The organism is Staphylococcus nepalensis (genome assembly GCF_014635045.1).
Taxonomy (GTDB): Bacteria; Bacillota; Bacilli; order Staphylococcales; family Staphylococcaceae; genus Staphylococcus; species Staphylococcus nepalensis.
In genome coordinates, this window is sequence record NZ_BMCF01000001.1 from 173,015 (window position 1) to 230,685 (window position 57,671).

General features: G+C 32.7%; 51 protein-coding genes and 1 pseudogene (2 of these 52 running past the window's edge). 12 read left to right on the plus strand and 40 right to left on the minus strand.

Features of this window, described 5'->3' with window-relative positions; all coding sequences use genetic code 11:
- Positions 1 to 792, plus strand: partial view of a HAMP domain-containing sensor histidine kinase gene (locus IEU88_RS00915; RefSeq protein ID WP_115359559.1) — the 3' portion only. The gene continues 579 nt to the left of window position 1, outside the view; the window shows 792 of its 1,371 coding nt (coding positions 580-1,371); its start codon lies beyond the left edge, outside the window; it ends in the stop codon at positions 790 to 792.
- A gap of 64 nt (positions 793 to 856) precedes the next feature.
- On the opposite strand, the gene mqo is transcribed toward IEU88_RS00915, so the two are convergent.
- Entirely contained in the window at positions 857 to 2,335 is a 1,479-nt protein-coding gene (gene mqo, locus IEU88_RS00920; protein WP_096808562.1) for a malate dehydrogenase (quinone), read from the minus strand.
- Positions 2,336 to 2,731: 396 nt separating this feature from the next.
- On the opposite strand from mqo, the gene IEU88_RS00925 reads away from it, so the two are divergent.
- Positions 2,732 to 3,880: a glycosyltransferase family 4 protein gene (locus IEU88_RS00925; protein ID WP_103373629.1), complete on the plus strand. Its 1,149-nt coding sequence runs from the start codon at positions 2,732 to 2,734 to the stop codon at positions 3,878 to 3,880.
- A gap of 148 nt (positions 3,881 to 4,028) precedes the next feature.
- On the opposite strand, the gene IEU88_RS00930 is transcribed toward IEU88_RS00925, so the two are convergent.
- Positions 4,029 to 5,633 carry an L-lactate permease gene (locus IEU88_RS00930; protein ID WP_103373630.1) on the minus strand — a complete coding sequence of 535 codons (1,605 nt, stop codon included), beginning with the start codon at positions 5,631 to 5,633 and terminating at the stop codon, positions 4,029 to 4,031.
- A gap of 287 nt (positions 5,634 to 5,920) precedes the next feature.
- Here IEU88_RS00930 and IEU88_RS00935 point away from each other — a divergent pair, with 287 nt between their 5' ends.
- Positions 5,921 to 7,618: a CDP-glycerol glycerophosphotransferase family protein gene (locus IEU88_RS00935; protein ID WP_103373579.1), complete on the plus strand. Its 1,698-nt coding sequence runs from the start codon at positions 5,921 to 5,923 to the stop codon at positions 7,616 to 7,618.
- Between the two features lie 301 nt (positions 7,619 to 7,919).
- Here IEU88_RS00935 and IEU88_RS00940 read toward each other — a convergent pair whose 3' ends face one another.
- Both IEU88_RS00940 and IEU88_RS00945 read right to left on the minus strand, forming a co-directional pair.
- Positions 7,920 to 8,672 (minus strand): hypothetical protein, encoded by a 753-nt coding sequence (locus IEU88_RS00940; protein WP_103373578.1) that lies wholly within the window; start codon positions 8,670 to 8,672, stop codon positions 7,920 to 7,922.
- Positions 8,673 to 8,950: 278 nt separating this feature from the next.
- On the minus strand, positions 8,951 to 9,469 hold the full coding sequence (locus tag IEU88_RS00945; RefSeq protein ID WP_096808557.1) for a GNAT family N-acetyltransferase: 519 nt from the start codon (positions 9,467 to 9,469) through the stop codon (positions 8,951 to 8,953).
- Between the two features lie 219 nt (positions 9,470 to 9,688).
- Between IEU88_RS00945 and IEU88_RS00950 the strand changes: the two genes are divergently transcribed.
- A complete protein-coding gene (locus tag IEU88_RS00950) occupies positions 9,689 to 10,678 on the plus strand; it encodes an acrylyl-CoA reductase family protein (protein ID WP_103373577.1) in 990 nt (329 codons plus the stop codon).
- A 218-nt stretch (positions 10,679 to 10,896) separates the two neighbouring features.
- Positions 10,897 to 12,261: a glucose transporter GlcP gene (gene glcP, locus IEU88_RS00955; protein WP_174221765.1), complete on the plus strand. Its 1,365-nt coding sequence runs from the start codon at positions 10,897 to 10,899 to the stop codon at positions 12,259 to 12,261.
- Between the two features lie 133 nt (positions 12,262 to 12,394).
- On the opposite strand, the gene IEU88_RS00960 is transcribed toward glcP, so the two are convergent.
- The 9 genes from IEU88_RS00960 to IEU88_RS01000 form a co-directional block, all read right to left on the minus strand.
- Positions 12,395 to 12,796 carry a GNAT family N-acetyltransferase gene (locus tag IEU88_RS00960; protein WP_107644111.1) on the minus strand — a complete coding sequence of 134 codons (402 nt, stop codon included), beginning with the start codon at positions 12,794 to 12,796 and terminating at the stop codon, positions 12,395 to 12,397.
- Positions 12,797 to 12,851: 55 nt separating this feature from the next.
- Positions 12,852 to 13,883 carry an NAD(P)/FAD-dependent oxidoreductase gene (locus IEU88_RS00965; protein WP_096808554.1) on the minus strand — a complete coding sequence of 344 codons (1,032 nt, stop codon included), beginning with the start codon at positions 13,881 to 13,883 and terminating at the stop codon, positions 12,852 to 12,854.
- A gap of 320 nt (positions 13,884 to 14,203) precedes the next feature.
- Positions 14,204 to 14,617, minus strand: a complete 414-nt coding sequence (locus IEU88_RS00970; RefSeq protein WP_096808553.1) for a DUF2871 domain-containing protein — start codon at positions 14,615 to 14,617, stop codon at positions 14,204 to 14,206.
- A 129-nt stretch (positions 14,618 to 14,746) separates the two neighbouring features.
- Positions 14,747 to 15,328 (minus strand): YcnI family copper-binding membrane protein, encoded by a 582-nt coding sequence (locus IEU88_RS00975; RefSeq protein WP_103373356.1) that lies wholly within the window; start codon positions 15,326 to 15,328, stop codon positions 14,747 to 14,749.
- Between the two features lie 14 nt (positions 15,329 to 15,342).
- Positions 15,343 to 16,593 carry a copper resistance CopC/CopD family protein gene (locus IEU88_RS00980; protein WP_103373357.1) on the minus strand — a complete coding sequence of 417 codons (1,251 nt, stop codon included), beginning with the start codon at positions 16,591 to 16,593 and terminating at the stop codon, positions 15,343 to 15,345.
- Between the two features lie 334 nt (positions 16,594 to 16,927).
- Positions 16,928 to 17,374, minus strand: coding sequence for a ribose 5-phosphate isomerase B (gene rpiB, locus IEU88_RS00985; RefSeq protein ID WP_096808550.1), 447 nt, complete (start codon positions 17,372 to 17,374; stop codon positions 16,928 to 16,930).
- A 35-nt stretch (positions 17,375 to 17,409) separates the two neighbouring features.
- The gene (gene dhaL, locus IEU88_RS00990; RefSeq protein ID WP_096808549.1) at positions 17,410 to 18,042 is read right to left on the minus strand and encodes a dihydroxyacetone kinase subunit DhaL; all 633 of its coding nucleotides are present in this window, start codon (positions 18,040 to 18,042) and stop codon (positions 17,410 to 17,412) included.
- 11 nt (positions 18,043 to 18,053) lie between these two features.
- Positions 18,054 to 19,052 (minus strand): dihydroxyacetone kinase subunit DhaK, encoded by a 999-nt coding sequence (locus tag IEU88_RS00995; protein WP_103372474.1) that lies wholly within the window; start codon positions 19,050 to 19,052, stop codon positions 18,054 to 18,056.
- Positions 19,053 to 19,101: 49 nt separating this feature from the next.
- Positions 19,102 to 20,184, minus strand: a complete 1,083-nt coding sequence (locus IEU88_RS01000; protein WP_096808547.1) for an MDR/zinc-dependent alcohol dehydrogenase-like family protein — start codon at positions 20,182 to 20,184, stop codon at positions 19,102 to 19,104.
- 174 nt (positions 20,185 to 20,358) lie between these two features.
- Here IEU88_RS01000 and IEU88_RS01005 point away from each other — a divergent pair, with 174 nt between their 5' ends.
- Positions 20,359 to 21,120: a DeoR/GlpR family DNA-binding transcription regulator gene (locus tag IEU88_RS01005; protein WP_103372475.1), complete on the plus strand. Its 762-nt coding sequence runs from the start codon at positions 20,359 to 20,361 to the stop codon at positions 21,118 to 21,120.
- A 105-nt stretch (positions 21,121 to 21,225) separates the two neighbouring features.
- Here the strand turns inward: IEU88_RS01005 and IEU88_RS01010 are convergent, their stop codons facing one another.
- The 4 genes from IEU88_RS01010 to IEU88_RS01025 form a co-directional block, all read right to left on the minus strand.
- Positions 21,226 to 22,710 (minus strand): Na+/H+ antiporter NhaC family protein, encoded by a 1,485-nt coding sequence (locus tag IEU88_RS01010; protein WP_103372476.1) that lies wholly within the window; start codon positions 22,708 to 22,710, stop codon positions 21,226 to 21,228.
- Between the two features lie 48 nt (positions 22,711 to 22,758).
- Entirely contained in the window at positions 22,759 to 24,090 is a 1,332-nt protein-coding gene (locus IEU88_RS01015; protein ID WP_103372477.1) for an LLM class flavin-dependent oxidoreductase, read from the minus strand.
- Positions 24,087 to 25,103 carry an MsnO8 family LLM class oxidoreductase gene (locus IEU88_RS01020; protein ID WP_103372478.1) on the minus strand — a complete coding sequence of 339 codons (1,017 nt, stop codon included), beginning with the start codon at positions 25,101 to 25,103 and terminating at the stop codon, positions 24,087 to 24,089. Before IEU88_RS01020 ends, IEU88_RS01015 begins: the two co-directional genes overlap by 4 nt.
- Before the next feature lie 367 nt (positions 25,104 to 25,470).
- Positions 25,471 to 27,135, minus strand: a complete 1,665-nt coding sequence (locus IEU88_RS01025) for a Na/Pi cotransporter family protein (protein ID WP_103372479.1) — start codon at positions 27,133 to 27,135, stop codon at positions 25,471 to 25,473.
- 327 nt (positions 27,136 to 27,462) lie between these two features.
- Here IEU88_RS01025 and IEU88_RS01030 point away from each other — a divergent pair, with 327 nt between their 5' ends.
- Positions 27,463 to 28,401, plus strand: coding sequence for a magnesium transporter CorA family protein (locus tag IEU88_RS01030; protein WP_103372480.1), 939 nt, complete (start codon positions 27,463 to 27,465; stop codon positions 28,399 to 28,401).
- A gap of 109 nt (positions 28,402 to 28,510) precedes the next feature.
- Here the strand turns inward: IEU88_RS01030 and IEU88_RS01035 are convergent, their stop codons facing one another.
- Positions 28,511 to 29,941 carry a sucrose-specific PTS transporter subunit IIBC gene (locus IEU88_RS01035; protein ID WP_103372481.1) on the minus strand — a complete coding sequence of 477 codons (1,431 nt, stop codon included), beginning with the start codon at positions 29,939 to 29,941 and terminating at the stop codon, positions 28,511 to 28,513.
- Positions 29,942 to 30,055: 114 nt separating this feature from the next.
- Complete coding sequence (locus IEU88_RS01040) at positions 30,056 to 30,631, minus strand: peptidoglycan recognition protein family protein (protein WP_096808539.1); 576 nt, start codon at positions 30,629 to 30,631, stop codon at positions 30,056 to 30,058.
- Positions 30,632 to 30,842: 211 nt separating this feature from the next.
- Between IEU88_RS01040 and rsp the strand changes: the two genes are divergently transcribed.
- Together rsp and IEU88_RS01050 are read left to right on the plus strand one after the other, a co-directional pair.
- On the plus strand, positions 30,843 to 32,942 hold the full coding sequence (gene rsp, locus IEU88_RS01045; RefSeq protein ID WP_103372482.1) for an AraC family transcriptional regulator Rsp: 2,100 nt from the start codon (positions 30,843 to 30,845) through the stop codon (positions 32,940 to 32,942).
- 146 nt (positions 32,943 to 33,088) lie between these two features.
- Positions 33,089 to 33,433 (plus strand): DUF4889 domain-containing protein, encoded by a 345-nt coding sequence (locus tag IEU88_RS01050; protein ID WP_096808537.1) that lies wholly within the window; start codon positions 33,089 to 33,091, stop codon positions 33,431 to 33,433.
- Between the two features lie 254 nt (positions 33,434 to 33,687).
- Here IEU88_RS01050 and IEU88_RS01055 read toward each other — a convergent pair whose 3' ends face one another.
- The 4 genes from IEU88_RS01055 to IEU88_RS01070 form a co-directional block, all read right to left on the minus strand.
- On the minus strand, positions 33,688 to 34,962 hold the full coding sequence (locus IEU88_RS01055) for a cation:dicarboxylate symporter family transporter (RefSeq protein ID WP_103372483.1): 1,275 nt from the start codon (positions 34,960 to 34,962) through the stop codon (positions 33,688 to 33,690).
- A 555-nt stretch (positions 34,963 to 35,517) separates the two neighbouring features.
- Positions 35,518 to 36,462 carry an SDR family NAD(P)-dependent oxidoreductase gene (locus IEU88_RS01060; RefSeq protein WP_103373764.1) on the minus strand — a complete coding sequence of 315 codons (945 nt, stop codon included), beginning with the start codon at positions 36,460 to 36,462 and terminating at the stop codon, positions 35,518 to 35,520.
- A gap of 73 nt (positions 36,463 to 36,535) precedes the next feature.
- Entirely contained in the window at positions 36,536 to 37,057 is a 522-nt protein-coding gene (locus IEU88_RS01065; RefSeq protein ID WP_115341973.1) for a TetR/AcrR family transcriptional regulator, read from the minus strand.
- Positions 37,058 to 37,320: 263 nt separating this feature from the next.
- Complete coding sequence (locus IEU88_RS01070) at positions 37,321 to 37,677, minus strand: DUF3139 domain-containing protein (protein WP_096808533.1); 357 nt, start codon at positions 37,675 to 37,677, stop codon at positions 37,321 to 37,323.
- Positions 37,678 to 38,075: 398 nt separating this feature from the next.
- On the opposite strand from IEU88_RS01070, the gene IEU88_RS01075 reads away from it, so the two are divergent.
- The 3 genes from IEU88_RS01075 (at position 38,076) to IEU88_RS01085 (ending at position 39,607) form a co-directional block, all read left to right on the plus strand.
- Positions 38,076 to 38,516: a MarR family winged helix-turn-helix transcriptional regulator gene (locus tag IEU88_RS01075; RefSeq protein WP_096808532.1), complete on the plus strand. Its 441-nt coding sequence runs from the start codon at positions 38,076 to 38,078 to the stop codon at positions 38,514 to 38,516.
- Between the two features lie 242 nt (positions 38,517 to 38,758).
- Positions 38,759 to 39,130, plus strand: coding sequence for an Hsp20 family protein (locus IEU88_RS01080; RefSeq protein ID WP_103372688.1), 372 nt, complete (start codon positions 38,759 to 38,761; stop codon positions 39,128 to 39,130).
- A 42-nt stretch (positions 39,131 to 39,172) separates the two neighbouring features.
- Positions 39,173 to 39,607: an Hsp20/alpha crystallin family protein gene (locus IEU88_RS01085; protein ID WP_096808530.1), complete on the plus strand. Its 435-nt coding sequence runs from the start codon at positions 39,173 to 39,175 to the stop codon at positions 39,605 to 39,607.
- Between the two features lie 135 nt (positions 39,608 to 39,742).
- On the opposite strand, the gene IEU88_RS01090 is transcribed toward IEU88_RS01085, so the two are convergent.
- The 17 genes and pseudogenes from IEU88_RS01090 to IEU88_RS01165 form a co-directional block, all read right to left on the minus strand.
- Positions 39,743 to 40,906: a nitrate/nitrite transporter gene (locus tag IEU88_RS01090; RefSeq protein WP_103372689.1), complete on the minus strand. Its 1,164-nt coding sequence runs from the start codon at positions 40,904 to 40,906 to the stop codon at positions 39,743 to 39,745.
- Positions 40,907 to 41,465: 559 nt separating this feature from the next.
- The gene (nreC, locus tag IEU88_RS01095) at positions 41,466 to 42,119 is read right to left on the minus strand and encodes a nitrate respiration regulation response regulator NreC (protein WP_103372690.1); all 654 of its coding nucleotides are present in this window, start codon (positions 42,117 to 42,119) and stop codon (positions 41,466 to 41,468) included.
- A 21-nt stretch (positions 42,120 to 42,140) separates the two neighbouring features.
- Positions 42,141 to 43,181 (minus strand): sensor histidine kinase, encoded by a 1,041-nt coding sequence (locus tag IEU88_RS01100; RefSeq protein WP_096811195.1) that lies wholly within the window; start codon positions 43,179 to 43,181, stop codon positions 42,141 to 42,143.
- A gap of 3 nt (positions 43,182 to 43,184) precedes the next feature.
- Entirely contained in the window at positions 43,185 to 43,637 is a 453-nt protein-coding gene (gene nreA / locus IEU88_RS01105) for a nitrate respiration regulation accessory nitrate sensor NreA (RefSeq protein WP_096808527.1), read from the minus strand.
- 14 nt (positions 43,638 to 43,651) lie between these two features.
- Complete coding sequence (gene narI, locus IEU88_RS01110) at positions 43,652 to 44,329, minus strand: respiratory nitrate reductase subunit gamma (protein WP_096808526.1); 678 nt, start codon at positions 44,327 to 44,329, stop codon at positions 43,652 to 43,654.
- Positions 44,322 to 44,897, minus strand: coding sequence for a nitrate reductase molybdenum cofactor assembly chaperone (narJ, locus tag IEU88_RS01115; RefSeq protein ID WP_096808525.1), 576 nt, complete (start codon positions 44,895 to 44,897; stop codon positions 44,322 to 44,324). The genes narI and narJ overlap by 8 nt, the downstream gene beginning before the upstream one ends.
- Positions 44,890 to 46,458: a nitrate reductase subunit beta gene (gene narH / locus IEU88_RS01120; protein WP_103372691.1), complete on the minus strand. Its 1,569-nt coding sequence runs from the start codon at positions 46,456 to 46,458 to the stop codon at positions 44,890 to 44,892. The genes narJ and narH overlap by 8 nt, the downstream gene beginning before the upstream one ends.
- A complete protein-coding gene (locus tag IEU88_RS01125; protein ID WP_103372692.1) occupies positions 46,448 to 50,131 on the minus strand; it encodes a nitrate reductase subunit alpha in 3,684 nt (1,227 codons plus the stop codon). Before IEU88_RS01125 ends, narH begins: the two co-directional genes overlap by 11 nt.
- 321 nt (positions 50,132 to 50,452) lie before the next feature.
- A complete protein-coding gene (cobA, locus tag IEU88_RS01130; protein ID WP_103372693.1) occupies positions 50,453 to 51,391 on the minus strand; it encodes a uroporphyrinogen-III C-methyltransferase in 939 nt (312 codons plus the stop codon).
- A complete protein-coding gene (gene nirD, locus IEU88_RS01135) occupies positions 51,382 to 51,696 on the minus strand; it encodes a nitrite reductase small subunit NirD (protein ID WP_096808521.1) in 315 nt (104 codons plus the stop codon). Before nirD ends, cobA begins: the two co-directional genes overlap by 10 nt.
- A 3-nt stretch (positions 51,697 to 51,699) precedes the next feature.
- On the minus strand, positions 51,700 to 54,105 hold the full coding sequence (nirB, locus tag IEU88_RS01140) for a nitrite reductase large subunit NirB (RefSeq protein ID WP_103372694.1): 2,406 nt from the start codon (positions 54,103 to 54,105) through the stop codon (positions 51,700 to 51,702).
- Positions 54,098 to 54,562, minus strand: coding sequence for a precorrin-2 dehydrogenase/sirohydrochlorin ferrochelatase family protein (locus IEU88_RS01145; protein ID WP_096808519.1), 465 nt, complete (start codon positions 54,560 to 54,562; stop codon positions 54,098 to 54,100). The genes nirB and IEU88_RS01145 overlap by 8 nt, the downstream gene beginning before the upstream one ends.
- The gene (locus IEU88_RS01150) at positions 54,534 to 55,283 is read right to left on the minus strand and encodes a sirohydrochlorin chelatase (RefSeq protein WP_103372695.1); all 750 of its coding nucleotides are present in this window, start codon (positions 55,281 to 55,283) and stop codon (positions 54,534 to 54,536) included. Before IEU88_RS01150 ends, IEU88_RS01145 begins: the two co-directional genes overlap by 29 nt.
- A 140-nt stretch (positions 55,284 to 55,423) precedes the next feature.
- Complete coding sequence (locus tag IEU88_RS01155) at positions 55,424 to 55,960, minus strand: GNAT family N-acetyltransferase (RefSeq protein WP_103372696.1); 537 nt, start codon at positions 55,958 to 55,960, stop codon at positions 55,424 to 55,426.
- 331 nt (positions 55,961 to 56,291) lie between these two features.
- Complete coding sequence (locus IEU88_RS01160; RefSeq protein ID WP_096808516.1) at positions 56,292 to 57,110, minus strand: formate/nitrite transporter family protein; 819 nt, start codon at positions 57,108 to 57,110, stop codon at positions 56,292 to 56,294.
- A 115-nt stretch (positions 57,111 to 57,225) separates the two neighbouring features.
- Positions 57,226 to 57,318, minus strand: a pseudogene (locus IEU88_RS13630) (GntR family transcriptional regulator); the annotation flags it as partial.
- A gap of 324 nt (positions 57,319 to 57,642) precedes the next feature.
- Positions 57,643 to 57,671, minus strand: partial view of a hypothetical protein gene (locus IEU88_RS01165; RefSeq protein WP_170006822.1) — the 3' portion only. The gene runs 148 nt beyond the window's last position; 29 of the gene's 177 nt are visible here — the last part of the coding sequence; its start codon lies off the right edge, out of view; its stop codon occupies positions 57,643 to 57,645.

Sequence of the window (57,671 nt, forward strand, 5' to 3'; positions counted from 1 at the left end):
CAATTGAAGCAAGCAACAGAAAGACTTATGGAAGGTAATTTTGATGTGCCCATTAATGTTAAACGTAACGATGAATTCGGCACCTTGCAATATCGATTTGATAAAATGCGTTTATCTTTAAAACAACTGGATGACATGAGACAACACTTTGTCCAAAATGTCTCGCATGAGATTAAAACACCTTTAACACATATCCATCATTTACTTGATCAATTGAAATTCACTAAAGACGTTAGTGCCCGTGAACAATACATTGATGAAATATATCAAATTACAACACAACTTAGTGAATTAACAAAAGAACTTCTTTTACTATCAGAAATTGATAATGGCGAACATCTCGAATTAAATGACCACATAGCACTTAATAAACTTATTAAACAAATTATTCGTCATGAACAATTCTCTACAAATCAAAAAGATCTCATTATTATGTCAGATTTAGACAACGTAACATTTGTTGGGAATGAAAGATTGCTTCATCAAGCATTTCAAAACTTAATTATTAATGCCATCAAATACTCAGAACCAGGCGGAACAATTGATATTACACTAACGAACGACACTGACTTAAATGCGATTCATTTCACTATAACTGACGACGGTCAAGGTATGACACAAACAACACAATCTCATTTATTTGAACGTTTTTATAAAGCCAGTCATCATGATAATAGCAATGGATTAGGCTTAGCAATTGCAAAAGCTATTTTTGAATTACACGATGGTAAAATTAAAGTAGAAAGCGAAAAATATGAAGGCACTACATTTACTGTCATTATCAATAAATAAAAAGCGAGGCGGAGACATCATTATTGATGTCTCCGCCTCGCTTTCTTTATTAATAAGATGGGAATTAATTTATTTTTAAGTTTTTTGTAATTTCTTTATTGATTTGAGTATATAATGCTTCGTTTTCTGATAATTGCATACCAAATGAAGGAACAATTTCCTTAACTTTTTCTTCCCAATGGCTAAATTCATCTTTGTAACAACGTTGTAGCACATCTAACATGATATCAACAGCAGTGGAAGCACCTGGAGAAGCACCTAGCAACGCTGCTAATGAGCCATCTTCAGATGTAATAACTTCTGTACCAAATTGTAAAGTTCCTTTGCCCTTGTCCGTATCTTTAATAACTTGGACGCGTTGCCCTGCAACAACTATTTCCCAATCTTCACTCTTAGCATTTGGAACGAATTGACGCAAATCTTCCATTCTTTCCTCATTAGATAATGTCAGTTGAGAAATTAAATATTTTGTTAAATTCATTTCTTTAATCCCTGCAGACAACATTGTAATTAGATTATTGGGTTTTACAGATTTTATTAAATCCATATTTGAACCTGTTTTTAAGAATTTAGGTGAAAATCCAGCAAATGGCCCAAATAATAACGTACGTTGACCATCGATATAACGCGTATCTAAATGTGGAACTGACATTGGCGGTGCGCCAACAGCAGCTTTTCCATATACCTTAGCTAGATGTTTTGAAGTGATAGACTCATCTCTACATACTAAGAACAGCCCACTAACAGGGAACCCACCTATATGTTTAGATTCTTTAATGCCTGTTTTTTGTAATAATGGTAAACTTGCCCCGCCGGCACCAATAAATACAAAATCACTTTCTATTATAGTAACTTCTTCCGTTTTTAAATTTTTGACTTTAACTTCCCAACTGCCATCTTTGTGTTGATTTAAATTTTCTACTTCATGTTCATAATTAAGTTCAATATTTTTTTCTTCTAAGTTAGAAAACAACTTTTTAGTTAACGCGCTAAAATTTACATCGGTACCTGTTTTATCATATGTAATAGCCATCGGAATGTTTGATGTGCGTCCTTCCATAATTAACGGTGCCCACTCAGTAATTTTATCTTTATCATCAGTGATTTCCATATTACTAAATAATATGTTTTTATTTAATCGATCAACCCGTCTTTTTAAGAAATCGACATTGCGTACCCCTTGTACAAAACTCATATGTGGCACAGGTTTTATGAAAGCTTCTGGTTTTGATAGTTGCCCTTGTTTAACAAGATAATTCCAGAATTGTTTTGTAATTTGAAATTGCTCGTTTATCTTTACAGCTTTAGTAATATCAATTGAACCATCTTGGTTTTCATTTGTATAATTTAATTCACATAATGCAGAATGCCCTGTACCTGCATTATTCCAAGCATTAGAACTTTCTTCTGCGGGTGTAGATAATCTTTCAAACATTTTTATCTCTTTCTCAGGTGCAAGTTCTTTTAATAAAGTTCCTAGTGTTGCGCTCATGATACCGCCGCCAATTAATATGACATCTGTTTTGCTATGTTGTGTACTCATAACAAACACAGTCCCCCTTTTATATATGTTTATAGACACGTTATCTTTATCTAAGAAAATTTACAACTGTGATAAAGCGTTTTCTATAGCTAAAATTTTAAAATCTAATCCATTATTGTTATGTTTAAAACGTAAACAACAACAGAATCTTTCCGTACGCTTCTAATTATATACGTTATTGCCCTATGAAAAAAGGGCTTTCAGTAATTCTACACAAATTATGTTAATATGTGTTAACTAAAACAAGCATAATACAAACTTTTAACTTTATATCTTAATTGTTTAGGATTTAATCAAATGGTTTCTAATCTATTTATTATGAGTTACTTTATTCATTAAGTATATTTCATGCTATAATAAATTTTAATTTAGTTTATATAATTTGGAGGTATTCCAATGAAATCTATCACTTTTTTTATGCATAATATTTACGCCATGGGTGGAACTGTTAAATCTATTTCACAACTTGCTAATGTTTTAGCTGAAAAAGGTCACCAAATTGAAATTATTTCAGTTTTTAGAGGCGCTTCTCAGCCCTATTTTGATTTACATGATTCTATTCAAATTCGTTCTTTAACGGATTACCAAGTACATCCTTTAAATATTAAGGACATATTTTTTAACCGTATCCATAAATATACACCTTTTTCTAAACCAAGCATACTTTCACAACATGAACCTGGTTTAAATCAATTTTCACATTATATAGAAAAGAAAATGATTAAATCTATACGTAATGTTTCGACAGATATACTTATCGGCACAAGAGCTAGTTTTAATATATTAATTGCTTGTTATGGTTCACAGAATATAGAAAAAATTGGTATGGAGCATATGAACTTTGAAGCGCATAGTGATGCTTTGCAAGATGAGATTGCCACAGCTTATAAACATTTAGATAAAATAACGACCTTAACAGAAAGTGATAAACATACATATGAATCTATCGTTAACGTGCCTGTGTATATCGTCCCTAATATTTTAAATGAACCACGGTTGCCTGCATCTAAAGATAAAATTATCACTGCTGCAGGACGCTTAGAATACGAAAAAGGGTTTGATCTATTAATTAAAAGCATCATCCCTATCCAGCAAGAAGTGAGACGCTTTAAATATCAAATACACATTTACGGTGATGGAGAAGCGCATGCCCTATTACAACAGCTCATCATAGATCATCAACTTGCGGATATCATAAAACTTCAAGGCGCAACACAACAGTTAAATGAAAAGTTAGCAATGAGTGAAATTACGGTTGTGCCTTCACGTAATGAAGGTTTTGGTATGGTTATTTTAGAAGCAATGAACCAGAGTAATATTGTAGTCAGTTTTAATGGGAATGCTGGTCCTGATTCTCTGATAAATAATAATGTGAATGGTTATTTAGTTACACACGGGAGTATAGAAGATTTATCAAATCAATTGCTAAGACTGATTAATCAAGAATTTAATAAACAACATTTGATTGAAAATGCATACCAAACGGTGCAATCTTATTCACCAGACTCTGTGTACCAATCATTTCAAACTATGTTAGAATCCTAATAAAAAAAGCGTACGAAATCAATTTTGAACTATTGATTTCGTAGGCCTTTTATCATTGTATCTGAATATCAGATTATAGTTCTAAAACAACTGAGGGTGCAGACAACTTCTAAAATATCATTGTTGCACTTAATACTATCCGTTGTTTTTAATGTAAAATTAAGTTTAAAATAAATGTCCATACACATACAAATATAATTAATACAACACTATAGCGTAAAGTCATTTTTAATAATTCTGATTCCTTACCTACTTGTTGTACAGACGCAGTGGCAATGGCAATGGATTGTGGTGAAATTAATTTTGCTGCAACTCCACCCACTGTATTTGCGGACACAAGTAATGCGCCACTTGTACCAATATTATTAGCAACTGCTGCTTGTATAGGTGCAAATAATGTATTGTTGTTTGTCACTGAGCCAGTTAAAAAGACACCAATCCAACCTAAAACAGGTGATAGTAATGGGAATATTGATCCTGTTTTTGCTATTCCTTCACCCAAAGCGTTACTCAAACCTGCGTACGTCATTAACTTCGAAATAACCAAAATAATACATATCGTAATAATCGGTAACCATAATTCTTTAAATGTAACTTTAAATAAACGTGTTGCATCAAACAAGCTCACTTGTCTTGACATTAATATTGTAATGATAACCACCAATAAAATGGCTGTGCCAGTTTGTCCTATAATATTTAGCGGAAGTGTAATTGCTTTATCAGCAATCTCGCTATAAGTTCCAGGTAACGCTATATTAAACACGAATGCATTTAATATGCCATTAGGAGCAAACATTGCTTTAAATTGAGGTGCACTCCAAATCATTACTAATACAGTTAAAATAACGAATGGACACCATGCGTATATTAATGATTTAAAGCTATGTTTTTCAATGGGTTTTGGTTCGCTACTGTCTTTCAATCTAAATATCTCTTTAGGTTGATGTTTTTTTGAAAAAACAGCTAACGCTAACATTGCGCCTAATGGCGGAATAATGTCTGCGAGTTCAGGTCCAATAAACACAGTAATAATAGCTTGTAACACTGTGAATGTACCTCCAACAATTAAAATGGCTGGTAATGTCTCTTTAATACCTTTAAAGCCATCAATAATCCAAATTAATAAAAACGGTATAAACATATTCATAATGGATAATGTTAAAGCTGACATCTGAGAAACTGCAAATCCTGTAACGTCACCTGGTAAGCCAAGTGTATCGATAACTGTCACTGGTAAACCAATTGCTCCAAATGCACCAGCTGTGGCGTTCGCAATCAAACACAACATTGCTGCTTGTAAAGGCTTAAAACCTAACTGGGTTAATAATAGTGCACATATCGCAATTGGTACACCAAAACCTGCCGCCCCTTCTAAGAAGCCATTAAATGCAAAACCAATTAATAATAATTGTATACGGTGATCTTGCGACACACTTGCGATACTATCTTGAATTGTACTAAATTGACCAGTCTCATTAGTAACCTTATATAATAATACAGCCATCATTACAATATAACCAATAGGTATAATGCCTTGGAAAAACCCTTCTATAGAAGCACCAGTAGCTATCTTCATAGGTAATTTAAATATGCTTATAGCAAGTATGAGTGTAACTACTAAAGTAGTAATTGAAGCATATATCCCTTTCATTTTAAAAATAGTTAAACATAATAAGAATAAAATAATAGGTATAGCAGCCACAATACTTGATAATAAGACGTTACCAAAGGGGTTAAAACTTTCTACAAACATTTACAATCACTTCCTATACTTAAAATAATTAGCCATCTCTATATTGTGAATTATTTCACATAAATTATAACATCCTTTTCAGTCAAAACACAATAAGTTTTTTTAAAAAACAATCATTTTGTATATTAAAGTTATTTATTTTGGTTAATAAGGCAAAATACAGTATATTAAAATTGATTTTTTCAAACTTTTTAATTAATTATTTATTTTAACATATACGTTTCTTTTGTCTCTAATGCACTCCATGATAAAATAGAAATAATCATATTTAAGTAGAGGGATAGTAAATGATAAAGCAAATTGAAATTTTAGAGTGGGATCTTTTAGCAAAGGAACTTCAAAAAGCTACAACAGAAGGTTATTCTCATTTTGTACTTATAAATCAGGATGTTGAAATTTACCAATCAATGATAAAAGCAGTTGAGCTCAGGCCTGTCACGATGGTGGCAGATTATACAATTAATCAACAATATTTAAATGACTGCCGATATTTCGGACAATTATATATTACTTTTAATGATTGGATAGACAACATCAACCATTTTCCGAATGTAATCTTTCATATTGAAACTGTAGCCCATTTAATGAACCAATATCAAATACATAATGCATTTGACTTAGCATTGTTGTCACTGTTACAAGATGATATTGCTACAGATAGCCATGTCGTTTTTAATTTTAAACATAATCATAGAACTAGTAAGACAGTTTGGAAATATATTGACGATTTTACGCCGCTAAACACAACTAAATTCAGCCTAAACAAATTAGCATTTAAACATAGGCATCCGGTACCTTTTAAAAGTAAAGAAACGTTACCACCTGAAACTAAAGCGGTTCGTTCTACTGATAAAGCGCTAAAGTCTACTAATTTTAAACTTCCTCATTGGATTTATAATCTCATTCATTCCCATTATGAAAAGAAACATTATGAAATGAGTTATATTTACAAAAAAGATAAAACGAAAATCAAAAATCACATTGTTTTTTTAGGTTTTAATTATGGATTCCAAGGTAATTCACGTTATTTATTTAATCATTTTGCAAAACACTTTTCGAAATTACCGATATTTTTTATAACAAAAGACGTTAGTGGGCCTAATTTTGTTAATCCAGATGATCCAAAAGCTAAAACACTTATTGAAACAGCAAGTGTGGTTATATTAGAGACGTACATACCTGACGGTTTAAAACCGAACGGTACGATTATCCAACTTTGGCATGGCACACCAATTAAAAAGTTATTTTTAGATAGTCATGAACCAAGTGAAAATCTCAACATTTATAATTATCGTGCCCGTAAATACAATAAATGGTTGCACCAAGATTATTTCGTCAGTGATTGTGAAGCGATTATGGAATATTTTAAATCTGCTTTCCCACAGCAGCATACACATTTGTTGAACTGTGGCTACCCTAGAATTAGATATTTATTAGATAAACAATCCGATCAACCTTATATCTCATTCATTAAAAAAGAATTGAAATTAAACCCAGATAAACAAACATTGCTTTACGTGCCAACATGGAAAGCAACAAACGAAACATCAGATTTATTACCTATTAGTGACGGATTATTAAATAAATATAATGTTATTTTTAAAGGGCACACTAAAGACGAATCTAACTATATTCCCGAGAACGCTATCGTCGCACCATCAAATTTAGAAGTTCAAGATTTATTACTTGCGTCAGACATTGTATTAACAGACTACTCTTCAATTATTTTTGATGCATTAACAATTGATAAAATTGTTTGTCAATATACACCTGACCATGAAAAATATGTTTCAGAGCGTGGTGTATATGATGATGTCATGCATTCTCTTTCTACTGTTAGATATAGTGATGCAAAAGCACTTTTAAATGATTTAATCAGTCATCAAATGAAGGACATACATGAAAATCCTTTTATAAACAAGGATAATCATGCTTTTGAAACAATTTCTCATATTATTCAAAAATCAATTAAATCCAACAAATAAATGATATGTATCAAAATGTAAACAATCGATCTAATACGATATTCCTTTAGAAAATAGACCGCTAAACACAACTTGAGCTGGTTAAAAATGAATATGGTTCAATTTAAACATTAAGTCATCTAACGATAATAACGCATAAGAGGGAGCAAGACAGAAATCACATTTTACTAAAATGGTTTCGTTGTCTTGCTCCCTTATGCTTGTTTTTTAATTGTAATTCTATGTTCATGATAACCATGCACTATTTAGCCGTCACAAATAAATTTTAACTCTATACCTGTTAATATATCGGTTATACTTTTTATTGTTGGTAAGCTGGATCAACGACTCTAACTGTGCCTTGTTGATCGACTGTTACAATTGAATACGTACCTGGTTGCGCTTGATTTTGGAAGCTAAAGATGTAACTATAATTCCCATCGCTTCCTTCAATTGCATAATCATTATAAGGATTCGACTGACCATTTAATGCATTCACTTCAGCCGTGGCATTATCTAACGCATTTTGGAAATGAGGTAATGATTGTAAAGCCACTTGTGCGTCAGTATTACCTGAAGTAATATTTTGTGCTACTGGTACTGCATTTTGACCTTGGTATGGTGCTACGTATTGATTTTTTGTAGCGTCACTTGAGTTATCCGCATTTGAATTGCTATTACGATTTGGTTCTTGATTACTATTAGCATTACTTGATGTATTATCATTAGGACTAGCGTTGTCTTGAGCATTACTATCACTATTAGATTCGCTGCTGTTGTTAGCATTATTATCCGAACTGTGATTAGCATTTTCATCGTTTTCTGAATTGTTATCATCGTTAGCATTAGAGTCAGTGCCATTCATGCTAGAGTTACTGTCCGAATTATCGTTAGCGCTATCATTGTTTTTTTCGTCATCATTTTTAGAATCTTTTTCATTATCCTTCGATTGATCATCTGAAGATTGATTGTCTTTCGAGTTATCATCCTTATTTCCATCATCATCATTACTACCATTAGAACAAGCTGCAAGCACCAACGAAAGTGTTAAAAAACCTGCTAATAATTTTTTCATATACATACCTCCTAAATTTGTTTTGCTCATTTCCTAATTATCGTTACTATGTATGACAACTATCAATTAGGGCAAATGAGAATCATTATATTATTCACCATTATTATTAAGCTAAACAACTTTTTACAAAACTTTTTCGAATTTAAATATAATTTTCACAAAATCTAAAAACCTAAAACGTTTATTTAACGCACTATATAATGTTAAAAAATAATAACGCTACATTCTACATTATGTGTGAGATAACTGAATGGTGAATGATTAATTGTAAATAGCGTCTATATACTTTTTTCCATTATCAAATCTGTATCTACAACTGCTCCTGTATAAAATTTATGAGAGCCTGTTATTTTTAGTCCCTGCTTTTTATAAAAATTTAGCGCTTGTTCATTATATTCCCAAACACCTAACCAAATTTTTGATTTTTGTAATTCTTGTGCTTTTTTAATTGCAAAATTAAAGACTTGTTTCCCTTTACCGCTACCTTGTGAACCCGGCAAAAAATATATACGTTGTATTTCTAAATAATCACTCCCCATTGTTTCAGTTTGTGCTTCATTAATATTTAATTTAAAATAACCTACAACTTGATTATTTACACGATAAAAATAAGTAAAAGCATAAGCATCTTCGAGTTCTTTTTTCAATTTTTCAACGCTATATGCCTCATCAAAATACTGTTTAAAATCTTCTTTTGAGTATTCACCATCTTTAAAGGTGTTTTTAAATGTTGATATACAAATATCTCTCAACAATGTTACTTCTGATTCTTTCACTAACTCAATTGTTTCCGTCATATATATCCACCTTTTTAGTTATCTTGTCAATTAGTATACTAAAATATGTAATAGGTTACTATACAACTCAATAGATTTTATGTATCATCCCAAAAATATTAAAACGCTTACTTTAAAACAGTCATTTTCCACTTATTGTGAAATTGACAATATCATGATAAAGTAGTCCTAGCTTTTTAATTGTTCATAAAAATATACATAAGGGAGTGCCATAAGGCAATGACTAAAACATTTAAAGCTTTTGTGGTCAATGAACAAGACGGCAAAGTAACAAGCGAATTTAAAGATATCACAATAAATGATCTTCCAGAAGGCGAAGTGTTAATCAAAACCAAATACTCTGGGATTAATTATAAAGATGCCTTAGCTACTGTTGAAAATTCTAAGATCGTTCAATCTTATCCAATGGTGCCTGGGATTGACTTAGCGGGCGTTGTAGCCCATTCAGATACTCATGCTTTTGAACCAGGAGATGAAGTCATCGTAACTGGCTATGATTTAGGGACAAATCATTTTGGAGGCTTTAGTGAATACGTTCGTGTTAAAGAAGAATGGATTGTACCTTTACCAAAGGATCTAACACTTGAAGAAGCAATGATCTATGGAACAGCTGGTTATACAGCGGGGTTAGCAATTGAAAGATTAGAACATAATGGTCTATCAGTTGAAAAGGATAAAGTACTTGTCAGAGGCGCAACTGGAGGCGTAGGCACATTAGCTGTAATGATGTTAGACGCTATTGGTTATAAGGTCATCGCTAGTACAGGGAAATCTGAAGCAACTGACAAACTTAAAGCATTAGGCGCGAAAGATGTAGTGCCTAGGATAACTAAGCATGACGATAAACTACTAGGGAAGCGTACATGGCAAGCAGTCATCGATCCTGTAGGTGGCGAGAGCTTTTCACAAATTGTCAAACAGCTTAATTACAATGGAAGTGTGGCACTTATTGGTATGACTGGAGGCGCTACATTTGATAGTTCAGTCTTTCCATTTATATTAAGAGGCGTAAACGTTATCGGTATCGACTCAGTATATACTGAAATGAAACAACGTAAGCATATATGGCGCAGACTAGCCAAAGATTTAAAGCCTGATCAATTACATGATATAAAACATACCATTAAGTTTAAAGATATCAAAAATAGTATTAATGAAGTTCTTCAACATAAAAACTCTGGTAGAATTGTCATAGAGTTCGACTCATAACATAGTCACTACCAAAACTCCGTACTGTAAAATTCAATTTGAAGTGCGGAGTTTTATTTTATAACAATTTATATAACTTCGTATTTTTATCGGAACTTCAAAAATATTACATTTCATATAAATAAGTATGAATAAATAAAATTATTATACTTTAACATTTACAACTAAAATATGAAAGCGTATACTTATGATTATCGAATATTATCAGGAGGGTTTGTATGGGAATTAAAGTGAATAAGAAACTCATCTTTTTCCTTGGTGCCTTGGGAGGATTACTCTACGGTTATGATATGGGAGTAATTTCAGGTGCTCTATTATTTATAAAAGATGACATTCCATTAAATAGTTTTACTGAAGGACTAGTCGTTGCATCTATGTTAATCGGAGCTATATTTGGTTCTGGGGCAAGTGGTCCTATGTCTGACAGACTTGGTCGTAGACGCGTAGTATTTATTATAGCGATTATCTACATTGTAGGTGCGTTAATTTTAGCGTTAGCGCCATCCATGCCAGTATTAGTTATTGGTAGACTTGTGATTGGATTAGCTGTAGGTGGTTCAACTGCAATTGTACCAGTTTATTTATCAGAAATGGCACCTACTGAACAGCGTGGTTCTTTAAGTTCATTAAACCAATTAATGATTACAATTGGTATTTTATCTTCATATTTAATCAACTATGCTTTTACACCAATCGAAGGATGGAGATGGATGTTAGGTTTAGCAGTATTGCCTTCTCTAATTCTATTAATTGGTGTTGCCTTTATGCCAGAAAGTCCTAGATGGTTACTTGAACATAAAAGTGAAAAAGCTGCTCGTGACGTTATGAAATTGACGTTTAAGGAAAGTGAAATTGACAAAGAAATTGCTGATATGAAAGAAATTAATGCTATTTCTGAAAGCACATGGAAGGTTTTAAAATCACCATGGTTACGCCCAACGCTTATTATTGGTAGTGTGTTTGCATTATTACAACAAATTATAGGTATTAATGCTATTATCTATTACGCACCTACTATTTTTAGTAAAGCTGGTTTAGGTAATGCGACTTCTATTTTAGGTACCGTTGGTATTGGTACGGTAAACGTGCTGATTACAATTGTGGCAATTATGATTATCGATAAGATTGACCGTAAACGCCTATTAGTTATTGGTAATATCGGTATGGTGGCTTCACTATTAATTATGGCGATATTAATTTGGACAATGGGCATCCAATCATCTGCTTGGATTATGGTTGCTTGTCTCACATTATTTATTATATTCTTTGGTTTTACTTGGGGACCAGTACTCTGGGTTATGCTTCCAGAATTATTCCCAATGCGTGCACGTGGCGCTGCAACAGGTATAGCTGCTTTAGTATTATCTATCGGTAGTTTACTAGTTGCACAATTTTTCCCTATTTTGACTGAAGTATTAGCTGTTGAGCAAGTGTTCTTAATCTTTGCTGCTATTGGCATTTGTGCTTTAATCTTCGTTATTAAATACCTACCAGAAACGCGTGGTCGTAGTTTAGAAGAAATTGAAGCTGATTTACGTTCTAGAACAAACGCAACAGAGGCTGATATTAATGAATCAAAATAATTATTATATCTAAGTTAAGTTAAACAATTAAACTTTAATATTAAAAAAGAGCGGAAAAGAAATCACATTTTCTAAATTGATTTCTTTAATCCGCTCTTTATTTTTGTATGATATTCTAATTCAAAATACAAATTTAATATTTAATATACATACCACAAGAATGTGGTTCAGTAGTGATAAAGCCATATTGTTCATACAGCTTATCTGCAGGATAATCTGCAATCAAACTCACATACGTCCCTTCTTCAGCGACAGATTGAATATATTTCATAATATGTGCCATAACTTGTTTGCCGTACCCTTCACCTTGATATTTTGTATCTACTGCAATATCAATAATCTGAAAAGCAGTGCCTCCATCACCGACCACTCTGCCCATCGCTATTAACGATGCGTCATCATAAACTGTCACATTGAAACAAGCATTTGAAAGCCCCTTTTCAGCCGCTTTCTGAGATTTTTCACTTAGTCCCACTGTTTTTCTCATGTTTCTATAATCTTTTACTGTTGGTGCTTCATGCTTTATCTCAATCACGCTATTTCATCTCCTATCCAAAAGTCATCGTATATCTGATATACAAATTAACACATTATAAATATTTCTTCATTACTACTTTATTAGATTCCTTAAAAGCGTCATTATGACTAGATACATAACCTTCTGGCGCTGCTTCAGGCTCAACATAAAGTTTAGCTAAATTTGCTGCATTTGCAGCATCGCTAAATGCACTCGCAATTAAATGTGCCTTTGCCTCATGATAAATAATATCACCACAGGCATACAAACCATCAATACTTGTCGCTGTATTTCCAAACCCTTTAATACTATATTCACTAAACATATCGACTTGAGTTGTAGATTGTTCTAGTAATGTGTTCTCTCTATCAAAACCATGACTAATAATAACTTCGTCAAATGTACGAGCGATTTGTTCTTTCGTTTCCATATTTTCTAATATCACTTGTTGTATACGTGATTGAGTTGCATCACCTATTAGTTGATAAATATGCGTATTTGGCATTTTTTCTACTGCTAATTGATCTAATAAATCTCTCATCGCTTCATAACCTTTAATATCTGATTTTCGATAAATTAATGTCACACTTTTAGCATAGCCACTTAAATCACTTGCCCAATCTAAAGCAGAATTTCCTGCTCCTGAAATTAAAACGTCTTTATCTTTAAAATGTTTTAAAGATTGCACCACGTAATGCAAGTTTGTTAATTTATATCTTTCTGCGCCTTTAATATCTAATTGTTTTGGATTAATAATGCCACCGCCAATAGCAATAATTACTGATTTAGATTCATAAATATGCCCTTTATCTGTTTCTATTTCAAAATGACGTTCAGCTATTTTTCTAATATCGATGACACGTTCTTCTAAATTGACTTTAGGCTCAAAATGTAAGCCTTGATTTACAGTGTCTTGTATAATTTCATAACAAGGTTTAGGCGCTAATCCACCTATATCCCAAATAATCTTTTCCGGGTAAACATGCATTTTACCTCCAAGTTTATCTTGAATATCAATAATTCTTACCTTCATACCTCTTAACCCAGAATAAAAACTAGCAAATAAACCTGCTGGTCCGCCACCGATAATAATCACATCATCCATAAAATTCCTCCTACAATCTACTAGTACTTTTATTTCATTATCCTATTATTGATAATGCTTATCAATTAAAAAGTGCCAATTTTTAAACTTTAATAATAATCCATGCTTTTTATCTAAAAAATAAAAATAGGATGCGCTTAAAATACTAATTACACTGTCACAGCAAGATAACTAAGAAAAAAGCAAACAAAAACTAAAATGGTTATATAAGCAGTCATTTATAACCAAATACACAAAAACGCCTAGCATATGTATGCCTGGCGTTTTTGTCTTTATTAAAGATATAATCAATTAGTTTAGAGCCTAATTTTTATAAGCACTTAATTTTTAGGATTTTTAATAATTGCATTTTTAAGTAAGAAAAATAGTAAAATAAAACCAGCTGTTAAAATTGTATGACCCATACCCGCATATCCTGCAAATGAATCTGGCACTGTAAGCCCCATTACTTGGTATGTTCCTTTTGTAAACATCATACCTATAGTAGCTAAGACCCCTAGATTATACACAATAAAGAACCAATTAAATAAATAGTAACTACTTAATTTAAATACTTTAGCTACTGGTAATAAGATAAGGTGCATAAACATGCCTAATATAAGTGTGTGTGTATGCACAACTACTAACTGTGTATCCCCTGTAAAATCATAGGCAAGTGTTAGCTCACGGTAATAAAAACCACTAAGCAATCCTAAAATTGTATAAATTAAAAAAGCATACAGTATTCTGCGCATTCAAAATCCTCCTCAAAATTATTATAAGACAAATCTTTACAAATTACAGTGACAATTCATCAAACATAATAAAAAAAGAGCGTAGAGCAAAAGTCAATCCTTGCCCTACGCTCATTACCATTCTAATTATTATGCTTTACGTGATTTTTTAAAAATGGCTATTAACGATAAAATAATAGCTACGATAGATATAATCCACAAAGCCATCGAATCATTACTGGACTGACTACTTTCAGATTCAACATCAGCATTTTCAGATACTTTCGTTACTGGAGAAGGCTTTTCAGCATCTTCGTCTCCGTCCCATTTAACTGTTTCTCCATCGTCATAAGTTTGATAAGCCTCCCACTTAAACTCGCCTTCTTTTTCAGGGTTGGCTACTTGGATAGGTAAATCTACAAATTCATTTGGTCCTATACCTTTATCTTTAGCTGTCCAAGTAATTTTTGTAATATTCCCATCATCATCTTTTGTTAATTTATGGTCAAACGTTTCATGCGGCGCTACGCCCACAACGTTTACACCTTTAGGAACTTTCAATTCAATTTTTGTAGTGTTAGATTCTTTTTCTACTGGTACTCTAACATCATATTTTTCATAAGAACCTGGTTCACTCGTGTCAGGGTTCAATGTCACATGTGCCTCTGCGCTTTTAGAAAATATTAAAGCGGTAAAACAAGCTACGATAGCTAAAATTAATTGTTTTTTCATTATTTATAAGCTCCTTATCCTGGAATATTTAATTGACTCATGATTACACCAACTAATATGAGTATGATACCTATACTCAGTTCACCGAATAATATAAATTTATTCGTGTGCTGATATTTCCCAAGTGCTTTAGTTGTTTGATAAAAACCTAGAAGCATCATCACAACTGTAAGTACGACTTTAACAATTAATAACACACTCCAAGTTTGAATATTTTGCCAAAGTGTTAATATATTCGTTTGATCGATGGACATCAGGATACCTGAAACAACAATAGCTGTCACAGCACCAAGATTTAACTTGAATAAAAAGGATTTCATTTGTTTTACATCAAATTGTGCTTTACTCAACACAGTGACAATTAAATAAATTAACGCACCTAGCCAGAATGACATACCTATTATGTGAATTGTTCTTATAATAATAGACCATAGTGGTACGGTTTGTGACCAAGCATGCCCAGACATACTAAGCGCAATGAGTATAAGAATTGGTGCTAATATGTACCAACCAGAGACCATATTTTTTATTGTAAAAAGAATTAATAATACAATAACTGCAACCATTGCTAATATAAATGGGGTTTGGAGTAAAGTTGATTTTTGTAAACTTAACACATCTGAGATCACATCAGAAGACAAGGTCATCATATAAATTAAAACAGTAATTACAGAAAGCATCACTAATACCCAAATCGCTGGTGCAGTATATGTTTGTAAATTAAATTGAGGTAATCGTAGTCTTTTTGCTAGTTGATTAACCAGATAAAAGCCAGCTAATGTTATTAGTAAACCTTCTGATATAAAACGCAATACGCCAAACCAAACATCTGGCTGTTCATAAAACGGAGGCGTTGTATCAATGCCATTTGCTGTTTGTTTTCCAACCGAAAATTCAAATTGGTCACTAATTTCATGGCCATCAGCTGACATCGTATGCCAATAGATACTATGTGTGCCCTCTTTTAAATCTTTAACTGGAAAAGTTAATGTGTTTGAAGAACCAGATGTGCTTGGTTTAACTTCAGTAATTTCGGAACCGTTATCATCATAAATTTGAATACTTGAATATTTGGCATGTACTGGTTCATTAAATTGTAATTCGATTTCACTTGGCGTTTTTTCTACGACGCTATTATGTGATGGCGTGACTTTCTCCAACGTTGCATGCGCAGCGGCCTGTTGTGAAAACATAAATATCCCTAATATCAATATAATTATAAACACAAAGCACGAGGTTTTAGAGAATTTATATGTAAATTGCATGTTCATCCCCCTTTTAAAAAGATTATAGTATTTATAATATTAAAGAAAACAACCATTCACAATATAAATATAATTTTGTCATTTTTTAGACAAATAATTATAATTTAAATATAGTTGTTTCCGTTTATTAAAAGTGAAATTTTATTATAACTATTGTAAAAGTTTACATTTTACAACTTATAAACGATATAAAAAAGCGAGACAATAAAATCTCATTTTGCTAAAAAGATTTCATTGTCTCGCCGAATAAAATATACTTACATTCTGATATATTCATTTTCAAAAACATTTAGTATTATTTTTAAATGATAGATATGATTAGCTCCATTATAACTTAATTATTTTCGTCTTGTTCTACTTGGTCGATTTTGTCCACTTTACGTTGCGATCCGCCTTCCCAACTTACGTTAAGGTAAGCTTCAACATTCTTTTTAGCAGCTTCCACGCCTATAATTTGTGCACCCATTGTTAAAATTTGAGCATTATTACTTAATTGTGCTCGTTCAGCAGAATAGTAATCATGTGCCAATGCCGCGCGAATACCTTTTAACTTATTTGCAGTAATGGATACACCAATACCTGTACCACAAATAAGGATGCCGCGTTCATTGTTTCCTTGTTGGATGCTTTTACCTACCTCAGCAGCAACATCTGGGTAATCTGTTTCTGCGCATTGATGACAACCAAAATCTTCAACTTCATGCCCTAATTTTTCGACATGTGACTTAACCGCTTCTTTCAATTCATAACCATTGTGGTCTGCACCAATTGCTATTTTCATTTTAAATTCCTCCTCCAATATTTATTGCTTCTCTCTTATACATATGATTTAAATGTGTCTAGCATGAGATAAGCGGACATTGCGCCGGGGTCAACATGACCTTGTGAACGATGACCAAGTCGTTTGGAGCGCCCTTTATTTGAAACGATATCTTTCGTACTTTCCATCCCTTTTTTAGCTTTCTCTAAAGCGGTGTTAAAAGCATCTTTAAATTGTATATTTTGAGATTGAGCATCCTCTAAAGCGAGATAGAATGGTTCAAGTGTATCAATCATCGTTTTATCACCTATCTCAGCTTTACCTCTATCTTTAATACCTTTACTAAATGCAATCCAAAATTGATATAAGCCTGCCTCGTCTAATTCAGTTTGGTTTTTCACTGCGACTGCAGCTTTAAGATAACCTGATGCATATAGTGGACCTACAGATGATCCCACTGCATCTAAAAAGCTTTTACCTACCGCAACACTAATTTTGGCTATATCATCTTGTTCTTGCAATTCATTATTAATTGTATTTTTTACAGCTTGGTAACCAATATTCATAGTGACGCCATGATCACCATCACCAATTTTTCTATCTAATTCACAAAGGTTATCTTTTTGTTCCTCAAACAACGTCGTTAACGCTAGGATAAATGATTTATATGCTTCACTCGTTAATGTCATTTTGCTTCCTCCTAGACTTCTTTAAAATTTGGACAATCAACTGGATGGTCTATACAAGATTTCAACATGTCGTCCAACTTCATCAATGTCACCGAGAATCCACCCATTTCCATTGATGTAATGAAATTACCTACATACGATTTATAAGTCTTAATATTTTTTTCTTTTAATATTTCATCTACTTCTTTATTAATAATATATAATTCCATTTGTGACGTTGCACCTAAGCCATTCACTAACACCACAACTTCATCATTCGATTGATAAATATTTTCTTTCAATATATTTTGCATCATAACTTGTACAGTTTCTTTAGCTGAACGTAGCGTTGTTTTTTCAATGCCTGGTTCTCCATGATGTCCTAAACCGATTTCCATTTCATTGTCTTCTAAATCGAAACTAGGCTTGCCAGTTTGTGGCAAATAGCAAGGGCTTAAACCAATACCCATTGAACGTGTATTGTCATTTGCAAGTTGTGCAATACGACGTACTTCTTCTAAGCCATAGCCGAAATCAGCAGCTGCGCCTGCAGCTTTATAAACAAGTAATTCTCCTGCTATGCCTCGTCTTTCTTCGATTTCTTTTGCGGAAGCAACGTCATCATTTCCAATAACAACTGCTGTTTCAATATCATCTTCAATTTCTGTCATTTCACTCGCCATCTCGAAATTCATTAAATCACCTGCGTAATTACCATAAACGTATAAAACACCGTGATTATCATGAATTTCTCTTGTTACAGCTTGTATAGGGATTGGAGAAGGCGAGGCAAATATATTACCTACTGCCACGCCATCCGCCATACCCTGTCCTACATAGCCTAGGAAAGCAGGTTCATGTCCTGAACCACCACCAATTAATATACTCACTTTACGATCAGGATGACGTTTTTTACCAATTAACGCCCTTTGATGTAGGTTTGAACGTCTTATATATTCGGGATAAGCAATTAAATATCCCGTCATTAGCTCATCTATGACGTCATCAGGATTATTAATCATCTTTTTCATTTAAATTCTCTCCTTTTAACTCTCTGATCTCTTATATTGCCTAGCTGTATTAAGGTACAAGAACAATTTTTAATGATTTATCTCCTTTTTTCATTAAGTCAAAACCTGCTTCAAAATCTTTAAGTGGTAGTTGATGTGTCACGACCCCTTCAGTTGGAAAATCTCCATTTTGTATGCCATTAATCACAAGTGGATAGCAGTAAGGTCCTAAATGACTACCCATTAAGTCTAGTTCTTTACGGTCTGAGATAATACTCCAATCAACTGTTACTGGATCACCAAATACAGAGAACTCAACAAATCTCCCTAATTTTCTTATAGCGCTTAATCCTTGTTCAACAGATTTAGGATGACCAGTTGCTTCAATATAAGTATCGCAACCGTAACCTTCTGTCATCTCTTTAATTTCTTTTACAACATCTACTTTAGATGGATTCATTACAATGTCAGCACCAAATTGCTTAGCCAATTCTAAACGATCATCTTTCATATCAAGTACTACCAATGTTTCAGCGCCTGATTTTTTGGCAGCCCCAATCATACCTAACCCAAGTGTCCCAGCGCCAGATAATACAACAAAATCTCCTAACTTGATGTTTGCGCGTTGTACGGCATGTAAACTACAAGCATATGGTTCGATAAGAATTGCTTTTTCAATCGGTAAATCTTCAGGTACTTTATAATTAATTGCTTCTTTAGTGAATTTCATGTATTCTGCCATGCCACCATTCACATTATTTTGGAAGCCATATAAATCGTGTTTTTCACACATCCAATACTCTCCGCGTTTACAGAATCTACATTCCCAACATGGTACGATTTGTTCAGAAATCACACGATCGCCTATGTCAAAGTCAGTCACGTCATCGCCTTTTTCTACAATTCGTGCAATAAACTCATGACCTGGTATCATTGGTGCTTTGATATAAGACGGTTGTGTTTCGTCACCCCAAAAGCTTGGCGCCCCACCATATGCTTTAATATCTCCTGCACAAATACCACATGCTTCAACTTTTACGATAATTTCTTTTGAATTTTCAATAACCGGCGTATCTACAGTTTCATATTTATATTCACCTGGTGCATAAGCTACAACTGCGTTCATTTTGTCTGGATAATTTTGATTTGCCATATATAACAACCCCTTTTTCTTTTAGGAAACGCTTTCATTTATAGTTATTATTCTAATATACATTTTCGTTTATTTCAAATATTTTTTCGTTTATTTTCGTTTTATCTTTCTTTTGTTTTTTTTATAAAAAATTGTGTTAAACTGAACTATGAGATTAAGAAGGATGTGAATCATATGAAAATGTACGCGGATGAACGACGGGAACATATATACACTTACATAAAGTCACATAAGCGAGCTACAGTAAAACAGTTGTCAGATTATCTAAGCGTGACAGAAGCAACTGTTCGTAGTGATTTAAGACTTTTAGAAAGTGAAAATAAACTCACACGTACACATGGTGGCGCAAAAGTTAATAATAATATGAATTCAAAATTAAACTTTTCTTACCGCCTATCACAAAATCATCATGAAAAACATAAAATTAGTCAATATGCTCTAAATAAAATTGAACCACAACAATGTATACTTATTGATGCAAGTTCAACTACCTATGAACTCGCTAAATTAATATCAGAAACGACTATGGAGCTTACAGTTATAACCAATGGCTTAGAAAATGCTGTACTTCTAAAAGAAAACCCTAATTTAACCGTACTTGTAGTTGGAGGGTTTGTTTCTCAGGATTCAAATGCAATTACTGGAAATATCGATTCTCAAATTTTAGAAATGTATCATATCGATTATTTCTTTTTATCAGCAAATGGTTTTACATTGGAAAATGGTTTAACGGATTTCTCATTACCAGAAGTTCAATTGAAGAAGCAAATGGTTCAAGAAAGCGAAAAAGTTATCGCACTTATAGACCAAAGTAAATTTGATGTTTCATCCACACTTTCTTTTGCCAAAATTAACGATATTACTGAAGTTATTACTGATAAAAAACCAAATCGAAAATGGACAGAAAATATGTCTTTCAAATTAACTGTTGTTTAGTTAGTGGTTGCTTTCGTATAACATTAAAAATAAGCTGTATCCATTAGGAAAGTAACTTAATTCCTAACGATACAGCTTATTTTTATATTAAATCCATGAAACTGTTTATATGCCTCCAGTCCATCCAACACTTGTAAAGACATATAATATAAATGATCCGACTATAATCCAAATTAAAAACAATGGCGCCATAAATTTAAACCACGAACTAAAGTTCGCTTTGGCAATCGCAATTGCACCGACTGTTGCACCGAGCGTAGGCGTGATTAAATTACCTAAACCACCTCCAAAGGATAATGAAGTTAAAAGTAATTGATCATTCACACCTAGCGTGTGCGTCACTGGCTGTAATATCGGAACCATAACACTCATTAATCCTGAACCAGAAGGTACCAAGAAATTAAACACACTCGCAACTAAAAATATTAAAATTGAAACGACACCTGCTGAAGATCCATCGAGTTGTGTTGTTAACCCATTTACTATTGTGCTAAGTATTTTTCCTTTTTCTAAAATCACACTAATGGTATTAGCCATAATAATAGCAAATGCTACAACTAACATAGGCTTGGCGCCGGCTAGAAAACCATCTACCATTTCACCTGAACGCTTACGCTTTACTAAGTAAGCAATCACAAAGCTAATGCCAAATACAGTTATAAATACGCCATTACCATATTTTTCTGTCCATTTAAGCATACCGTTACCTACGGCTAAGATAATAGGTGTAAAAATGACTAGACTAACAACCACCACATCTCTCCAATTAATCAATCTATCTTGAATATTCATTTCATCATTTGATGATTGTGTCATGTGCTTCTGCCAAGATGTTGTATTCATCAAACTTTTATTTGGATTTTTAATGACTCTTCTTGCATACCAAACAACGTATAACATTGTAACTAATAAAAACACTACATACATAATTGCTCTGCCACCATACCCAGAATATAAAGCGACTTCAGGGTAAACAATTTGCCCAATTTTTGCCATACCTGAAGGAGATACAGAAAATGCCATATATAATGGGAGAAAGGTCATGGCAAGCGCAATAATTGGGTCTAATTTTAATCTTTTAGCCAAAATAACGCCTAGCGTAACAAAGACAATCATTTGGTCGCCACCTACAAAAAAACCTATAAATGCCATTAATGAAAACAACCCAATAATTAATGGTAAAGCACCAGCATGTTCAAATTTATATATCATATAATTGGTTAGTTTTGTCACTGAATCCAACTGCAATATACCACCTATAGCACCGCCAACAAATAATAATAAAGTCACTGTTTGAGCAGACTGAATGCCTCCGTTTAAAATCAAAGTAATAGCATAAAATGGATTAACGGGGTTTTGTGAAATAGCATGGTAAGTACCTTGCACAATTTCGCCACTCTTTGTAGTATCAAACTCACCTGCCGGAATAATGTATGTCAAAATACATGCAAACATCATCATCATTAACATCATTAATAACACATGTGGTAATTCGAATTTTCTTTTTTCTTTTGTTTTTATTTTGGTTTTTTCAACCTCTTTTTGCGACTGATATCTACGCTGATGTGAAGTTGCACCATATTCAGACATCTCTTTTCACTCCTTAAAATGAGATAAAATAAGTTCATTTCGCTAAGTTTATCTATTTGTTATCTTTGAATGACTATATCTATTTTCCTTGAAAGGAATACCAAGATGATCACGTAATGTATCTCCGTCATAGGATTGTGTATAGTAGCCTTTTTCTTCTAATATAGGTAATACTTTATTTAAAAATTCATCATATATTTCTCCATAAACATGTGGGCCAAATATAAATCCATCTGCTGCCCCTTGTTCAAACCATTCAATCATCAGTTCAGCAACTTCGTTATATGTGCCTGTAAATGGCGAACGCCTTACCGTTTCTTCTAGTGCAACTTGTCTTAAAGTTAAATTTTGTGATTTGGCACGTTCAGCAATTGCATCTGTTGTAGCACGAAAACTATTTTTGCCTACTTCACCTAATTCAGGAAACGGTGCATCGAGTTCATATTGACTGAAATCATGATGATCATAATATCTTCCTAAGTAATCTAAAGCTTCTTCAATTGTAGCCAACGATTTAATTTCATTAAATCGCGCTTCTACTTCATCTTTATCTTTTCCAATGATTGGCGCAAGTATAGGATAGACTTTAATATGTTCTGGATTTCTTCCAAACGCTTGAGCTTGATCCTTAATACTGTCATAGTTACGCTTGGCAATATCAAGTGATTCCCCTAATGTAAATACGGCGTCTGCATACTTTGCAGCATATGCTTGTCCTTTCGGTGAAGCACCTGCCTGAAATATAACAGGTTGTCCTTGTTCTGAACGACTCGCATTTAAAGGCCCTTTAACTTGGAAAAATTGACCATTGTAATCTAATGTATGCATTTTACTTTTATCAACATATTCACCTGTCTCAACATCGAACATAAATGCATCATCTTCGTAAGAATCCCATAATCCTTGAACTACTTGGATATGTTCTTCTGCGATATCATACCGAATATCATGTTCTGGATGATCTCCTTTACTATAATTATCAGCACTTCCCGCTAAAGGTGACGTCACAACATTCCAACCGGCACGACCATTACTTAACTTATCAATAGTTGAAAGTTGTCTTGCAACTGTGAATGGTTCACTGTACGAAGTTGAAATAGTTCCTACTAACCCGATTTGTGTTGTTATCGGAGCAAGTGCTGCTAAAAAAGTTAATGGCTCATGCCTATCTAAAAAGTGTGGTATCGATTTTTCATTTATATATAACCCATCTGCTACAAAAACAAAGCTAAACCCAGCTTGTTCTGCTTTACGTGCGATATCCAATTGAAAATTAAAATTTGTACTTGCATCACTAGGTACTTCATCCGATTTCCAAGCATGCATATGACTACCAGGGCCATTCAACATAATTCCTAAATCTATCTTTTTATTAGTCATTTTACCCCTTCTTTCAAATTCTCTTTATTGTAAACTTGTGCTAAATGTTCTAATGTTTTTAAACGTAATGCATGATTTTTCACTGGCATGTGAAACATAAACTCATCAACGTGATTATCAATATTTAATTCTTGAATCTGTTGTTGTATTGATTCAGCTGTACCATTAAATACTTCTATTTGTTGCGCTTCTATTTCAAAATGCTCTGAACTTTGCTTTTTAAAATCCTCAATTTGATGCTTACTACTTAACGTTAACTTACGCCCATCATTAAAATGCAACACATAATTTGTTCTTCCTTCTTCAATTAAGGCGCTATCTTCATCGTTCTCCGATACGACAGCAGCTAACGCGACGATTATTTTCCCTTCAGGATAATGGGCTTTATATGTACTGATTGCTTTGTGTAAAAGCGCCTGATCAGAATTTAAAAAATAAGCATAAATAAAACCAACTTTTTCATCAGCTGCAAAACATGCTGAACGCTCACTTCCCCCTAAAAGAAAGACTTGCGGTTTCTGAATTTCTTCATTACGGATTGTTGTTTTTAAATTTGAATAGGCATCTACTTCTGAAAATGTTTCATTATTAAATTGATTGAGTCGATGAAATTTATCGTTGAAAGATGTAGGTGTGTCCTTGATATCTTCTTGCAAGGCTTGGGTAGCTAACGGAAAACCACCAGGTGCTTTACCAATACCTAAATCAACTCTTCCTGGAGCAATATGGCTAATAAAATGAAACTGCTCAATCACTTTGAATGGGCTATAATGCTGTAACATAACGCCACCAGAACCAACTCTTATATGGTTTGTTTGATTTAATAAATGCGTAACTAATATTTCAGGACTTGTCCCCACTACTTCATTTATATTATGATGTTCTGCCACAAAATATCTTGTATAATTTAACTTTTCTGCTACTTGTGCTAATTCAACGGTTCTAGATAAGCCTGTATTAACTGATTCATTATCGTCTATTGGACTTTGGTCAAGAATACTTATAGCTGTCATAAACAGCCCCCCAATCATTTTCTGAAAATTATATTAATTGTAATCTTAGACGTACTTCTTGTTTTTGTCAAGTATCCTTATCGATTTACTATGTTTTAAAAAGTGATGCCCACAGACCATTGTTCTCTCTCATTATCGATAAATGACGATACTAAAACGACACTAATTTTTAGCCCATACATGCTTTATTGCATAAAAAAAGAGACCCGATTGGATCTCTGCTTGCCTACAAAGAGCAATGAGCTCTTGTATTCTTAAGCACAACAGATGGCCGGGTCTCTCAAAGTATGAAAATCAACATTGATTTCATATGTTTGCTATCATAATATTAAATTTTACATATACTATAGAACTCAACGTCATTTTTTTAATATGACCATCCTAATGTATGTTCTACTACGTTTTCATTTTCAATATTATCAATATCTATCATAGATTCTGAAATATTTCTTGAATGGTAACCAATACGTTCTAAGATAGCTATCATATCTAGATATAACAAGCCACCTTCTAACGTACACTCTCCTGAACTTAAACGCTTAATATGTTTTTTTCGGAGATCATGCTCAAGTGAATAAGAGTCATTACTTAAACTTACTATTTCATCTTTTTTAACTCTGTCATACACACTAAACATTTCAACTGTCTTTTCAAGAGACGCATTGACATGATTATATAATTTTTCAATACTTCTTTCTGCCTTCTCAGAAATCTGTATTGAGTCTGCTTCTTTTTTCTTTAAATCTAGTAAATACGCTTCAGTCAAACTCGCTACTTTTATAAACGTTCGATTTACGTCGAATAGTACAGACATTCTTTCTGCATCTTGTTTCGATATCTTTTTCTCTGAAATTTTAGTTAAATATTGTCTTACATTTTCATACATGCTTTCTACAGCAGCACGCTTTTGGAGTATCTCTTTTTCTGTTTTTCCATCACAATTTTTTATGTTTTCGAACATATCGAATGTCATTCTGCCTATGTTTTGAATTTCATCTTGTGCTTCTTGCAAAGCTATATTAGGCGCTCTATTAATTAAATTTTTATCTAATACTCTTGGCTTATATTTTTCATTCAAATCTTCACCTGGCACTAATTTCGTCACAATCCAAGCTAAAACAAAGATAAATGGTAATTGAATCAATGTATTTGTTACGTTGAAAGTACCATGTGCAAAGGCGATTACCATTTCAGGTTTTAAATTCATGGCACCTTGCATCCACTCAATTACTAATTGAAATAGTGGCAAGATGATTAAGAATATCGTCGCGCCTATAACATTAAATAATACATGAACCAAGGCCACACGTTTTGCTGCTAATGATCCAGCTAAACTGGCAAGAATTGCAGTAATTGTCGTACCAATGTTATCTCCCAACAATACTGGTAAGGCACCGTGTAGACTAATCAAGTCATTAGCAAAGAACCCTTGTAAAATACCGATTGTGGCACTTGAACTTTGTATAATAACTGTTAAGACTGTTCCAGCTAACACACCATAAATTGGATTAGAAGACATATCTAACATAATTTGTTTAAAGGAATCTAAATTAGCTAATGGTTTTACTGCACCGCCCATTAATTCTAAACCATAGAACAATGCACCGAAACCAAATAAAATCATGCCTATATTTTTAACTTTGCGTTTTTGTATAAAGAAAATTAAAAACGCACCAATGGCTAAAATAGGCAACGAATAGGCACCAATATCAATACCTATAATAAATGCAGTAACCGTAGTACCAATATTCGCTCCCATAACGACGCCAATAGCTTGACGCATTGTCATAAAACCTGCACTAACAAGACCTATAGTAATAACTGTAGTACCTGAACTACTTTGAATTAAAATTGTCACAATCATACCTGCTAGTACACCCATCAAAGGGTTACTCGTAAAGGTATTTAATATACTTCTTAATCTATCACCAGCAGCAGCTTGTAAACCGTCGCCCATTTGTTTAATACCATATAAAAAGATTCCCAATCCACCTATAAAAGTAAATATAATCTCCATTACAGAAGAGTCCATCGTCACACCTCTTTAAAATATTTGTAAACTATGTGAATTATAACTAATTTTTGTTAAGCTAATGTTAATTTCTAGTTAAAATTAGAATCTAATTTCTAAATAATTTTGTAATCTTATTTCAACAGGCGTTTATTCGCATTTCAAAGCCCGTCATTACAACCCTGACAGTAATATGTACATTTATAAAAATTATGTCTATTTAATGAAATATCTAAATATTGATTAAATGCTTATCCAAAATAACATTAACAATATAGAATAGAACTTGTCATATTTTCAAATCTTCGCTACTATTAAAAAGAATTTAACGAAGGGAAGATTTATATTGTGATCACTGCTTATAAACATACACGTACACAAGAGGTTGTGACATCTACTTTAGACCATAACGCATCATGGATTAACGTTATAGACCCAAATTGGGAAGAAATAGAACAATTAATGACCTTATATCATATACCTGAAGATTTTATTAAAGACCCACTAGATACTGAAGAAAGTTCACGTATTGAATATGATGAAGATACACGCTATTCTCTTATTATTCTAGACTTACCTGTTGTCAATGATACAAACCTTAAAGTGCTGTCTTTTACCACGATTCCTTTAGGTATTATTATTGGTAATCAAAAAATAATTACTGTATGTAATGTTGAAAATGAGTTTCTCGAAAAATTCAGCCAGCAAAATATTAATTTACATTTTCACAGTCGCTTCGCACTCAATATTTTATTAACTATTGCGAATCATTACAATAGAAATCTTAGATTATTGAACAAAACGAGATTACGTATAGAGCGTGATTTAAAAAATAATGTTACAAATAAGCAATTATATAACTTAATGGAAGTTGAAAAGAGTTTAGTTTATTTCTTAGCTGCACTCAAAGGCAATGAAACAATTATCAAAAAACTTTTTAGAGTACCTGCAATCAAGCGGTTTGAAGAAGATGAAGCGTTACTTGAAGACTTATTAATTGAAAATAACCAAGCTTTGGAAACGACGCGATTATATACAGACATATTAGAAAGCATTACTACTTCGTATGCATCATTACTTTCAAATGAAATGAATAACACTATGAAAATACTAACACTATTCACTGTATTTTTAACGCTACCGACCCTAGTATTTAGCTTTTTTGGAATGAATGTTCCATTACCTATCGATGAACATAGTTATATTTCTTGGATTATCGTAATCGGTATTTCACTAACAATTGTTTCTTTAGTCGGCGCATTTTTATGGCGTAAACAAAAATTTTAATAAAAAGAACTAAAGACAATTTATCTTTATTTTTTATAAAAACACACCCCTAAAATGAATGATACCATTCAACTTTAGGGGTGTATCTTAAATTATTGTTTATCCGTAATCACACATATTTTTTTCTGAAAGACAAAGCATACGTTACAACAAATGTAACTATAAAAGTAATAGCTATACCTATGCCATAATGTAACCATCCGTGGTTCACACCACTGATGGAAATGAACCCTGGTAAACCTGCAGTTCCTAATGCGATCGCTTTTACTTTAAAAAATGATATATAGGCTGCACCAATTCCAGAACCTATAATTGCTCCAATAAATGGGTATCTTAATTTTAAGTTCACTCCAAACATTGCAGGTTCAGTAACACCTAATAATGCTGAAATACCTGCAGCAGAAGCTATCCCTTTTAATTTCTTATTCTTTTTTATAATTAGAAAAGCAGCAAGCGCAGCTGCGCCTTGTGCCACATTTGACATCGTTGCTATCGGGAAAATAAATGATCCGCCGGTCGTTGCGTTATCAGCAATGAGCTGAGTTTCAATTGCGATAAAGCTGTGATGCATGCCTGTTATCACAATAGGTGCATATAACAGTCCAAATATTAGTCCTCCAATTGCACCGCCGAATTCATATAACCACGTTAAACCATCTGAAAGCCAGTAACCCAATGTTCTTGTTATAGGTCCAACAAATAAAAATGTTATAAAAGCGGTAACTAATATTGAGATTAAAGGTGTCAATAAGTTATCTAACACCGTTGGCACGACCTTACGCAATCCTTGTTCTAATTTAGCCAATATATAAGTTGCTACTAACATAGGTAATACTTGTCCTTGGTATCCGACTCGATTAATTTCTAACCCAAATAAATGCCAGTGAGGGATTGATTTTCCTAATTCAACCGCTTTAGGATAATCGTATGCGCTCATTAGTTCTGGGTGAACTAGAATCATCCCTAGGGCAGCCCCTAAAAACGCATTACCGCCAAAACGTTTTGCTGCGCTAAAACCAATTAAAATTGGTAGCAACGTGAAAGGTGCATTAGCAAATATATCAATCATTTCTGCTAAGCCTTTAAATTGGCTATGTACCTCTATTAAAGAATGATGATTATAAAATATACCTGGCGCTGTTAAAATATTATTAATACCCATTAACAAACCACCAGCTACAATTGCTGGGATAATAGGTACAAATATGTCTGATAACATTTTCACAAATTTTTGGAATGGGTTCATGCTCTTATTACCTTCAGATTTCACCTCTGAAGTTGTCGATGCTTCTTTTCCTGTGATTTTTTCCAATTCTGCGAACACCTTATTTACAGTACCTGAACCTATGATAATTTGGTACTGACCTCCTGTAGCAAAGGTGCCTTTTACTACTTCCATTGATGATAAACTTTCTTCATCAATCAAACTTTCATCTTTGAGCACAAGACGTAATCTCGTGGCGCAATGTGCCATTGCATCAATATTATTCTCTCCGCCAATCGCATTTAAAATACTCTCAGCTGATTTTTTATAATTCATAGTTTAACCTCCCAATAACGAAACCGGTTCCAAATTCCTTTACTATTATTGTAACCGGTTCCAAATTAGAACGCAATATTTTTTGAAATTTTGATGATTTTTAAGCTTTATTATTTATCCAAGAATCTCAATGTCCTTTTTGCTAATATCGCTATAATACTGGCTTATTTTAAAAATAAAATAGTCTTTGAGTTTGTTAATACTTTCCAACGTATCTAGCCCATTTTGTAAATGAATTAGCCATGACCTAGCTGGACAAGCCGTATTATAAAACTCTTTATGGATTCTTACCGTGGTTCTATTAACAGGTAAATGATATTTCTTTAATATTGCAGCAGCTAACCAGAAACTAACTTCTTCTACCTTCATAAACTCATTATCATTTAATACACCATTTATTTTAGATTGGCATCGTTCTATCCCAATATAGTGGGTATTCGCAAACTTATCTCCGCAGTGCCATTCCGTATAATGTGTTGGATGAAACCAATAACAAGTCGTTTGATCAACATAAACACTTGCCCACCCTTTTTCTAACTCATCTTGGTCGATTCTTTTTTTTAACCAAGTGATATATGCTTTTGCTGTATAATTTTCTGCATCATCATGAAGTACCACACCTAATATATCTCTTTTCAATTCTGTGATTGTCTCAGTTAGATTAAAATAATCAGAATATATATGTTCCATAAGCCACTCTCCTATTATTAAAATTTCTTACCATGAACCACTTAAATTTATCTATAAAATAATTAAGGACGTATACAATTTAATTTATCAGACGAAATCAACTGCCAAAATAGGAAAAAAGTTATATTTAATATGTTAATATTCACAACTATTTATTATATAATGTAATTTAACTAATATATCAATACACTATTAGGAGTTGCTAGATTAAATGGAACATGCCACATTATGTATCCACGAGTTTTTAACTACAAACACTCGTCGTTGTATCAATCAAGTGATATTGTTATTTTCTTTAAAAGGTCAGATAGATATCAATATAAACGGTAAACAAGGGTCGTTTGATAGTAATATCGTCATCATCAATCATAGTGATCTGTTTCGTATCACACATGCAGAACAACTTGTTGAGTTAAAAATCCCTATTCAACAAATCATCCCGCTAAATCAATTGTTTTTTAATTGCCATTATGATGTTAAAGTTTTAAATTCATCAGAATATTTAAAGCATTTAATTTTAAATATGATTGAAAAATTAAGTGACCATAGCACAATAGAGCTACCACAATTAACTGAAATCATCGCTATCTTAGAACAAGAAACTAAAAAATCAAATGATTATTTTTACACACCAAACATCCAATCTGATAATGAACTGTTAAATAAAATATCAGAATATATTAAATGTCATATCACTCGGCCTATTATGTCTAAAGAAATTTCTGCTACTTTTTATATTTCTGCTTCATACATTTCAATTTTGTTTAAAAAGTATTTAGGGATCAGTTTTAAACATTATATTACAAGTTTAAAAATTGCCATTTCGCTTTCAGAGGTTATGAACAGTAATAAAACGATTTACACTATTTCAGAAAATATGGGGTTCAATCATTACGCAAATTACACGCAACAATTTAAAAATTATCTAAATTTAACACCCATCTCGTATAGAAAAAGGCTAAACTTACTACATCATAAGTCTGTTAAATTATTAACTACTGATGTAAGCGATTATTCATGTTATTTTAAATCACAATTAATTGATAAACCTCAGACGTTTAATATACAAACAATCAATTTAGATTACCTAGAATACGATGACTCTGCGAAGCAACCTACTGTTTTTATTCATATAGATAGTATTATGGATGTTATTCAAACAAATTTAAATCAAAAGCTTAACTTTAGCGATCTTAGCAATTGCTATTTGCTCATAAATAACATTAGCAATCTTGCATTAGAGACATTAAATTTAAATGGCATTGTCAATTATATCGATACACTGTTTTCTCAGTGTATGGGTGTGGTCATTAAAATTAAATCCATAGAACAATACGAAAAAGTCGAACAAGTTATCTCTCAATTCCTTATATTTAAACCAAAGTATCATAACCACAATGAGATGTATCATTTTATGATTCTATTCGATACAGAATATCTTTCTTTAAACGATGTAAATCGTTTGTATATCAGAGCTAAAAGTTTAAGTATTAATATCAAATTAGCTATAAATATTGAAGGTGTACTTAACCAAACGCAAAACCTCAATCATACAATTACACTTTTACATAGATTTAATTTTGACTTCAATTTTATCGATATAGAACGAAATGATGTCCGAGCTATGGTGCATAAATATAGCAATCGATTTGACAATATTTCAAATTATCAAGATTATTATGAAATATTCATCGCTATGTCCAAGTTGAAGCCTTCCAAATGTGTATACACAAAGATTACGAAAAATTATTTTACTCAACGCGACCCCAAAAGCCCTTTAGGGATATCAGAAATGATGCAACATTTTTTATTTTTAATAAAAAATGGGGCTGCTATAGGTTATGAATTAATGTCTAAAAATGGCTCAGATATTGCTTTAATGAATCAACATGGCATTTATGAACCTATTGTTTATATCTTTCAGTTCTTGAAACCATTTTATAATAAACCTGCTCTGATACAATCTAATTATTTAATTACAAAAGATAAGCATGGTATACACTTATTATTATTTAATTCAAAACAACACACTACAGAAAAAACACAAAAATTCATATTAAAAAAACAATCATCTATTTCAAAATCGATTTTGTTTATTCGTACTTTAAATAGAGAACATGGTTTTATTGCTTACGCATTGCCGCCTATTTTTAATAATACTTTTATCGAGCAATCGCTTTTACGAAACATTGAACGTTCAAACATGCCAAAATCTGAATTACGGCATACTACGTTCCCTAATAGTCCAATAGAATTTGATATAGGACACGACGAAGTCAAATACATGCTTTTAACGCCTACGCATAAGTAACAATTTTTATATAATACAGTCAATAAGAAATAAGGCGAAATTCGTACAATTGTTTTTAAAAGTACACTCTTTACTTCTTCTTCAATTGCATTATCCTAATATTTTAGATATAACTGAAGTAAAGGTATATAAAGGAGAATCTTATTTTGAAAAACAATAAAATGTTTGCAATTATTATCAGTGCTATTATGGTTATTGTAGCAATTGTCTTAGTTATCATGATGGTTTCAGGCGGACAAAAAGAAACATATTTCGGCTACATGAAAAATAGTACAACAGCTGAAAAAGTGGTGAGTGAGAAAGACCATAAAGTAGAAGAAAATGTAAAAATACCTTCTGAATCAGGATTTAACCCTAAAAAAGGCGACTTCGTCAAATTAACTAAGTCTGAAAATGAAGACGACTATAGTAAAATGGAAGTAGTCGATCACGATGATGTACCACATGGTTTAATGATGAAGATCCATGACATGGACATGAAAGGCATGTAATATAAAATTAATTTAATAGCATTCTATTTATGGCTGGTGCGTTCATTAATGCTCCAGCCATAAATATGATATAGACAGTAGCTAATGTGTTGAAGCATAAACATATAGCACCATTCCACTTTTTAACTTCCCTGTAGACGCTAGATAACGAAACTTATTTAAAATTATCTATTTTATTTCTAGTATTTATATAAAAAGCACTGAATAGCTCATTTTGCTATTCAGTGCGAAAATGTCAGAATTCAATTTTTTAATTATATAGATTTTAAATAGGCTTGGCCTTTTTCTTTATCATAAGCGTTTTCCCATTTTGCGATAACAATAGTAGATAAAGCATTGCCTAAAACGTTAACACAAGTTCGTACCATATCTAATAATCTATCTATACCAATAATCAGCGCTAAACCTTCCGCTGGTAATCCCATAGAAGTTAGCGTTGTAATAAGCACGACAATGGATACGCCTGGTACGCCTGCCATACCTTTAGAAGCTACCATTAAAGTGACCATAAGCATTATTTGTTGTCCGATTGACATGTCTATACCATACATTTGCGCAACAAATAATGCTGCTATAGATTGATATAATGCAGAACCATCAAGGTTGAAAGTATATCCGATTGGCACTACAAACGATGTAATGTCTTTTGGTGAACCAAAGTTCTCCATCTTTTTCATTATGATTGGTAATACAGATTCAGAACTAGACGTAGAAAATGCCAATACCAATTCATTTTTTAATATTTTAATAATAGAGAAAATACTAATACCACACATTCTAGCTACAATACCTAATACCACAATAACAAAGAACACCATGGCACCGATAACTACTAATAATAATTTTAATAATGGTAGTAATGCTGCGGCGCCAAAAGTCATTATGGTTGTACAAATAAATGCGAATACACCAATTGGAGCTAATTTCAATATTTTATTTATCATCCAAAATATAGCTTCTAATGAACCATTTAAAAAGTCCTTAACTGGTTGCGCTTTTTTACCAATGGCTGATAATGCAATACCAAAAAATACTGCAAAGAATATAATCGGTAATAATTCTCCTGCGGTTAAAGCTTCAAAAAAGTTTTGCGGCACAATGTTTACAATTGTATCGATAAAATGGTTGCCATATGTAGATTCTTCAGCAGCTTTCGCTGAGGATTCATATGTTGAAATATCACCTTTTGGTAGTTTATCAGGATTTAATCCACTACCTGGTTTAAATATATTTGCAAAAAGTATGCCTAGTCCAATAGCAACTGTTGTTATTATTTCAAAATATAAAATTGTTTTAAAACCGTAACGTCCTACTGTTTTAGATTCACCTAAGTTTGAAATAGACAACGCTAGTGAACAAAAAACCACTGGAATTACAATCATTTTTATTAAATTCAAGAAGATATCGCCAAAAGGCTTAATATAATTTGCAATCTCATCATGTCCATAAAGTAATAGACCTACGATAATACCTAATACCAATGCGATAATAACTTGCATTGGCAAACTTATTCTTCTTATTATTGCCATGATGTTACTCCCCTCTTCTGACATTGCTTAATTATATCAAAATATTTTTTGTTTAGATATAAATTTTTTGATAAAATTTATAATATTACATTTATATTTTATTATTACTCTATTTATATATATATAAGTAACATTAACCTTTTGTCTAATCCCTAAAAAATCTAGTTGAGTATTAAAGCAATACATAAATAGAAGAGATTTCAACATACTATAATTTCACGTTTCAGCGCTTAAAATCACTTCTCTTTTAGTTATTTTTATATTTGTGTAACATAAATAATCAGTACTATTTTTTAATATTCGTTTCACTTCAAGCGTGAATAAATTGTTATATTACAATATCATTTAACATTCGTTATAGTAAGTAGAAAATCTATGTTATGTGGCTTAAGTTGTAATAAAGTAAGCAATGGATTGAAAGAATAGAAAGTAAAATCTATTTATTATAAAAAATAAACCTGATACATCAATCGATGTCTCAGGTTCTTTTATGATATTGACAGTGGTTGACTAGATTGAGTATGTGAAATAATGATTCCACTCCTCATACTTAAATTAATCATCCGCACGATTTAAAGTTTCCTTTAATGCTTTATCAAAGTCAGTACGTACGATAGGCCCAATTCTATTTTGATATTTATCACCATTCAAAATAAACCCTTCTTTTGTGATATACATCATTTCAATAATTTCTCTCATAAATGGATTGAACCGTCCTATTAATGAAATCATTAGTTTATTTAATGGGATGATGCGCTTTTTATAATTTGTAATTTTACGAATCTTATGAATGATCTCTTTCCCTGAAATGGGATTACTTCCTGGTATATTCCAATTTTCTTCGTATGAAGTTTCTTTTTCTGCAATATTTACAATCATTTTGGCAGCATCTGGTAAATAAATATACTCACGAGACGTTTTCAAATTTCCAATGAAAATTGTATGTTTATTATTTAATACGCCATCTATTGTGGGCTGTAAATATGTGTTTTGAGCACTAGGTCCAAAATAATCAGGTAATCTAACAATTAATGGCTTTGCTTTAGTCCATTTATTTTTATCAAAAATCAAATTTTCAAATTGAAGTCGTATTGCACCTTTTTTCGTATTTGGAAGTTTTGGATGATTTTCATCTCCTTGCGCACACTGACGGCCATATACATATATACCATCAATAATCACTATTTTTTTCTCTAACTTATCTGCTACCTGCATCACGTTTTCTCCGATAATAGGTAATTTCGATTTCATTTCTTGATAAGGTACGTTAGCACATTGAAATATTATATCTACATTTTCAGAAGCTTCTAATATGCTTTGGTAATTAAATATATCGCCTAGTGCATAAGTGAGATTAGCGTTATTATGTTTTTTAATTAAAGTTTCTAGTTTGCGTTTAGATCGCCCAAAAGCAATTACTTGTATATTACGTTGTAGCAATTCATAAACTAACGCTTGACCTGTACCGCCAGTCGCCCCTAAAACAATAACTTTATTCATGTTAACACTTCCTTTTTGTTAGTGATCAATCAATAAATAAACTTCCAAAAAAATAAATAACCATTTCAAATGATTATTTATTTAAATTACGATTTATCAAACTAGGTAAATTTATAAACTGAGAAATATTACATAATATACCTCTCGCTAAAAAAGTAGTAACTTCGTTTTCTGGGTTGTTCACATTTTCATTTTCAAATCTTTTTAACGCATAATCTCTAATTTTTAATAAACCTGTTCTAACTGTATTTTGTATATTTTCTTCTGTCACCGAAAACGCGATCACTTGAATATTAACTTCATTAGGATATTTATTAGAAATCGTTTCATAAGCCGTAATCATATCTTCTACAATATCTGCGTTATTAGATTTAATTTGTTCAAAACTTTCTATAATTCTTTCAAATGCTTGATTTAAAGCCGCAATAAATAATGCTTCTTTTGTTTTAAAAAATTTAAAAACATAGGGTTGCGAAATACCCGCTATAGTCGCTATATGTGCCGTTGTAGTTTTAAAGTAACCATTCTTCGAAAACGCTATTAAACTAGCTTCTAAAATTTCATTTTTTCGTTTCATGCTATTTTTATTTTCCATTTCGGCTCTGCCCCTTTATTTATTGATTGATTAATAAATAATATAAACCTAATAATATTATAATGCAAATTATACATATTAATCTTAAAAATAAACTATAAAAGTAAAAGTAAACTATTAGATTCACTTTTACTTTTCACTTAATATATTTACCTCTCATTAATAAAAAATGGCTGACACCCTAGATAAATAAGGAATCAGCCAACTTTATATTGCTTTTGCTCTAATCAATAAAATGATAACATCATTAAACAAATAACTTTTTAATCTTTAGGTTTATATTTCTCTTTAAACGTATTATGTTTTGCATCTTTTACATTTTTCTTAGTTTCTTCATCAAAACCTTGTACTAATATCCCCTTAAATGTGCTAACTGGTTGCACAACATAAGTATGTTCTGAATCATCTTTGAATTTAACTTCCTTATAATACAATCCTTTTTTAGCACTATATAAGGTTTTTTCAGATTGGATTTTTTCTGTTAAATGCGTTTCATCCATATAATTATCAACTAATTCCAAATTTTTGTGGCCTTGATACGTCCTTAAACCGAAGAAAAATGCCACTGCTAAAACCAATGAAAGCACCAATAGTCCTAAAATTTTTAAAAACGTCTTCATCTTTAATCTCCTTTTAATAAAAACAATCAATTAAATATTTTTTCATTCACCATTAAACCCATCAACTTTTTGTTAAAATACATAATATTCATATTATGAATGATAATAAATCATTTATAAAGTATTATATCTTTTTGTAACAAAATGTTCTTAAATTATGACTTTAATAAGTGATTAGATTTATTTCAAACAACGAATAAACGTACGTTTTTGTTTTAATTTTTCAGATGGTATGTACTTGTATTAAGGTTGAATTTCTTTTAAATAAGCAATATTCAATATGTCTACTCAGATAATACTTAAATAATAGTATAAAAATATTATGAATAAGGTGCACAACAGTTCCTTGACAATGTTCGTGGTTCATAATAAGGTTAAATTTCAAAAGGGGTGATTAAATGGAGGAAAAAATTAGCTACTTAGAAAAACAACTGTGCTTTCTTTTTTATGTTTCTTCTAAAGAAATTATAAAAAAATATACTACCTATTTAAAAGAGTATGATTTAACATACACTGGCTATATTGTTATGCTCGCTATAAAAAATGATGAAAAGATAAACATTAAAACACTTGGTCAACGTGTTTATCTTGACTCAGGGACACTAACACCTTTACTAAAAAAATTAGAGAAGAAAGGATATGTTAGTAGAACACGTGAGATTGATGATGAACGTAATTTACAAATCGCACTTACAGACCAAGGTGCTGAAATTCAAGAGGCATTATCCCATGTTTCTAGAAAAGTTTTTAGTGAATTCGATATGGATATTGAAGAAGCTATTCACTTAAAAGAAACTCTACAAAACTTCGTAAATAAAAATTTTAATAAAGAACTTTAATATATAAAGAGGCAAAGAAAAGTTTGGATGTTATAAATCATACATCTCATTTGAACTTATACTTGCCTCTATTTTTTTAATAAGTCATTTAAATATAATACTTTCAATATTTTGCGAATATCCTTCCATTACACTATGATGAAATTGAAATATAAATTACTTTTAACTTTCATGCTTTGACTTTGACTTTCTTTGACTATTGTATTATAATATGAATATAAGGTTAAAGGAGAGGTGAAAAGATGATGCAAAACACTCAAAATTTTCCAACAGATATAATTGAAAGTTTACTAACTGAGCATCATGATTTTAAAGTAGATGTGTATGAATCAAATGGTGCATATCAAGTCATAGCTGAACTCCCTGGTTATAGCAAAGACGATGTCACTATTCAATTTGAAGATAAAACATTAACGATTCGCGTAACACAAACTTCTACTACAACCGAAAACCAAGATCAATACTTGATTAGAGAGCGCAATTCAAATGAACAAAGTAGACAATTTATATTTAAAAATGTAGATAAAGAAAATATCAAAGCAACAATGGAAGATGGTATTTTAAGTGTTGAATTACCAATTAATCACACAAAAACACAAATTAATATTGACTAAATTATAAACTAAATATAATTAAATTGAAGGAGAGATGTTTTTATGGCTTTCAATATGAGACCTTTTGATAATTCATTTTTCGATGTGAACCCTAGCGATTTTTTCAAAGATTTTGGACGTCAAATCTTCGATCAATTCCCAGGCAGTAGCAATATTAAAACGGATGTTAAAGAATTAGAAGACGCTTACGTAGTAGAAGCTGAATTACCAGGAATGAAAAAAGAAAATATTAATTTACAATTTGAAGATAATATTTTAACAATTGAAGGTAAACAAACCTTCGAAAATAACAAAGAAGATGAAAATGGACGTATTATCCATCAAGAACGTAGCTATAGTGATGTAAAACGACAATACCAATTTGATAATGTTGATGAAAATGGTATTAAAGCTGCGTATGAAAACGGTATGTTAAATGTTACACTACCTAAAAAAGAGAAAGAAGAATCCTCATCTTCTAACATTCAAATAGATTAATCCATCTAAAAAAGGCAACGCTTTAAAATCAAGCGTTGCTTTTTTTATTTGTATTACTTTCTAGCTATTTATAAAGTAATCTAAATAAAACAACTACTATTAATGAATAGTTAACTATTTGACTATATTATTATATTAAACAGTGCTTACCTTGTTTCTTTTCAACATATGCATCATTGTTAACAAAGCAATCGTTCCAAATATAGCTAACAATATAAAAGCCAAATGACTTGTTCCTGTCATCATCGTTACATAAGATATAACAATAGGTGGGAAAAAGCCACCTAAGCCCCCCATCATAGAAACAATACCATTTGCAGAACCAGCCTCATTACTAAAGTAAAACGGTACAAGTTTAAAGATAAGCCCATTGCCTAACCCAGCACAAATACTAATGAGTAAACAACCAATTGTAAATAACAGAATATGATTTGAGATGCCTAAAATAATTGCGCCCACAATCATCAAAGAAAAATCAATCATCAATAATATAACGGCATTAAATTTGTCTCCTAATATCCCTCCCAAAGGCCTTAAAAATGTTGCTAATGCTATAAATACGCCTGACCGTAGACCAGCATCTACTTCGCTAATACCAAAGTCTTGTACAAGATAATTAGGTAAAAATAATCCAAATGCCACAAAAGCGCCAAAAGTAATAAAATACCAAAGTGATAAATAATATAATTTCAAATCTTTAAACAGACGTTTAGATTGTTCAATTAAAGGCACTTTAACCTTTTTCTCTTTTGCATCTCCAAATAAAAACATTAAAACTGCAAATAAAGCGATTACGACTAAATAACTTCTCACCGTCGTTTGCCAACCAATGATTGAAGCTATAGGTGGTGCCAAAAATGATGAAATTGCAGTCCCAATATTACCCATACCATATATACCATTTGCTAAGCCGACGCGTTCTTTAGGGAAGTATTTAGGGATAGATGTAACACCAACCGAAAACACAGCGCCACCGACGCCTAGAAAGAATCCTGAAGTCATTAACATCCCTGTTGTTTGAGCTTGACTTAAAAAATAAATTGGAAATAATAAAATAATAAAGCTACAGAAAAAGAGCCATTTAGCACCTATGACATTTGTTAAATAACCAAACGGTACCCTTAAAATAGAACCGAGTATAACAGGTATTGCTAATATAATAGAGAGTTGATTCCCAGATATATTAACGTCTTGTGAAATAAAAGGCATTAACGGTGCGATAATACTCCATGCCATGAACCCCACGACTAAACTTAAAGATTGTAAAGTTAATTGAAAACCGCCACTTGCTTTGTTCATTACATTCACCTACATTTACGTTTTTTAATTAAAACACTAGTATTCTACAAATGGCCTACAATAATCATGTATTTCATTATTAAGTATTAAGGAATTAACTATGAAAGGTAAAACTGGTGTAACATTTGAGTCTTTAAAATTTTTAACATCGTAGAATACTAGCTATATAGTTAGTGTAAAATCTTTGTGAAAAAATAAACATAAGGATTATCCCTTAACTTTTGTCAAATTCCCCCTATTTCTATATTCATGAATTGATTATAAATAGTTTGTAAAATCACCCTTATATGCATAAACTTTAGTTCATATCGTCTACTTAACCTAAGGCTTTTATATAAAAAAAAGACCCGTTTGGGTCCATGCTTTTTTATGAAGCATCACTTATCAATGGATTAAATTAACATTACTGGTGGCATATGTATGTTAGCCTATACAACGCGTTTACGTAAATGTATAGTTCTAACCAATCCTTAGAGGAGACAATGAAGTCATTAAAAAACATGTGATTTCTGTCCTATTCTCGGCGTTATGGTTTTACATGAATATATTATCTAATACACTAAAAATCAACTAGTTTTTTCTTCATCGCATATGCTACTAATTCAGGTTTCGATTTTAGTTCCAATTTTTGCATAATATGTGTCTTATGCGCTTCTACTGTTTTGACCGATACAAATAATTGTTCTGCTATTTCTTTATTACCATAGCCTTTTGCAATCAAAGGTAATATTTCAATTTCTCTTTTAGATAAAATTTTAAAAGGATCTGATGTTGAAGCTATATCTTGTGAAGTATTACTAATAAATTCATTTACAAGAGAAGTGGTTAGTTTCATATCTACATATGTCTCACCTTTATAAACAGTTCTAATTGCTAAAATGAGCTGCTCATCTGGAGCATTTTTTAAAATATAACCTTTTGCTCCATTTTTTAATACATGAAATAAGTATTCTTCATCATCATACATTGTTAATATTAAGATTTTTGTATCAGGGAAACTTTCAGCTATTTTACTGGTTGCTATTAGCCCAGATTCTCCTGGGGGCATACTCAAGTCCATCATTAATACATCCGGTTTATGTTCCATTACTTTTTGATATGCTTCTACACCATCAGCAGCAGTTCCCACAACTTCCATATCGTCCTGGTAGTTTAGAATCATAGAAAACCCTGTTCTGACAACCGCGTGATCATCTGCAATAACTATTCTCAAAATTAACTTCTCCTTACTCCCTTAAATTGGCACTTCTAAAGTCACAATCGTTCCTCTCCCAATTTGGCTATCAACATTCACTTCCGCATTAACTAATTCAGCGCGCTCATGCATGCCATAAAGCCCTAAACCAGTTCCTTGTGGTTGGTCTGTTTTAATAAATCCTCTACCTCTATCAACAACTTCAGCAATTAATCTATTATGATTATAATGTAAATCAATATCTACTTTATCGATATTAGCGTACTTAATGGCATTAAATAGTGCCTCTTGTACCACACGGTAAACAACCGTTTCAATTTCATTATCGAATCGTTGGGCATCTAAATTGGAATGATAAACAATTTTCATTCCATAATTCGATTCAACTTGTTTGAAATATGTTTTAAACGCTGCATCTAAACCTAAATCATCTAAAGAAGATGGTCTTAATTCAACAGATAAATTGCGTATATCATCTATAAGCTTGGACATCAACCCTTCGATGTGTTTTGAATCTTCAAGCAAATCAGCCATTTCTTGCTGATATTTTAATAATCTCAGCTCTACATCTATATTCAACATTTCTTGAACAACGCTATCATGCAATTCTCTAGAAATACGTTTTCTTTCATTCTCTTGTGCAGAAATTGTTTTTTGCATCATCTTACGTTGGTACATTTTATCATGACGCTCAATTTGCGGAGAAACATTTTGTAGAGTGAATACTTTAATGTCATTGATTGGATCAATCGTTTGGTATGTAGCAGTAAATGGCTCAACAGTACCTCTATTTGTTTTCATAAAAACCTGAAAACTTGTGTTTCCTACTTCTTCAGCTTCAAGAAAGCAATTTTTGCATGATTGTAAATCAAATTCATTTGTATAACCATCACATCGATTACATATAACATGAGTCATATCACGATAGTTCTCATCATTGGAAATAATATCTTTTGCAGCTTGATTCTTAGCAATGACTTTACCTTCATTATCAACGAATACTATCTTTTCTCTTGTGTTATTAAAATACTGCAATAATAATTGACTCATATCTTCCATCTGATTTATTTGCACTATCATCACCTAGTCTTCTTCTTTAAAAATACCTAACACATCACTTATTGAAAGTGTAGCATGCGCTAAAGGTAAGTTTTTTCTATTTCTCTGTCCTAAAAGCAAAACACCGTACACCTTATGGTTGTACCATAAAGGGATTGCCACCATTGCAGTTAAACATTCAGTTAAAACAATCGGATATTTATATTTTTCTGAAGGTAATAAACATTGGTCTACATTTTCAATAATCATACGTTTACCTGTCTTCATAACATTACCAGCAAGCCCTTTACCTTTTCTCAAGACAATCAGTTTATATCTAGTATTCAGATTGCCTGAAACATAATGCCATTTAATAGGTGATATTTGATTTTCTTGCTCATAAAACGCTAATCCCGCAAAGTCAAAACCTTCTCTTGTTCTAATTAAATCCAAAGCTGCTTGGTAATCAATCTTTTTATTTAAAAGCAATGAACTCAATATACGGCCCCCTTTTATACTTTATGTTTACGATAAATAATATAACTTCTACTCACATATGTTAATGGCACACTCCACACATGAACTAGTCTCGTAAATGGCCATAATGCCATAATTGTAAATCCTAACAACACATGGAATTTAAATGAGAGTGGTACATTTGCCATCAAAGCTGCATCTGGTGAAAAGATAAATAAATTTCTGAACCAAATTGATATGGATGCACGATAATCAAAATCGGGCGTCACAGCGTTAGTAACTAAAGTAGCGTAACACCCCATACAAACAATCAGTAATAATAAAAGGTTAACAATGATATCTGAAGCTGAACTGAGCTTTCTAATATTTTTTTGAGTGATGCGTCGTGCAGTTAATAACAACATACCTACCAATGTTATTATACCAAATATACTACCAATATACACTGCCCCTATATGATATAAATGATCGTTAACGCCAACCGCTCGTAACCAAGAAGCTGGAATAATTAAACCAACAAAGTGTCCAACCGCTACTGGAATAATGCCTAAATGGAACATGAGGCTCCCCCATCTCAAGCGTTTTTTTTCTATAAATTCACTCGATTTTGCCGTCCATGAAAACTTATCAAATTTAAATCTTGCAATATGTCCAATAAAAAATATAGCGATACATAGATAAGGAAATATAACCCATAAGAATTGATTAAACATTTGCTTTCACCTCATTTGTTGGCTCAATACACGCTTTTAGCGTTTCTCTTAAAGCTTTAACCAAATAATAATAAGGGCTATCTTGTTCTGCCAATTGATTTGCCATAGCGTACGTACCATCTTCAATAATCATAATGACAAACTCAATATTGCTTTTTGCTCTTGGGTCATTTTGCCATTGTGCAATATATAAAAATTCCAGCATTAGTGGTAAAAAATCAGATAACTCATTGTCCGCCATTTTCAAACCAAACATTTCGTATAGTACTTTTAATTTAGCTAATAATTGTCCCCGTTCTTTTTGAGTATCAAATTTATTATAAGTCATATACAACGGCGCCTTCTTATTAAAATCAAACGTGTCAGAATAGAGTTGTTGAACCTCTAAAAAACGATATGCATGTATGCGCTCTCGATATATAATAAGGTTATGATAAGCTGGATGGTCTGGATGAATGATACTTTCAAATGGTTTAGGATGTAATGTCAATTTTTCAGGAAAATCTAATTGTTGAGCGAAATATCCGAGTGTTTCTTGAAATGATTTAAATTGTGCGATATTAATCACGGAAAATCCCTCCATAGAAATTATCATTATATATCTCTTGCCCCGATTTTTCTGAAGCTGTGCCTACAGGTACGCCGCACCCTTCGCAATTTGAACCAAAATATTCTCCTCCATATCCTTGACTGCCTTGTGCATGGTACGTATCCATATAGGCTTCTTTATGAGAAGTTGGAATAACAAATCGATCTTCGTGCTTAGCAATAGCAAGTAAACGATACATATCTTTAGTTTGACGTTCGGTCAAACCTAATCTCTGTAACTTATCTTCATCAAATGGTTTATTCGTAACTTGGGCGCGCATGTAACTTCTCATCATCGCCATTCTTTGCAGTGCTTCTTTGACTGGTTCAGTTTTTCCCGCTGTAAGTAAACTTGCTAAATATTGTATTGGTAAACGCATTTCTTCAATAGCCGGGAAAATCATATCAGGATTTCTATTGGCATCCATCGCCGTTTTACCCTCGAAATAACTCATAATTGGACTTAGTGGAGGGCAATACCAAACCATCGGCATTGTGCGGTATTCTGGATGTAATGGGAATGCGAGTTTATATTCAATAGCTAATTTATAGACAGGTGAATTTTGCGCCGCTTCAATCCATTCCATAGAAATGCCATCTTTTTGTGCTTGTTCAACCACGCTTTCATCATATGGGTTTAAAAATAAATCTAATTGTTTTTCATATAAATCTTGGTCATTTTCTGTTGTAGCTGCTTCTTCAACTCTATCAGCATCGTATAAAAGTACTCCTAAATATCTCATTCGTCCTGTACACGTTTCTGAGCAAACTGTTGGTAAACCAGCTTCAATTCGTGGGAAACAAAATGTACATTTTTCAGCTTTATTTGTCTTCCAATTAAAATAAACTTTTTTGTAAGGACAACCTGTCATACAGTATCTCCAACCGCGACACGCTTCTTGGTCAACCAAGACAATACCATCTTCATCTCGTTTATACATAGCACCTGAAGGGCATGAAGCTACACAACTTGGGTTTAAGCAATGTTCACATAATCTAGGTAAGTACATCATAAACGTTTGATCAAATTTAAATTGAATATCTTCTTCAATACGTTGAACATTAGGATCTTCGGGACCTGTTACGTGTCCTCCAGCTAAATCATCTTCCCAATTTGGCCCCCATTTTAAATCTAATTTATCTCCTGAAATAATAGAGTGGGCTTTTGCTACTGGTGAATGATTTCCTGCTTTGGCTGTAGTTAAATGTTCGTAATTATAAGTCCACGGCTCATAATAATCTTTGATTACAGGCATATCTGGATTGTAAAATATTTTTCCAAGCGCGATTTTTGCCCATTTACTACCAGACTTGAGTTCTAATTTTCCTTTTTTATTTAAAACCCAACCACCTTTATAATGTGACTGATCTTCCCATCTTTTTGGATACCCAATGCCTGGTTTTGTTTCAACGTTATTGAACCACATATATTCTGCGCCGGGGCGATTAGTCCAAGTGCTTTTACATGTAACACTACATGTATGACAACCAATGCATTTATCTAAATTCAATACCATTGCAATTTGTGCTTTAATCTTCAAGCCAGTCTACCTCCTTCAGTTTTCTCACTGCTACATAAACATCTCTTTGATTACCTATCGGCCCGTAATAATTAAAGTGGTAACTGATCTGAGCATAACCTCCAACGAGCTGTGTTGGTTTTAAATGTATACGTGTAGGTGCGTTGTGCGATCCGCCCCGCGTATCCGTTAATTGTGAGCCAGGTGTTTCAATATGTTTATCTTGTGCGTGATACATAAACATTGTTCCTCTCGGCATACGATGTGATACTACTGCTCTAGCTGTTACAACACCATTACGGTTATACACTTCCAACCATTCATTATCTAGAATGTCATGTACTTTCGCATCTTCAGATGAAATCCACACTGTTGGTCCTCCCCTAAACAATGTCAACATGTGCTGATTATCTTGATAAGTGGAGTGGATATTCCATTTGCCATGAGGTGTTAAATAACGTAGTACAAGAGTATTTTGATCCATCGTCACTTTCTTGTCTCTCGCACCGAATACCATCGGCGGTAATGTTGGTTTATAAACAGGCAAATTCTCGCCAAATTGTTGGAAAATTTCATGGTCAATGTAATAGCTTTGTCTTCCAGTTAATGTTCTAAATGGTACTAAGCGTTCTACATTCGTTGTAAATGGTGAATATCTTTGACCATTTTTATTAGAACCCGGGAAAACCGCTGTCGGTATAACTTCTCTAGGTTGTGCCGTAATATTTAAAAACGAAATTTTTTCAGAAGCACGTTCACTTGAAATATCTTTCAATGGCATACCTGTTTGTTGCTCTAAATCTTCATAAGATTTTTGAGATAATTTGCCATTTGTTGCTGAAGAAAGATTTAACACTACATCTGCGGCGCGCCTTGCGGTATCTATTCTAGGCCGTTCATGCTTGATTGAACGCGCATCTGCATCGCTCCATGTACCTACCATACTTTTTAATTCTTCATATTGTTCGGCAACAGTAAAGCTCACACCATGCGCACCTATTTTTGCCTTTTCAAGCAGTGGGCCCACCGTAATAAATTTGTCATAAATTTTTGTATAATCTCTATCAACCACTGCAAACCCGGGCATCGTTTTACCTGGGACTGCCTCTATTTCACCTTTAGTCCAATCTTTAACAACGCCATTAACATTGGAGATTTCTTGCGATGTATCATGTGCCAAAGGCGTTGTGATTACATCTTTATAGACACCAGTTAAGTGAGTTTTCGCTGTTTCAGATAATGCTTTACTCAATGTTTTAAAAATATCCCAGTCTGAGCGAGACTCCCATAGTGGATCGATGGCTGGATTAAATGGATGCACAAATGGATGCATGTCTGTAGACGATAAATCATGTTTTTCGTACCACGTTGCAGCCGGTAAAATGATATCTGAATATAAAGGTGTAGCAGTCATTCTGAAATCTAATGATATAAGCAAATCTAATTTACCTTCTGTATCATCTCTCCATTTGATTTCTTCAGGCTTAGCTTCTTCGTTAGGTTCAGCCATCAAACCAGATTTAGCTCCAAGTAAATGTTTCATAAAATATTCTTGTCCTTTTGCGGAACTTGAAATTAAATTTGAGCGCCATAAAAATAAAGTTTTTGGGTGATTTTTCTTTAAATCAGGGTCTTCGATTGCAAATTTAGTTTCTCTAGCTTTAACTGAATCGATGGCCCTTTTTAATATTGCCTCATTATTAAACTCACCATTATCTCTGGCTTCTTCACCAAATGCCAAACTATTTTTATCAAATTGTGGATATGATGGTAACCATCCTAATTTTGCAGCTAATACGTTATAATCTGCCGGATGTTGATGTTTAATATTCTCTGCCAACGGAGATTTAATACTATCTACATTAGATTCTTCATATTTCCACTGGTCCGTAGCGAAATAAAACCAACTTGTACCATTTTGTAATCGAGGCGGGCCTTGCCAATCTTTTGCAAATGCTATTGTATTCCAACCTTCAATTGGTCTACATTTCTCTTGACCAACATAATGTGCCCAACCGCCGCCATTAACGCCTTGACAACCACACAGTAATACAAGGTTCAAAATAGAACGATAAATTGTATCTGAATTAAACCAGTGGTTAATGCCGGCGCCCATGATAATCATAGACTTTCCTTTGGTATCTATCGCATTTTGTGCAAATTCTCTTGCAACTTGCGTTACTACGCTTGATTTAACACTGGTGATTTTTTCTTGCCAAGCAGGCGTATAATATGATGTGGCATCTTCGTATCCCTTTGCTTCTAATTCATGCCCAAAGCGCTGTATACCATATTGACTCGTCATCAGGTCATATACCGTAGCAACGTATTTTTGTTCACCGTTGGCTAATGTTATTTCCTTAACAGCAATCGGCCTTTCAAAAATACCGTTTCCCTCGTTATCAAAGAACGGAAATTGAATCTGCTTTAATTCATATTCATCTTCTACAAGACTTAAAACGGGTTCTATTTTGTTACCATTTTCGTTTTCTAATTTAAGATTCCACTGTTTACCTTCTTCCCAACGTTGACCCATTGTGCCATTTGGTACAGTTAATTGTTGTGTCAATTTATCAAAAACAACTGGTTTCCAATCGCTGTGTGCTGTTTGTGTTCCTAAGTCTTCTGCTCTTAAGAAACGTCCTGCCTTGTACCCATTTTCGTCTTCGTCTAACATGATAATAAACGGCATATCTGTGTATTGTTTAGCATAATTAATAAAATATGGGTTAGGATGATTAACATAATATTCTTGTAAAATAACATGTGTCATGGCTTGTGCAACTGCTGCATCAGTTCCTGGATGTGGTGCTAACCAATTATCTGCAAATTTAACGTTTTCTGCGTAATCCGGTGCAACTGAAATAACTTTAGTACCTCTATAACGGACTTCTGTCATAAAATGTGCGTCTGGTGTCCTTGTTAGAGGCACGTTAGAACCCCACATCATAATATATGAAGCATTATACCAATCGCTTGATTCTGGAACGTCTGTTTGTTCTCCCCAAATCTGTGGTGATGCAGGCGGTAAATCTGCGTACCAATCATAAAAACTTAACATCTCACCACCAAGCAAGCTGACAAAACGCGCACCAGAAGCGTAACTCAACATAGACATAGCAGGTATTGGAGTAAAGCCTGCGATTCTATCTGGTCCAAATTTTTTAATTGTGTAAATGATTTGAGCTGAAATTAATTTAGAAACATCTTTCCAATTTGTTCGTACAAGGCCACCCTTTCCACGTGCTTGTTTATAAATTTTAGCCTTTTCTTCATCTTCTACAATCGATGCCCATGCAGCTACTGTATTGTTGTGATGCTTTTCTAATGCATCTGTCCATAATTCCCATAATTTACCACGAATATATGGATAACGAATTCTTAAAGGGCTATACTCATACCAAGAAAACGATGCACCACGCGGGCAACCTCTAGGCTCAAACTCAGGCATATCTGGGCCGCAACTTGGATAATCGGTTTGTTGGTTCTCCCATGTAATAACGCCGTTTTTCACAAACACTTTCCATGAACACGAACCCGTACAATTGACGCCATGGGTTGTTCTTACGACTTTGTCGTGGCTCCAACGTTCTCGATACATTTTTTCCCATTCTCTACTTTTACTTTCTAATACAGACCAATCACCATTGAATTTTTCAGTTGGTCTGAAAAACTTCATTCCAAACTTTTTCATTTTATACACCCTCTCAACATCGTTACCTATAAAATCTATATCATATGCATATCTGTGTTGTAGTTATCTTTTTGCTTTTCTTAATTAAATTGTACTTTTTTTCACAAATTCTATATATTAGGGATTTACCTAATTGAATATAAAAAAGCCCTAATTATCCAAAATCAACTGTTATTTGCACAGTTGATATAATTAAATAAAACACTTCTTTAAAATCAATATTAATAGTTGATTTTAGGGAAGTGTTTATTATGCGTTAAGGTATGCTTTTTTTATAATCATGACAGATTCATAAGCGTTTCGCGCGCTTCATATCATCGGTTATTCAATTAATTCTATATATTCATCAAATGTATACTTTTCTGTTATCTCATTAATAAGTTCTAATTGTGTTTCATGATACATTGACCTATCTTCTGGATTAATGATACAAAAATGCCCTTCGCTATATAGTGATAATGCTTTATCTATAGCAAGTTGGTAACCTCCAGTAATTAAGTAATTTTTTGTCGCCTTTTGTTTAAAATAATTTTCACAATCGATTTCAGACATTAATGAACCAACTAAAACCAAGCCAGGTGATCCTGCTTGTCTTTTTATAATTTGACCAATTGTCGTCACAGTTCCCTTAATTACTTTTTCCTGATAAGTAGAAATGTTATATACAACAACTACTGGGTAATCTATCTCTGTTTTCTGGTAGATTTGAGTCATCATTTCATTTAAATTTTTAATTCCCATATAAATAGCCAACGTGCCGTTTTTTAAGATTGCACTTATATCTACTTTTTTATGATTCTCTTTGCAAAAGTGCCCCGTTGTATAAGTAACATTTGTAGCAATTTTCCGTCCAGTAAGGCCCTGACCCATTATTGCCACTGCTGCACTAGCAGAAGTAATACCAGGTACAATTTCACAATCAATATTTTGTGCCTTTAAAGCAACGACTTCCTCACGCACTCGTCCGAAAATAGCTGGATCTCCACCCTTTAATCTCACAACACAACCATGTGAACTAGCTGCATCAATAAGTTGCCTATTAATTTCAGCTTGTTGAATATGTTTGTGGTAAGGTTGTTTTCCAACGTTAATGACTTTTATACCAGGCTTAGCTAGCTGTAAAATAAACGGATTTACAAGCCGATCGTATAAAATAATATCGGCTTGTCTTATCAAACGTTCTGCTTTACGTGTTAACAAATCTGGATCGCCTGGCCCAGCGCCAACAAGGTATACCTTCCCCTTCTTATTTAAAGACATATATAAACATCCCCATCGTGTATCACCGCTTGATAAACCTCTACACAACCCGTATCTGGCGATTGCACTAATCCTGTATTCATATCAATTTTTTGATCATGTAACGGACAATATACATAGTCTCCGCTAACAGTACCTTCTGATAATGGACCATCTTTATGTGGACATCGATTTTGAATTGCATGGATTTGTCCATCTTCAGTTAAAAATAGGCCGATTTCTTTATCTTCAATAACAACTTTTTTACCAATCAAGGGCGTTAATGAATCAATTGAAGACACTTTAATTTTAGTTTTAGAATCCATGATTTACACCTTCTCTACTTCAAATATTTGTCGTGCTTTTTTATGGTTTAAAAGTGCTGACCATGGCTCTTTATCCATTGCACTTTTAACTTTCATAATACGTTCATATAGTGTTGTTTGCTTTTTTTCATCCAATAAGATTGTGCTCACATTTTCAAAACCTAAACGTTCTAACCAGGGGGCTGTACGCTCTGCATAAATACCTGTTTCTCTATAATATTGCATAAACGCCCCACACAATTTGATAACTTCATCTTCCGTTTCGACTGTTGTTAAATATTGGCCAATAGTTACTTCAGTACCGCCATTGCCTCCAATATAAATTTGGAAACCATTTTCAACGCTAATAACACCAAAGTCTTTCACACCTGATTCTACACAGCTTCTGGGACACCCCGAAACACCCATTTTAAATTTATGCGGTGTATCAATATATTCAAATGCTTCTTCTAAACGAATGCCTAAACGTGTAGTGAATTGTGTACCAAATCTACAAAATGCTTTACCCACACAACTTTTTACTGAACGTGTTTTTTTACCATACGCTGACGCTGAACGCATGCCTAAGTCTGACCACACTTTAGGTAATAATTCTTTCTTAATTCCATAAAGGCCAATACGCTGTGACCCTGTCACTTTAACAAGTGGCACGTTGTATTTTTTAGCAACTTCGCCTAATCTAATCAGTTGTTCAGCGTCTGTGACACCGCCCCGCATTTGAGGAATAACAGAGAATGTGCCGTCATTTTGAATATTGGCATGATAGCGTTCATTGGCAAAACGTGATTCAATTTCATCTGTATGTTGGAACGGGTGGATCATATTGAGATAATAATTAATAGCTGGACGACATTTTGGACACCCATTTTTATCTTTAAAATCCAAAGCATGACGCACTTCTTTAGAGGTTTTAAGTGATTTTGCTCTAATTTGCGTTACAATTTGATCACGTGTCAAATCAGTACATGCACAAATGCCTGCCGGTTTATTTGCTACAAAATCATCCCCTAGTGTATGTTCAAGAATTTGTCCTATTTGTCCTTTACACTTTCCACAAGAATTACCTGCTTTCGTTAATTGCGTTACTTCGTCAATACTTGTTAACCCATTTTGTGTTATCGCATCAACGATAGTACCTTTATTGACGCCATTACAGCCACAGACTGTTTCATCGTCAGCCATATCCGCAATATTTAGACCGCTTGATTCACTGCCTTTATGTAAAAGCGAAACCATAGTATAGTCTTGAATTTCTTCTTTTTTCTTCATCATATTAAAAAATCTGGAGCCATCTTCTATGTCACCGTATAGCACTGCGCCAACAATATTGTCTCCTTTTAGAAAAACTTTTTTATAATGTTTATTAACGCTATCGAAGATTTCTATGCCTTTCACTTCAGCATCTTCACGTATTTGTCCAGCGCTATATAAATCACAACCTGATACTTTTAACGATGTGAACGTAGTCGATCCTTGATACCCTTCAGTTGGCATATGTGTTAAATAATCTGCTAACACCCTGCCTTGTTCATATAATGGAGCTACTAATCCATAAGTTTGTCCTCTATGTTCAGCACATTCTCCCACTGCATAAATGGATTCGTCACTTGTTCGCATAAAATCGTTCACCACAATACCTCTATTTACCTCCAACCCACATGATTGTGCCACTTGAGTATATGGACGAATGCCTACAGCCATCACAACTAAATCTGCTTTCAAGGTAGTCCCATCTGCTAATTCTATCCCTGTTACATCATGTTCACCTAATATTTTTTCTGTACGTGCTTCCATTTTAAAATGCATACCTTGAGCTTCTAAATCTGCTTTAAGTAATTCACCGGCTTTTTTATCTAATTGCATTTCCATCAACCATTCTGCAAGATGAATTACAGTAACTTCCATGCCTTGATCCATTAAACCGCGTGCACATTCTAAACCTAATAAACCACCGCCTATTACGATTGCATGTTTATTTGTTTGAGCAATCTCAATCATACGTTCAGTATCATCTATGGTTCTCCATCCTATTACACTATTTAATTGAGAACCTGGAATTGGTAGCACAAACGCACTTGACCCTGTAGCAAATATACAAATATCGTAATGGAATTGTTTGTTTTTTTCTGTGATAATTTCTTTTTTCTCACGATTAACTGATATAACTGGATCATTTGTAACCAATTCAATGCCATGTGTTTTATACCATTGATAACTATTCATAATGGTTTCTTTAACAGACATTTTCTTCTGCAAAATATTAGAAAGCATGATTCGATTATAATTTGGGTAGGGTTCTTTACCAATGATAGTAATTTCGTATTGCTCAGAGTCTCTTTCTAATATTTCTTCAATCGTGCGTAAACCTGCCATTCCATTTCCTATCATTACTAATCGTTTTTTAGACATGTTTATCCTCCTCATATACTTCTGCTAAAAACTGCTGTACTGCATGTGATACTTTCTTGACTTTGTTATAGTCTGTACCATTTGATCTAAATAAAATTTTCAAATCATGGTACTGAATTTCTGGCATATTATAGAAATCTGATTGTGTTTTGTCCCCTGTATGGTTAACAAGTTGATGTGGTAGTGCATCCTTTTTAACTTGATTATTTACTGAGGTATCGTTTGTTGCGATGATAATCATATCTGCTTTTTTAATGTCTTTACTGTCATAAGTTTTAGTTATTAATTTCAAGTTGGGGTGTTCTGTTTCAAAGAACTCTGGTAAAAATGTTTTGCTTATGATTGTTAATGAAATAATATCCTCATTAACTAATTGTTGAAATTTTCGATAAGCAATTTTTCCGCCACCTATAATGACAACTTGCTTATCAGCTAAATTGAGTTGTATCGGGTACATGATTACGTGCCTCCAATTGGGTAATTTGGTCTTTAATAATCAATTCCAATAAAGGGTGAAAATTTAATGATTTTGTAAATTCAATACAGCTATTATTTCTCATATATTGAATTTCACTTTTCATTTTATGAACTAAAAACCCATCGTATAAAAAGACAGGAACTACCAATATTTCTCCGCCCTCTGCCAATATCTCAGGTAACCGTTTTTTATAGCTATAATCCCCATATAGCATCACCATATTGATAGGTTTATTAGCAACATTACAATTATTTATTACTTGTTTAAGTTGTTCATTCGGTTGCTTATAACGTTCACTACCATGCGCAATAAAAACTATTTTGCTAATGGATGGGCTAACATACAGCGCGTTTTTAATTCTTTCATTTATGATGTTAACGATATGGTAGTGTGTTCCTAATGGTTGTGTAACCTGATACTCTATATACGGGTAATTGTTTTTAAGATGCTGTAATATTGTCGGGATATCTTGCAAATAATGTTTAGCTGAAAATAATAAAAGCGGTACGATGTTAAATTCATGTACACCTTGTTTCACTAGACTTGAAATCATGTTATATAAATGGTTAATATCACTTTCCAAAAATGTAATGTGAAAGTTGATACCACTTTCTTTCATTAGTCTATAGATGAATCGTTGTAACGCCTCATTTTGATAACCTCGTCTCATACCATGTATAACGAGTATATTTTCTCCCATGGCGCCCCCTCCCTTTACACTTGAATTGTAATATATTTCCAATGCTTTTTGTGAACAAATTCACAAAAAGTAAAAAAATAGGGAATCCCCTTAGTGAAAAACTAAAGGAATTCCCTATCATTTATTTAATTTTTATATCATTAAAACGGCGGTTCGCCCAACACGTCTTCATCAAATCGTTCTGGAATCAATACTTTTCTCATAATAACGCCTAAATCGCCATCATCGCTTTCATGCTCTGCGTATATTTCATAACCTCTTTTTTTGTAAATATCTAATAACCATGGATGTTTACGCGCAGAAGTTCCTAACGTAACTGCTGGTACTTTCAGTGTGTCTCTGAGATATGTCTCTTCAACATATCTCAACAATTTACCGCCTAAACCCTGTCCATCATATGATGGCTTAGTAGCAAACCACCATACAAATGGATAAATAGAAATACGGCGTTTACTTTCCCAAGGATAGCGCACTGTTATTGTAGAAATAATTTCTGACTCATTTTCCAAGACAAATGTTGTACCAGTTTGTAAATTCTTTTCAACCATTTCAACAGTAGCATTGACAGATGGCCAATCAATACCTAATTCTCTTAACGGCGTAAAAGCCTCATACATTAATTTTTGTAATTCTACTGCATCATCGATAACAGCAATTCTAATATTATATTCAGACATTATGTCACTCCCTAACGTTTCTCATCTATGCAATGATTTGAACTATACTGAGATCATTAATCACAATAAATACAATATTGTTTCTTTATAAATGAGTCAATTGATTTGTTTTATTTACTCACTAGAACACTAGAGCGCCAAAAACAATTTGTTGAGTGATTTAGCGATTATTTAAAATACGATATAAACCCCTTTACACCACTTGCTGATTTTATATTCGAGGCTAATCTATTTATTAATAGACAGCGCTTAAACTAAAAAAAGCTATGAAGAAACCTAACGTGAGAGGTACTCCACAGCTCAATTAACTATATTTAATTGGTTCATTTATTTAATTATGCAAGCTATCTCGTTTACCATTCAAGTAAGCATAGACTAAGCCTACGAATAGACCTCCACCAATAAAGTTACCAATAAAGGCAAATACGATATTTTTTAAAACATGTAACCAAACGACAGCATCAAAGTTATAAAATAACATGCCTGCATATAATCCAGCATTAAACACCACATGTTCATATCCCATAAATACAAAGACAATCACACCACATGCAATGAAAAAGGCTTTTGATAAACCATCTTTAAATTGAATAGAAACATAGATACCAATATTTATAAAAAAGTTACAGAAAATAGCTTTACCTAAAATGGCATACCATGAGGTATCGATCGTTTTTCCATCTACAAGTTCAGTCAAACTTGTAACCATTTCAGAAGTCATAATTGGCGTAAATTTCATCAAGCCAAATAATATGATGCCACCAATCATATTAAAAAAGAAACATACTAACATGATAATAAAAGCTTTATTCATACCGATTAACTTATAATACCAGCCAACTGTTAAATACATAAAATTACTAGTTAATAATTCAGAATGTGTTAACACAATTAATACTAAGGCTAAACTAAATGAAATAGCGCCTAATAAGTTAATGACACCTTCATTTGCACCAACCATTTGTGTCTTAAGCGCTAGCATAAAAACTGTCACAATAGCTAATAAGAAGCCTGACATAATTGATTTTAAAGCATAACGTCCGCGGGTTTGATCAAACATAACTTCTTTCATCTGTACCTGATTGTTAATATTATCAATTGTTTCTCTAGACATATATGTATCTTTAATAGATTTATGATTTTCTATCATAATGACACTCCCCCCCTTATAAATTTCATCGAATAAACACCCCACACGTATAAATCTATTGTATTATTTTTCATTCAAATTTAATAGGGTGTAAGCTATTTTTATATTTAAACACTTATTTTTGAGATGGTATATAGAAATGCGCATGCTTATAATGATATAGAAGATGTGAACAATCAAATGGTACGCCAGTCGTAGTATAAAATGTAAAGATAGCTCGTTTATTAGTTCGTAGGTTTAACCAATTAAATGAATGAATCAGGATATGTAGAAATCAGAAAAATAATAGCTTAACAAGTTTGAAAATTTTATAAAAACAAATAAACGTCAATTTCTATTGAAAAAATATAGAAATTGACGTTTATGTTTTAGTCAGAGGTATTTATCTTTCAACCTCATTTAAGATGATATCGGCAATAGATAACTAGAGTGAGCATAAACTTTAACCAATTTTTTCATTCCTTACCATGGTTGCCTGAATAAAATCATAAATGCTTGTTAACTAACGAAACTTTTTATTCTAGTTTTCTTATTATTTTTTTAATTTTGTCAGTGTGTGTA

Excerpts from the sequence above, each read along its gene's own strand:
- mqo (WP_096808562.1), bottom strand. The coding sequence starts at position 2,335 with ATGAGTACACAACATAGCAAAACAGATGTCATATTAATTGGCGGCGGT.
- IEU88_RS00925 (WP_103373629.1), top strand. The coding sequence starts at position 2,732 with ATGAAATCTATCACTTTTTTTATGCATAATATTTACGCCATGGGTGGA.
- IEU88_RS00930 (WP_103373630.1), bottom strand. The coding sequence starts at position 5,633 with ATGTTTGTAGAAAGTTTTAACCCCTTTGGTAACGTCTTATTATCAAGT.
- IEU88_RS00935 (WP_103373579.1), top strand. The coding sequence starts at position 5,921 with ATGATAAAGCAAATTGAAATTTTAGAGTGGGATCTTTTAGCAAAGGAA.
- IEU88_RS00940 (WP_103373578.1), bottom strand. The coding sequence starts at position 8,672 with ATGAAAAAATTATTAGCAGGTTTTTTAACACTTTCGTTGGTGCTTGCA.
- IEU88_RS00945 (WP_096808557.1), bottom strand. The coding sequence starts at position 9,469 with ATGACGGAAACAATTGAGTTAGTGAAAGAATCAGAAGTAACATTGTTG.
- IEU88_RS00950 (WP_103373577.1), top strand. The coding sequence starts at position 9,689 with ATGACTAAAACATTTAAAGCTTTTGTGGTCAATGAACAAGACGGCAAA.
- glcP (WP_174221765.1), top strand. The coding sequence starts at position 10,897 with ATGGGAATTAAAGTGAATAAGAAACTCATCTTTTTCCTTGGTGCCTTG.
- IEU88_RS00965 (WP_096808554.1), bottom strand. The coding sequence starts at position 13,883 with ATGGATGATGTGATTATTATCGGTGGCGGACCAGCAGGTTTATTTGCT.
- IEU88_RS00970 (WP_096808553.1), bottom strand. The coding sequence starts at position 14,617 with ATGCGCAGAATACTGTATGCTTTTTTAATTTATACAATTTTAGGATTG.
- IEU88_RS00975 (WP_103373356.1), bottom strand. The coding sequence starts at position 15,328 with ATGAAAAAACAATTAATTTTAGCTATCGTAGCTTGTTTTACCGCTTTA.
- IEU88_RS00980 (WP_103373357.1), bottom strand. The coding sequence starts at position 16,593 with ATGCAATTTACATATAAATTCTCTAAAACCTCGTGCTTTGTGTTTATA.
- rpiB (WP_096808550.1), bottom strand. The coding sequence starts at position 17,374 with ATGAAAATAGCAATTGGTGCAGACCACAATGGTTATGAATTGAAAGAA.
- dhaL (WP_096808549.1), bottom strand. The coding sequence starts at position 18,042 with ATGACATTAACGAGTGAAGCATATAAATCATTTATCCTAGCGTTAACG.
- IEU88_RS00995 (WP_103372474.1), bottom strand. The coding sequence starts at position 19,052 with ATGAAAAAGATGATTAATAATCCTGATGACGTCATAGATGAGCTAATG.
- IEU88_RS01000 (WP_096808547.1), bottom strand. The coding sequence starts at position 20,184 with ATGGCAAATCAAAATTATCCAGACAAAATGAACGCAGTTGTAGCTTAT.
- IEU88_RS01005 (WP_103372475.1), top strand. The coding sequence starts at position 20,359 with ATGAAAATGTACGCGGATGAACGACGGGAACATATATACACTTACATA.
- IEU88_RS01010 (WP_103372476.1), bottom strand. The coding sequence starts at position 22,710 with ATGTCTGAATATGGTGCAACTTCACATCAGCGTAGATATCAGTCGCAA.
- IEU88_RS01015 (WP_103372477.1), bottom strand. The coding sequence starts at position 24,090 with ATGACTAATAAAAAGATAGATTTAGGAATTATGTTGAATGGCCCTGGT.
- IEU88_RS01020 (WP_103372478.1), bottom strand. The coding sequence starts at position 25,103 with ATGACAGCTATAAGTATTCTTGACCAAAGTCCAATAGACGATAATGAA.
- IEU88_RS01025 (WP_103372479.1), bottom strand. The coding sequence starts at position 27,135 with ATGGACTCTTCTGTAATGGAGATTATATTTACTTTTATAGGTGGATTG.
- IEU88_RS01035 (WP_103372481.1), bottom strand. The coding sequence starts at position 29,941 with ATGAATTATAAAAAATCAGCTGAGAGTATTTTAAATGCGATTGGCGGA.
- IEU88_RS01040 (WP_096808539.1), bottom strand. The coding sequence starts at position 30,631 with ATGGAACATATATATTCTGATTATTTTAATCTAACTGAGACAATCACA.
- rsp (WP_103372482.1), top strand. The coding sequence starts at position 30,843 with ATGGAACATGCCACATTATGTATCCACGAGTTTTTAACTACAAACACT.
- IEU88_RS01055 (WP_103372483.1), bottom strand. The coding sequence starts at position 34,962 with ATGGCAATAATAAGAAGAATAAGTTTGCCAATGCAAGTTATTATCGCA.
- IEU88_RS01060 (WP_103373764.1), bottom strand. The coding sequence starts at position 36,462 with ATGAATAAAGTTATTGTTTTAGGGGCGACTGGCGGTACAGGTCAAGCG.
- IEU88_RS01065 (WP_115341973.1), bottom strand. The coding sequence starts at position 37,057 with ATGGAAAATAAAAATAGCATGAAACGAAAAAATGAAATTTTAGAAGCT.
- IEU88_RS01070 (WP_096808533.1), bottom strand. The coding sequence starts at position 37,677 with ATGAAGACGTTTTTAAAAATTTTAGGACTATTGGTGCTTTCATTGGTT.
- IEU88_RS01075 (WP_096808532.1), top strand. The coding sequence starts at position 38,076 with ATGGAGGAAAAAATTAGCTACTTAGAAAAACAACTGTGCTTTCTTTTT.
- IEU88_RS01080 (WP_103372688.1), top strand. The coding sequence starts at position 38,759 with ATGATGCAAAACACTCAAAATTTTCCAACAGATATAATTGAAAGTTTA.
- IEU88_RS01085 (WP_096808530.1), top strand. The coding sequence starts at position 39,173 with ATGGCTTTCAATATGAGACCTTTTGATAATTCATTTTTCGATGTGAAC.
- IEU88_RS01090 (WP_103372689.1), bottom strand. The coding sequence starts at position 40,906 with ATGAACAAAGCAAGTGGCGGTTTTCAATTAACTTTACAATCTTTAAGT.
- IEU88_RS01100 (WP_096811195.1), bottom strand. The coding sequence starts at position 43,181 with ATGATAGTGCAAATAAATCAGATGGAAGATATGAGTCAATTATTATTG.
- narI (WP_096808526.1), bottom strand. The coding sequence starts at position 44,329 with ATGTTTAATCAATTCTTATGGGTTATATTTCCTTATCTATGTATCGCT.
- IEU88_RS01125 (WP_103372692.1), bottom strand. The coding sequence starts at position 50,131 with ATGAAAAAGTTTGGAATGAAGTTTTTCAGACCAACTGAAAAATTCAAT.
- cobA (WP_103372693.1), bottom strand. The coding sequence starts at position 51,391 with ATGTCTTTAAATAAGAAGGGGAAGGTATACCTTGTTGGCGCTGGGCCA.
- nirD (WP_096808521.1), bottom strand. The coding sequence starts at position 51,696 with ATGGATTCTAAAACTAAAATTAAAGTGTCTTCAATTGATTCATTAACG.
- nirB (WP_103372694.1), bottom strand. The coding sequence starts at position 54,105 with ATGTCTAAAAAACGATTAGTAATGATAGGAAATGGAATGGCAGGTTTA.
- IEU88_RS01145 (WP_096808519.1), bottom strand. The coding sequence starts at position 54,562 with ATGTACCCGATACAACTCAATTTAGCTGATAAGCAAGTTGTCATTATA.
- IEU88_RS01150 (WP_103372695.1), bottom strand. The coding sequence starts at position 55,283 with ATGGGAGAAAATATACTCGTTATACATGGTATGAGACGAGGTTATCAA.
- IEU88_RS01155 (WP_103372696.1), bottom strand. The coding sequence starts at position 55,960 with ATGTCTGAATATAATATTAGAATTGCTGTTATCGATGATGCAGTAGAA.
- IEU88_RS01160 (WP_096808516.1), bottom strand. The coding sequence starts at position 57,110 with ATGATAGAAAATCATAAATCTATTAAAGATACATATATGTCTAGAGAA.